The sequence below is a fragment of the Sphingobacterium siyangense genome, assembly GCF_007830445.1.
Classification (GTDB): Bacteria; Bacteroidota; Bacteroidia; order Sphingobacteriales; family Sphingobacteriaceae; genus Sphingobacterium; species Sphingobacterium siyangense.
Genome location: NZ_VLKR01000011.1, coordinates 115,344 through 173,014 on the forward strand (window position 1 = coordinate 115,344; position 57,671 = coordinate 173,014).

Sequence of the window (57,671 nt, forward strand, 5' to 3'; positions counted from 1 at the left end):
TATCGGCAACCGTATCCAAGGCTTTAGAATCCACGATATCAATAAATTGAATAAAGAGTTCGTCAATCGCCATGGTAATGCTGCGGAATTGATTGTTGCTATCGACAATCGGTCGCCCGAACGCTTGAGTAACGTTTTTAGGCTGGCGGAACCGATTCCATTAGTCGTCAAAATTATTCCGGATACGGCACGTCTGTTGGCGGGAGAGGTGGCAACCCGCCAGATCCGAAGCTTGCGCATCGAAGATCTACTGGGACGAAAAGCCATTGATCTGGACAACCCGTCCATTGCGGCAGAGATGAAGGATCAAATTGTATTGGTAACGGGCGGTGCGGGTTCAATTGGTGGTGAACTGGTGCGACAGCTTGCACATACGGATCTCAAACAGCTGATCGTGGTGGACCAGGCAGAATCTGCGCTGTATGATATTCAGCAGGAGCTGAGCGCGTCGGCAAATTTTGATCGGTGCCTGTTTATGGTAGGTAATGTCAGGGATGCGCTATTTATGGAAACTTTGTTCCAGGTTTACGGACCGACTTACGTCTTTCATGCTGCAGCATATAAGCATGTTCCGCTGATGGAGGCCAATCCGTACGAATCAATTTTAACGAATGTATGGGGGTCTTATAATGTGGCGCAATTGGCGGACAAGTATGGGGTATCTAAATTTGTGATGGTGTCTACGGATAAAGCCGTGAATCCGACAAATGTGATGGGAGCAACAAAACGTGTCGCTGAAATTGCGATATCCACCGTCAATAGCAACTCCAAAACGAACTTCATCATCACGCGCTTTGGTAATGTATTGGGATCTAATGGTTCGGTCATCCCGCTATTTGAAAAGCAGATGCTCAAAGGAGGGCCGCTCACCATTACCGATCCAAATATTACCCGTTATTTTATGACCATACCCGAAGCCTGTCAATTGGTGCAGGAAGCCGCAGTAATGGGTAAAGGTGGGGAAATATTTGTCTTTGATATGGGTGAGCCGGTCAAGATCATAGATCTGGCCAAACAGATGATCCGTTTGAAGGGCTACAACTACCCTGAGGATATTGATATTAAGTTTGTCGGTCTGCGCCCGGGTGAGAAAATTTTTGAGGAGCTGCTGGCGAATGGCGAAAACACCGAGAAGACTTATCACGAAAAGATCATGATCGCGAAGGTAAATACTCCCGATCTGGACGTACAAAAAGCGAGAGTAGAGCAATTGTGTGCGCTGGCAAAAACAGCTGATCCGAATACCGATAAGATGAAATTGGTGCAGCTGGTGAAGGATATCGTTCCGGAATACCGCTCTCAGAACTCTGTTTTTGAAACATTGGACAAATAGCCATTTCCGAAAAGGAGTGGCTTTAATGCGACAGATTTCAGCTATAACAGCATGTAGTGCGGCTGGTATTTAAACAATATCTTTTTTGTATAGTTCCTCATAGAGTTGAATAATCTTCATCTGAATTTGCATGATTTCTTCTTCACGTTGTCGTATTTTTTTTTAAAATTTCAGCACACTCATCTTGTTCTTTTACTTTACCTTTGTTCCGTTGAGGCAATACATGTTGAGCTAATAACTGTACAGTTGTCAAATTAAATACGCTTGCGATTTGATTTAAGCGAGAGAGCGTAATCGTGGTAAATCCTGTTTCGATCTTTGAAACAGCGGGAGTAGATAAGTTCAATTTTTTGGCAAATTCTTTTTGTTCCCAGCCTTTTTGTATTCGAAGTAATCTAAACGCCTTCCCTATGTTTTTCATGAAAAAAAATAATTTACCGTTAAGTTCTAAAAAATAGATGTTACATTGTACAGTTGCAAAAGAATCCCTCTGACGCTTTGTCAAAAAAGGAAAACGCTAAAATCCGAGCAGATTTACAGCAATAAATTGATTACCAAGGGTCAGATGAAAGCAGAACTATTCGAATACATAGAAATCTGGTATAATCGAGAACGTCGTCACTCCACATTGGGAAATCTTACAATTGAGCAATTTAATAACAAAGAGCAAAAAATTAAAAAAGCTGCTTAACTAGCACTGCCGATTTTATTTGCAAGTCCACTTTTTCATTTTAATGATAGAGTTGCTCTAACAAAAAAAACTCCCCACACATCAAGTGATGCGAGAGGAGTACCTTCTATAAACTAAATATATTACGAAAAAAATCTATTTTTATGTAGATGGGGTTGACTCTTTTAGTAATAAAGCGCCCTAATAAATTAAGGCGCTTCGCTAGATGTTGGTATATTTCAACCGGCTGATCTAATATAGAAATAATTTTTTGAAATTGAAAAAATTATAAAAGATTTTTGATCTTTATTTTTGCCGTTTTGGATGCTACTTTAGGTTAACCCAATTATTGGTCGCTCGCCATCGCCGTGGAAGTAGTCGAAGAGTTTGCAGTATTAATCATGTCGCTTCTTTCGTTTTTCAGAGATAGTATAGGATTCTTAAATAGTTATTCGTATAGCTGTTCAAATGCATCTATCAGTTTCATATTTTGAGATTTCGCAATCGAAAAAACTTCATGGGCATAAAAATCATCTGCAGTTTGATTTAGTACTTTCGTGAATCTTGTATTTTCAATGCCTGCTTTTTCTGAAACTTCTGCTTGTGACGATACAAATTGAGTAATAAATTTTTGGTAGGTATTCAACTTCTTATTGTTTTTTACTTTGCCTTTTTGTTTTGCAAGATATTTTTTATGGGCTGTGTTGGCGATTTCGGATAATGCATTTTCACAGTCTTTGTCAAAGTCGTTCGATAGTAGTTTTACAGCATTATAAAAGTTTCGGCCTTTTACTACTGATAAATCACTATTTAGTTGGAAAGACTCTAAAGGATTTTTATCCGATAAAATCGCTTCAAACTCTTTGTTTAAAGTTTTCAAAAACTTTTCAAACTTCATTTTATATTTCTGTTAGTTAATGTCTTGAATTTATATCGCAATTTTATTTGCGATTATATTTTGTATTGTTATATTTGTATTATAATCAGTTCGCTGATTTAGTCTCGGGCACGAAACGGCAAATTTCAAAAGACGTGAGACGTAGGGTTTGCGACCCCCAATGCTTTTTGTATCTTTACAACAAGGAGGGGCAAGCTCCCCTATTGGAAACTGCGTCTGGGTTCTTTGCCGTACCTGTGTTCAGTGGAAGATAGTGGGGCTTGCCTCTTTTGTATTTATAAATGCTTGCCCTCTTACTTCCTCCTTGAGACTCTTGTTGATAACCCAACTTGTAAATTATGAAACAAAAAGAGTCATTAACCACAACAGAACGACGGCAGATCAAGGATCAGTTGAGTCAGCTTGCAGTATCACTGCTTATCAAGAACAAATACTGTCCACCTGAATAGCTTCTTAAAAGCTTAAAATCAACAATGGTCGATAGCCCCTGGGTATCGAATGGATATAAAAAGCCTTAATAGCCTATTTATAGCCTACCAATTGTTGATTTTACCGGCCTGTTTTTTTTAGATCCACGCTCTAAAATTGCACAGCCCTCATCTCTTTTATCTTCGCACTTTAAAAGTAAGGGTTTCCGATTTCAAAAGCAAAAATTTGAGAAAAACACTGTTATAGAAATTCTATAAAAAAAGGTCGGTTTTTTATTTTACCAACGGACGCGGTATCGTCTCTATCAAATTACGTGTAACTGTCCTGCACCGCGCCCGATAACCTATTTCTTATTTTTTCACTGCTGTGACCTGAGCCCATTCAGGCTCCCGCAAAATTCTGATTTCGGTCGGACAGGGAGAGCTATGTGCTAAGGTCACAGCCAAAAACTAAACACATGAAAGCCATTTATGAAGATCTCCTGCATCTCGACAGGCCATTCTACGAGATCCATGAAGACAGTTACGATCCATTGAAATGTATTGAACGCTTTTGGGGTAATTACGCGCTCGCCACCATACGCGAAAACCTCTATGCGTTGGACCTCAGATGCAGAACCCTTGGCGAAGCTTCCGAAAGCAAATTAGAAGCTCTACAGCAAACGCTGTTTTTGTCTGATATCCTGCGTGCGCTAATAGCGTATTTCCTGACGCATAGCCCCCATTTAGATACAAGCGCAATAAAACTGTCTACACTGGAAGCGAATAGGAAGGAAATCCAGCTAACTAAAAAAATCAACGATTTTTTTCAATCTATTAACCAGCCAAATCTTTAAGATGATGAAATCAACAATATACAATCTGTACAAAGCCTTTAAGAGCAAACGAGCACGAGTGTTGCTGCTGTGTTTGGTTCATATGTTTAGTTTATCTGCCCAGACGCCCCGCCAGGACAGCGGGGCCAAAGGGCTCAGCACTGCTCAACCTTTGATGATTGGGTTTAGAGTACCTGAAGAATTCTGGTCCCATGAGTTTATGATCTTTGAGAACAATAAATATGTCATGCGTACTTTAGCAGAATATCGTGGTAAACCTTTGATCTTGGATTTTTGGGCCACATGGTGTACCTCTTGCGTAGCGAATTTTCCTAAACTGGATCAATTGAAACGTCTCCATGGTGATAAAATTAATTTTTTACTTGTCAATAGCTTTGATAAAGATACCACAAAGATCGCAACAGTGTTTCGTGGTAAAAAAACTGAGAAATACAGAACGCAAACTCCCTCAGTCGTTTTAGATACTTTCCTTAAGCAGATATTTCCCCATAAAGCAGTGCCAATCTATATTTGGCTCGATCATTTCGGTAAACTGGGCGCGCTATCCACATCTGATTTTCTCAATGATAATCAAGTTAAAGTGCTGCTCGCTAGAATGAAAGGAGCGCAAGAATGAAAATACTGTTATTATTGGTAATAATCTCTTTCACTAGTCATTTGTATGGGCAACAAATGATAAAAGGAAAAGTATATGATGAAACTGGCGATCCTGTGACGAAGGTCACTCTTAGGGACAGTCAGAAGAAAATGTTGGGGGCAAGTGATAGCCAGGGCAATTTTAATATCGTTGTAACTCAATTGCCACTATGGATATATTGCAGCAAAATAGGCTATCTTACAGATTCAATTTACTTAAATAATGCAATAGGGATTGAAATTGTCCTTAAACAAAGCAATACCCAGTTGCAGGAAGCTGTGGTCTATAGTAATGGCTTTCAGAAGCTGCCCAAGGAAAGAGCGACAGGATCTTTTGAAAACTTGGGCAATGATCTGTTAAAAAGAAGGATTTCTTCCACAATCATAGGGCAATTGGATGGTCTGGCAACAGGACTCCAGTTTGATAATAGGACAAAGAGCGCTCAACTGAACATCCGCGGCCTCAATTCTTTTTCGGGAGGAAATGTGAAGCCGCTTATTGTACTGGATAATTTCCCCTTCGAAGGGACATTGGATCAGATCAACCCAAATGATGTCGAAGACGTAACCCTACTAAAGGATGCTGCGGCAACTTCAATATGGGGAGCAAGAGCAGGAAACGGTGTAATCGTGATCACAACGAAAAAAGCCACAAATAAATTTAAGATAGACTTTTCTTCGAATTGGACTTTTCAGCCTCCCGATGATTTATATTATGAACCTATTGTGAATTCAACTGACTTTATAGATCTCGAAATGATGCTTTTTGATAAAGGACATTTTGACAATCAATTCTCCAACCCATTGGCATTACGTAAAATAGTCCTGTCGCCAGTGGTAGATCTGTTACAAAAATTGAGATTGGGGGAGATACAGCAGGATGAGGCTGACCGTAAAATTCGATCCTGGCGATCTTATGACTATAGAAAGGACAAAGAAAAATTTTATAGAGTAGCCGCACTTCAACAAGATTATATAAGAATAAATAGCGGCAACACCCGATCCGATCACAGCGTTTCGATAGGTTGGGACAGAAACTTAAGTCAGCACATAAAAAGTCTATCAGATAGAATATCCATAAGACAGACTAACTTGTTTGATGTTACCGATAATTTACAGCTACAGGCAAATTTCTCCTATACATCAACCATTGATAGAGCACCGGCAGGGACCGATAACTTTTTCTATTATCCCTATACAAGGCTTTTTGATGATGTCGGAAACTCGATAACCGTGCCCTATCTGCTCAACCAAAATTACGTAAGCGAGCTAGGTGCTAAAAATGGGATAGACTGGACTCTCAACCCTATGGAGGATTTAAATAAATCGTTGACAAAAAATAAAATGGACCATTTTGCTGCAAATATGATTGCGAGATATTCAATATTTAAAGGAATTACCGGACAGTTGATCTATGGGGCTGAAACGCAAAAATCAAGAAATACTTCCTTATATGAAGAATCAAGTTTTTTCTCAAGAAATCTCATTAATCAGTTTACGCAGCAAACGAATGATGGAAAATTGAAATACATATTGCCAAAAGGAGCAATACAGGATAGATCGTTCAGTACGCTGATGAGCCATCGTATCCGTGCGCAGTTAGACTTTGCAAAAAATTGGGCAAATAGTCATGAACTTAATATACTCATAGGTACAGAGCTGAGCCACCGCAAGGTCGATGGTAATTCATACCGAAACTATGGTGTTGATGCCGATGTGCTGACGGTACAGAAAGTGGACTATGTCAATCCGTATCCAACTTTCGATAATCTTTACGGAAATAATTATATACCGTTTTATGGAAGTAATTCCCAAAATGTACAACGGTTTTTATCCTTATTCGCAAATGCGGCCTATACCTTTAATGGCAAGTACACTATTAGTGGCTCAATGCGAAAGGATGGAAGCAATGTATTTGGTGCTATAACAAATGAAAAATGGAACCCCCTTTGGTCTACAGGGGTAGCATGGGCATTGGCTGAAGAAAATTTTTTGAAGGATATATCCTGGATAAGCAGCCTCAAAATACGCGCGACATATGGTACAAGCGGAAATATTGGCGGCGGTGCCAATCGTGATCCGATTATGATATACAATGCGGCCACTGCGCAGTACACAAATTATCAATATGGTCTGATCAATACACCGCCCAACCCATACTTAAAATGGGAAGAAGTGCAGACTTTTAACAGTGCTCTAGAATTTTCAATGCTAAAAAATAGAATCTCTGGATCGGTTGAATGGTATAGCAAAAGATCTGTTGATCTGATTGCGCCTGATCAGATTGATCCGACTACAGGTTTTGGAAATGCCTACCGTAATATCGGTGTAATCAATGGCAGAGGATGGGATGCTAAATTAAGTATTGCTTCAAACCCTAATAGTTCGCTGAAATGGAATACGACGTTCGGATTTTCTTACTCAAAAAGTGTCGTGAAAGATTATAATGGTGCTATAAATACGACGATGAATTATGCAGAAAGCGGCCCGCAGATCTTAAATCCAATTCTGGATAAGGAATTGTATCCTGTATTTGCCTATCGTTTTGAGGGTTTAGATCCACAGAATGGAGATCCTCAAGGTAGCTATAAAGGTGAGGTCTCCAAAGATTATCAAAAGTTGCTGAATGATTCTTTGCAAAATCTGCATTATTATGGCTCAGCTTTACCAAGCCATTATGGCTTCTTAAGAGGAATGCTCGGGTGGAAGAAACTGCAGTTCACATTTTCTATAAATTATAAGTTTGGTCATTATTTTAGAAAACGGACTGTGGGATACGCGGGAATGTTCAATGGTACAGCAGGACATGGAGATTTCTATCAAAGGTGGCAAAATCCCGGCGATGAGAAATGGACTAACATCCCTTCAATGATATATCCCGCAAATACCAGCAGAGATAACTTTTATAAATATGCTGAGCCCAATGTCTTAAAAGGTGATGTCATCAGATTACAGGATCTGAGATTAAGTTATTCATTTGCAAAAATTCCCATACAGGTCAATGCTTCAGTAAATAATGTCGGCATTTTATGGAAAGCAAATAAGAAAGGCTTAGATCCCGATTATTTTAGTACCCCCCCAAGCCGAATCTATTCCTTTGGTATAAACGTCAATTTTTAAAACTTCACATTATGAAACTGTTAAGAAATATGATATCAGCTCGTCTATTATATTGCATGTGCCTGTTTACGCTAATGTCTTGCAACAAATTTCTGGACGAAAAGAGTGAAAGCTCTTTCGTAACCCCAAATTCATTGAAAGATCTACAGGCATTGCTCGATAATAATTATACCATAAACACAAATCTTGCACCCGGCTTATTAGAAATGAATACGGATGATTTCTATGTGACGACGGCTGTATTTAATGGACTTACTGAATTTGAAAAGAGCTTATATATTTGGGATGATGAACCGCAATTTCTGCCGGCAAATAACAATGTATACTGGAAAAATCCATTTCTAGCAATTTTTTATGCAAATACCGTGTTGGATAGATTAAGGAAGATGGAAAAAATAGAAGATGCCAATTATAATTATATTAAAGGTTCTGCATTATTCTTTCGGGCATACACTTATTATCAGATGGCCCAGGTATATTGTTCTGACTTCAGAAAAGATAATCCCGAGCATAACAATATTAGCTTGGGTATGCCTTTGAGATTAACGCCCAATTTTGAAGAAAAGTCGATACGGTCAACCTTGGATGAAACTTATCGACAGATATTGAACGATCTTGAAGAAGCGCTGAATCTGCTCCCTGTGCGCGTTGACTTTTCAACTAGGCCGTCACGTACCGCTGCACTCGCGATGTTGGCACGAGTAAATCTCTTGATGCAAAACTACGATAAAGCATTGGAATATGCGGAAAAAACCCTAGCGGTCCATAACGAGCTTATGGATTATAAATCAAGGAATCCAAATAGTACTACACCCTTTGAAATTATGAATCCCGAAACGATCTTTCTGGCCTATAATACAGATCTAACTATTTTAAATGCTAAAAGGGCAAATGTTGATTCAACCCTTTTCGGATTGTATGATGATGGAGATTTAAGAAAGACTATATTCTTTAATAAAAAAACGGATGGTACTATCGGTTTTAAAGGAAATTATGCAGGATTCTATAACTCGAGTTTCTTCTGCGGTCTGGCTGTGGATGAGATTTTTCTGATAAAATCAGAATGTTTGGCACGCAAAGGAGAATTGAATATGGCAAAAGCTACACTGGAGGTATTGCTGAATAAACGTTTTGCAAAGGAATATGTATTTCCTTCTGCACTCAAATCCCAGGATGAGGTATTGACATATATTTTGCAAGAACGCCGTAAGGAGCTGATTTTTAGAGGTATTAGGGTCTCTGACCTTAAAAGGCTTAATAGAGATCAAAAATTTCAGAAGACTTTGGTGCGCAAGATTGTACGGGATGGCGTGGAAAAATCCTATACACTTCCTCCAAATAATCTGCGATATCAAATATTGATTCCTCAAGATGTAGTTCAAATTACAGGCATGTTGCAAAATCCACGCTAAAAAGACTTGTATGATTATAGAAAAGCTCCAAACAAACTGATATTTGGAGCTTTTAAAAAAAACTGTGTTTCCTTCTATTCTGAACGGAAAGACTGTACGGTTTCATTCGGTGTCCCTGAACCGAGCGCATCACTGATACGCTGCGAAACGGACTCGCTAGGCTGCCCCGGTATAGTAACTGTGGCATTGAGATCTGGTTGCCCTGAACTGCCATTTTCAGGAGCATTTAAATTGCAGATAGTTTCTTTCTCTCCATCACAAGTAGTGCTGCTGCCTTTAGAATATTGTGAGGGATCCGTAAGATCATTATTGGAGGGATTAGGTGCGCCATCGAAATGCCACTCAATAAATTCGGGATCAACTTTATTTACTTTCACCTCTTCTTTTTTATCATGTGCATTTGCACCGATGATAAGGCCTGCCATCAAGGCACCTGTACCCAATGTGCCGATGATTCTTTTTACTAATGTTCTCATGTTTTTGTTTTTTATATGGTTATATTTTTGCTTATCCTTATTATCCTCCTGAATCGGCCGTGGAGTTGTTCCTGTTGACCGGCCGGGCATCTCCCTGTCCTCCGATCTGTTATCTTATACCAAAGTTAGCGCAGTAATCTGCCCTGGATGTATGACTTTTAGGTACGTAGTTGTATGATTTTTTGTGCGATGGCGACCGGTCTTCATTTTGGGGACGAGAGGTTTAATTTCAGGGGCGAATGCCAAATATGGGAAGATCTGCCTGCAGCTGTTAAGGACTAGGTTCCCGGAAAAAAAAAGGTTTTCAAACTGTAAAGAATGAAAACCTTTGGAATGGTAAGATCTTAACCTGATAAATTCTTTAGATTAAATCATTGGGATCACCATCTAAATTTCTATCGTATCTCGCACGTATACGTCGGGCACGCTCGCGCTTCGCAGCAAATTCGTCTGCCTTTGATCCCGGGCTATAAAATGTATCTTCATTAAAATGTGGATGTTGATAAAAATCCTGGTCATATACACTAGATCCCACCGTAAATCCGACATCACCTGTTCCCTCATAAATATGGCGAATGGATAATTCAGTATCCGGATCCAGGTAATTTTCACGGTACGCCGGTAGTCTGGTCAGCCGGTCGGCAGTAACCGGTACCACCACGACTTCACCATCATCGGCCGGATTATAGCGATAGTCTGTAGCTGGTTCCACGGGATCGATTTCATCTACCGGTAGTACGCCGCTGCGGTCGATGGGCTCCACGGTACCCGGCTCATCATTACTCGCCTGTATACGCTTCCCGTCATAAAGTGCAGCAACGCCAATGGGCACCAATATCTTTTTGTCGTCTTCAATAGGTAAATCTGCATCTTTCAGGTCAACAATAATATAGCGCACTTGTTGGCTTTGAGGGTCAAAAAGGAGGTCATCTACCTCACCTAGCGATTGTCCGGCTTGATTTTTTACTTTCCAGCCTCTAATATCTGGTTCACCATCAACGATTTCATAATCGCTTCCTCCTAATTCGATCAAATGGTCGTATTTTTTTTCGTCTAATGCCATGTCTTTAAATTTTTGAGTTCAAAACTTTAGGTTTCTATTTATTGCGGAAAACCACGATCTCTACATTTCGGTTTTGATTTTTTCCGCTTGCGCTTGCATTGTCAGCCACAGGAGCATTTTCTCCACGTGAATGTACGCTTACTTTGCTTTGGTCAATTCCACCTTGACTAACCAACCAGTCCTTCACGGCAGTAGCACGTTCCATGCCCAGTTGCTTGTTGTGGGATGCCGTGCCGGTAGAATCCGTATTCCCAAATACGCCTACGTAGGCACCTTGAAAATCTTTATTCAAAGCCGACGAAATTTGTTTAAGTTTCGCTTCGGAATTGCTTTGTATGGCGCTTTGGTCAGTGGCAAATAATATATTTTCGCCAAGCGAGTAAATGGTATAGCCATCACTGGAGCGTACGCGAATATCTTTGTCCGTGATATTCGGGTCCGAAGATTCAGCACTATTGAAATCTACTGAATTCCAGCTTGGTTCCGTTGTTGCAAGGGTATCCCCGCCCATATCGCCCTGATCCGTTACCATGCCGGTGCTGTCCCTGGTATCAGCGACATCGGATGCACTGTTATTACGATTTACAAAAAACAAGATTATTGCCAATGCAATAAGTGCGAGCAGAAGCCAAAGCCACCATGGTGCTCCGCTTTTAGGTTTTACTTCTAAATGTGCCATATAGCTATTATTTTTTCTAGGAGAACACCTAAATTCTATCTTCGGTTTTAAAAGTTTTTTTATGGCACATACAAAATAGGGGGCTACCGCTAAACTTAAGAGAGGATGTAAGACGGATGGAAGATAAAAATTTAGATTAAAAATTTGATTTTCAAATATAAGTGTTATCTTCGCATTATCTAAGCAAAACCGGTTTTGCTTATTATCATTAATAACCAATTTTAAAAACAAAAATGCCTCATACCGAAAATATAATTTTATGTGTCGATTTAGGTGGTACGCATTGCTCATCAGGCCTTGTGCACGGGAGCCCTGCAGTTGTCATGGACGGATCGTACTTTCGCGGGAATGTAAATAGTAACGCAGAAAGAGTACAGATTTTGTCGGCCATAAAACAAACCATCGATAAGACCCTAAGTTCAACTACGCATTTACCATCCGAAATTTTCATATCTTGTCCTGGTCCATTCGATTACGAAAACGGAATATCCTTAATGGACGGAATGAATAAGTATCAGTCGCTACTAGGCTTTAATCTTAAAGAATTTTTTGCGAATATCACAGGAATTGATTTAAGTTCGATCTACTTTTATAACGACGCTGCAGCCTTTTTATTGGGCGAAGTTGTCAATAAAAAAATGGAAAATAGGCGCGTTATAGGCCTGACTTTAGGAACCGGATTGGGTTCTTCGCTTTACGAAAATGGAACAATCGTAGATCTCAATTTAGGATCAGCAGTTTTCAGTAACGGCATTGTAGAAGACTTCATTTCAACCCGAGGGGTCTTAGCTCATTTGACAGAAAAATTTGGGTATATTCCCGTTGATAACATAAAAGACATAGCTGAACGCCCAGATCTGGAAATTTTTAGAAAAGAGGCCTTTGATTTCCTAAGCAACCAACTGATTACTTTCATTAAAGAATATATTTATCCGTTAACGCCAGACACAATTATAATCGGAGGCAGTATTGCCAAGGCCCACAATTATTTTTTTGATAAGCTCCTTTGTACCCTTGATACGGAGCTATCCCTTGCATCATTTGATGAACGCAACTTATTTCTCGGATTAACCCTCAAGACATTTAGTATATGAAACCCATTTGGAAATTTACATTGATCGCATCGTTGGGAGGTTTTTTGTTTGGTTTTGAAACAGCAGTGATATCGGGTGCTGAACAAATCATACAAAAACTCTGGGACTTGGATGCTGTCCGTCATGGACTTACCGTATCGATCTCGCTGATCGGAACCATTATAGGAGCCGTTATCGCCGGACGTATGGCCGATCGTTATGGGCGTAAACCCGTGCTTTATTTCGTTGCAGCTTTATATTTACTCTCAGCATTGGGCTGTGCAGTAGCGTCCATCTGGGAGCTTTTCCTGTTGTTCAGATTATTGGGTGGACTTGCTGTGGGGATCAGCTCTGTTGTTGGACCCGTATATACCTCCGAAATTGCTCCCGCAAAAGATCGCGGTAAACTTACAGGGACTTTTCAGATTATGATCGTGCTGGGAATCTTTACGGCCTATCTGACAAATTTTCTTTTTATGAGCGTAAATTCAGGCGGATGGCGATACATGCTCGGTATCATGGCTGTGCCTGCCCTATTATTTGTACTTCTATTGAATCTTATTCCCGAAAGTCCAAGATGGCTATTGCAGCAGGGACACATTGAAAAAGCGCGTGCAAGTTATCTTCGGCTTGAAACTCCATTTGAAGTGCAGGTCAATCCGTCCCAAACATCTGGTAAGCATGTTAGCCTATTCCAAAAACGGTATGCCAAACCTATACTTTTTGCGGTGTTGTTAGCATTCTTCAATCAAATGACCGGAATTAATGCTATTCTATATTACGCACCACGGATCTTCGAAATGGCGGGCTTTAGTGCAGCATTAGCCTACCTTCAGCCTATTTTTATCGGTGGTACCAACTTGCTCTTTACCCTGGTTGGCATGAGCATCATAGATCGTTTTGGGCGAAAAAAACTGCTTTTGACAGGCGCTATTGGCATGTTCTTATTTCTGTTATTGGCAGCCTTTGGCCTAAAAGGAGTAAACGCACAATTTTTACTTTTCTATATCATGGGATTTATAGCATCTTTTGCCTTATCACAAGGTGCCGTGATTTGGGTGTTTTTGGCGGAAATTTTCCCGAACGAGGTTCGCGCCCAAGGCTCTTCCTTGGGGAGCACGACCCATTGGCTATTTGCTGCAATAATATCCTGGGTATTTCCAATTATTGTAGAAGGTAGCGTACTCGGAGGATATTATGTATTTTTATTCTATGCCCTGATGGTTATCGCGTCCTTCGTGTTTATTCTATGTATGCCCGAAACGAAGGGCAAAGTATTGGAAGAAATAACCTAAAGTTCCTATATTAAATAATTATTAAATCCTCATCATAAAGCGATATTGATCTATAAACTTATTAATTTCGTTTTGCAAAACCGGTTTTCTAAGATAGTTATGCGCTTTTGATACTAAAGAAACATTTTCGTAATACCATATATTAAAATAATTGACATATGAAACAAATGATAACGCTATTTAAGCCTCTTTCCATAATTGCGATTGCGGTGACTTTTTGGGGCTGTAGCGCGCAAAGACAGCCGCGCCATCTCGCCCCAGACTGGGTCATGGGCGGTTTCGTTCGTCCAGCAGGGGTAAACCCTGTAATCGAACCTGATAGTACCACCACATTTTTGAATCCCATGAATGGGCAACTTGTGCATTGGGAGAATAATGACACCTTCAACCCGGCAGCGGTGGTAAAAGGAGATAGTATCTACGTGCTTTATCGTGCCGAAGATAAGACGGGGATAAAAATTGGTCATCGTACTTCACGTCTAGGGCTTGCTGCGAGCGCTGATGGAACACATTTCAACCGACAAAAAACGCCTGTTTTTTATCCCGGGGCTGATAGCCAGCGTGAGTTTGAATGGCCCGGTGGAACGGAGGATCCGCGTATAGCGGAATCCGAAGATGGCACCTATGTGATGTTCTATACGCAATGGAACCGAAAAGTACCTCGCCTAGGGGTAGCTACCTCAAAGGATCTTAAAAATTGGACAAAATATGGGCCTATTTTTAAAAAATCGAACATACTGCCTGAGCTCGTCAATAAATCGCATAAATCAGCATCGATTGTCACTAAACTGGAAAATGGTAAGCAGCTAATTACTAAAGTAAATGGGAAGTATTGGATGTACTGGGGCGAGCATGGTGTATATGGCGCAACGTCGGATAATCTGCTTGACTGGGAACCGGTTGTAGATGAGAAAGGTCAACTCAAAGCGTTCATCTCACCTCGAGAGGGATATTTTGATAGCTCTTTAACAGAATGTGGCCCACCGGCCATCCTGACAGATAAAGGAATTCTACTATTATATAATGGCAAAAACCACCCTGAAAAAGGAGATAAGCGATTTAATAAAGGTACTTATTCAGCAGGGCAAGTTCTTTTCGACAGTAAAGATCCGGGTAAAGTATTAGCAAGGATGGACGTGCCTTTCCTAAGACCAATGGAAGCTTTTGAAAAAAGTGGTCAATATGTTGACGGCACAGTGTTTATAGAAGGCCTGGTTTATTTTAAACAGAAATGGTTTCTATACTATGGCTGTGCTGATTCAAAGGTTGGTGTTGCCATTTTTGATCCGCAACATCCTGCTGCACTGGATCCCATCCCTAATGAAAAATAAGGTATAGATGTATAAAGCCAAAGTGATTCGTGTAAGCGTTTTAATAAAGAATTACTAACCAAAAATAAATTTTATAAAAAATGATACAGCGTGATTTAAATGCAGCCTATAAGAGCGCCTTAAAGGCAAGTTTGATAGGGATCGCACTAATGACATCCGCGGCTTATGGTCATGAGCGTTGGGACAGTGATCTTGTCCTCATGGCTATGGCCAAAGCACCCGTCCGGATAACCGGACAAGTAACGGATGCTGCCAATAATCCGATCGCCGGGGTCACTGTGCAAATAAAGCGCACACCCTCCATCGGAACCAGTACAGACGGAACCGGAAAATTTTCCATTACAACAGATCCTAATGAAACACTGCTGCTATCCGCCGCCGGCTATAAGAGCCAAGAAATCCTGCTAGGGGGACGAACAAACTTATCCATTATTCTGCAAGATAGTGTAGCGATGATGGACGAGGTTGTGGTGGTGGGATATGGCGTGCAGAAACGAGCTTCGGTAACAGGTTCAGTTGCATCCATACAGGCTGAAGAGCTGATTAAGGTAAAGACGCCAAACGTAACAAATATGCTTGCTGGTCGATTGCCGGGGATTCGTGCGGTACAGCGTAGCGGTGCCCCCGGAGATGACGGAGCGTCGGTGGATATCCGCGGGTACGGTAGCATGCTCGTTATCGTGGATGGCGTACAGCGAGATTTTGCACAGGTCGATCCGAATGATATCGAATCTATATCAATATTAAAGGATGCTGCTGCCGCGGTGTACGGATTTAAAGGTTCCAACGGGGTGCTATTGGTGACCACAAAAAAAGGAAGCAATTCAAAAACTAAAGTGGAGTACAATGGATATTATGGGATCCAGCAGGTGACGCGATATCCACGTATGATGAATGCCTATGAATATGCGTCGCTGTATAATGAAGCGATCTATAACTCTAATCCGTACACTGGGGTACCAGCATATAGTCAAGAACAACTCGATAGTTACAAAAATGGAGCGCAGGGTACTGACTGGTGGGATTCCCTCGTGCGTAACAATGCTCCACAGAGCTCACACAATGTGAGCATCTATGGGGGAAATGATAAAGTTAAATATTATAATTCGGTGGGATATGTTGACCAGGGTGGTATTTTGAGGTCAGATGACTGGAACTTCAAAAGGTATAATCTACGCTCCAATATTGATCTGAATGTTACACCAAATTTTACCGTCGGATTTAAATTGACAGGTCGTTTACAAGATCGTGAAAAACCGTATGGAGGTGACGATCTGTTTACACAGGCACAGATGGCCATCCCTATTTATTCCATTTATGCCAACAATAATCCCAGTTATTGGCAGGCCATTGGAAACATGGCCAACCCTATACATAGCTCTTATATCGAGCATAGTGGATACGAATCGCGCCTGAGAAGAGAGTTTAACGGTTCATTGGATCTAAATTGGAAGCTACCGTGGATAGCTGGACTGTCGTTACGTGCTATGGTCGCTTATGACTATAAGAACAGTGAATGGAAAACATGGCAAAAGGCATTGAGCGATTACCAGTACAATCAGACGAATGAACACTATACCGAGGTCGCTCTAAGAAAAAAAGCAAGCCTGGAGTCCAAGATGGAAAATCTGTATATGCCAACGCAGCAGTATTCGATCAATTACAACCGTGTATTTGGACAAAAGCATGATGTCAGTGGCTTATTGTTATGGGAGGCCTATCACGACCGTTTGACCGATATATTGGGTTTTAGGGAATCTTCGATCGGGATCATTGACGACATCAGTAAAGGAGACACCGAAAACCAAAATACGAGTGGCAAAAGTGTGGAAACGGCGCATGCAGGTCTGGTAGGAAGGTTTAATTATGCCTATGACCGAAGATATCTACTTGAATTGAATTTCCGTTATGATGGATCTTATAAATTTCAGCGGGACCGCAGGTGGGGATTCTTCCCGGGAGTTTCAGCCGGTTGGCGGATTTCGGAAGAGAAATTTTTCAAAGAAAATTTTGCTCATTTTGATAACGTAAAAATCCGGGGCTCCTATGCCCAAGTCGGTGATGAGGGTGATTTTTCGGCATTCCAATACCTCGACGGATATGTCTATGGAGGGAGTTATGTGCTGGGAACTGGAGGCTTGTCTTCTGGGCTGAGAAGCAGTGGGATGGCCAATCCTTGGTTGACATGGTACGAGTCTAATATCATGAATCTAGGGTTTGAGGCTTCCTTTAAAAACGGATTGATCAATACGGAATTCGACTGGTTTAGACGCGAACGCTCTGGGCTTCCTGCGACAAGACAAGGCACTTTCCCGACAACATTCGGCGAGTCTATGCCACAGGAAAATTTAAATTCAGATATCAATACCGGTTTTGAATGGACTGTAGGCCATAAAAATAAAATTGGTGATTTTGCCTATAATATATCCGGCAATTTTTCTGTAACACGCATCCGCTATGGCTACGTCGAACGTGCAGCTTCAACCAATATGTATGATAACTGGCGGAACAACAGTAATGATAGAAATAAGGATATCCGGTGGGGGAAGACGGTCTTGGGTCAATTTTCCTCGTATGAAGATATTTTAAATTCACCGGTGCAGGATAATAATGGAAATCGATCCCTGCTTCCCGGAGATTTGAAATTCAAAGATGTGAATGGCGACGGCATTATAGATGGGAACGATGTGGAACCAATCGGTCATGGTGCAACACCAAGAATGTATTATGGATTAAATCTCGGCGCGAATTATAAAGGATTTGATATGACCTTATTTTTTCAGGGAGCTGCAGGCCATGATATTTATATAAGTGGCGATATACTTGATCCGTTTATCCAACAGGGCCTAGGTAACGGATTTGCATTTATGACCGACCGATGGCACCGGGCAGATCCTGCTGATCCCAATAGTGAATGGATTGCCGGCACAATGCCCGCAGCCCGGGTAACAGGTCAGGTGGACAACCGATCTGATAACTCATGGTCCTTACATAAAGCAGATTATCTACGGTTAAAAACATTGGAAGTGGGGTATTCTCTACCAAAAAAATGGGCCGAGTCCCTAAAGATTGAACGGTGTAGAATCTACTTTAATGCCAATAACCTATTGACGTTCACGGGGAGTGATGCGTTATTGAAAAATATAGACCCTGAAAGCAATCAAAGTCGATTGCGCTATTATCCACAATTGAAAACATTCAATTTTGGTGTTAATATAGTTTTATAAAATCCTATACTATGAAAATGAAATATTTCAGTCCTCTTCTTCTGAGTTGTGCATTTACACTGAGTTTATATAGTTGTAACGATTACCTAGACCGGGAGCTTACCAGTGGAATTATCACCTCTGATCTCATCTGGGAAAGTCCGCAAGCGATACAGTCCGTGTTAGTCACGATGTATGATGAGGGATTACGATTAGATGAGTTTGACGATTGGTTTACAGGAAAATCAAATCTGCTCAATTTGACCTCCTTGTCTGATGAAGCGACAGGAGCGTATCAGAAAGACTATGCATTTAGTAATGCAAATTCGGTATATACGTATAGTGATTACGTCTTTGAAGACCCTTTTGCGACGCGATACGTCCAAATAAGACGTACAAACGACTTCTTGAAAAAACTGAGCGAGACTACAGTCTTGAGCGACGAGGAGAAGCGCCTAGTCGATGCTGAGGCGAGGTGGATACGCGCGATGCAATATTTTGGTTTGGTGAAGCGCTATGGTGGTGTCCCCTTGCTAACGACACCACAAGAATACGTTCCTGGCGATTTTTCGGCATTACAGGTTCCAAGAAATAAGGAATCGGAAGTTTACGATTTTATTATCAGTGAATGTAAGGCGATTAGCGACATACTTCCGGTATCGCGATCTGCAGAAAGTAAATATAGAGCCTCCAAAGGTGCTGCGCTTGCCTTATGGTCCCGTGCTTCGCTGTATGCTGGCTCGATCGCTAAATATGGTTCAAATGCAAATTTAAGTGGAGAGGCTGTAACGCGCGGTTATGTTGGTATAGCAGCCAATGAGGCAACGAGGTATTTTACCGAATCGTATAATGCTTCAAAAGCATTGCTGGAGGCAGGCACTTATTCCCTTTATAACAAAAATGCCGACAAAGCAGCGAATTTCTATGAACTGTTTTCAAAAAGTGTAAATGGCGATAATGGGGAATACATCTTTCAGAAAACCTTTAATGTTTCAGCCGGGAAAGGTCACATGTGGGATAAGATGAATGCTCCTTTTTCCTATCGTGGTGATGGCTGGGGCTGCGGAGTGACCCCAACGCTCGAAATGGTCGAAGCATTTGAATACAGCGATGGTAGCCCGGGTAAATTGTCTTTAAAAAATACAGATGGGACCCCGCGTAGTTTTGATAGTCCCTACGATCTTTTCGTTGGGAAAGACCCGCGGTTGTTTGCTTCCATCTATGTTCCCGGCGCTCCATTAAAGGGCAGCAAGGTCGAATGGATACGAGGAGTGATCAATGGGCAGAATGGCTCGGGGCAAAAATACCAGGCACAGAATCAGCCCGACAAGGATAATGTGGCTACGATAGACGGTGTGAGGTACAATACATCGGGTAAAGATGGCGGCGCCGACGTCGGAGATGCTTCAAAAACGGGGTTTTATATGCGTAAGTTTTTTGATGAAACGCTTACAGACATGACAAATATTGACGCCAAGCGTTCGGAGACACCTTGGGTAGTATTTCGCCTTGGTGAAATATACCTTAATTTTGCCGAGGCCTGTGTCGAGCTCGGAGGCAAAGACACCGAAGCTTTGCAGGCGGTAAATGCCATTCGCACACGTGCCGGAATTCAGTCACTTGCAACGATATCCATTGCCAAAGTTCGGCAGGAACGCAAGGTAGAGCTTGCTTTTGAAAAGCTACGCTTTTGGGATCTCAAGCGATGGCGAGTAGCCCACATGGATGAATCGCAGGGCGGACTAACCAACTATAGAGGTACAGCGCTATATCCTTGGTTCAATGTTAAAAGCAATAAGTATACTTTCGAAACCGGAGTACCTCCGAAGCAAAAAAGATTATTTCTGGAAAGAAACTACTATATCCGCATTAGTCCTACGGATTTGAGTACGAATCCGCAGCTGGTTCAAAATCCGGGTTACGGCAACTAATTAAGATGTATTACAATTATGATCAAAATGAAGAATATTTTTTATGTGTTTGGTTTTATTTTAATCGCTGTCATGAACAGTTGCGAAAATGAGATCGACAATCTACAGGCTCCTAATGGGGGGCTTCACGGCACCATATATGACATGGAAACAAACAAGCCTATTCCATTGCCGGTGGAGGGGTCGGGAGGTGTATTGGTTTCTTTATTTGAAATAGGAACCGGGGCGACTGCCTCTGTCGATTTCAGGGCAAATGCAGATGGATCTTATACCAACAATACGGTGTTTAATGGGAAGTATAGAGTGGTTGTCAACGGCCCTTTTATTGGCGTATGCGAAGGGTATACGACCGTCCAAGGTCAAACGGAATTTGATTTGAAAGCAACCCCTTTTTCCCGTATTACGGCATCGGCCACCATTTCCGACAGAAACCAAGTCGAGGTAGCATTTAAGGTTAATAAATCGGACGAATCCTTTACGTTTACCAATGTATCTGTGATGTGGAACTATACGCCCCGAGTAGATGAAAATAATGCGAATTATGTCACAAAGATTGCTAAGGGCAAAATAGATGAAGGTACACATGTCTTTGAACTGGCCAATGATAAACAATTTGTCGAGAACTTTTACAAGATCAAGGCAAACGGCAACAAAATCTATGTCCGGGTAAGTGCGACGGTAAACGGGGTCGTCAATTATAGCGATACCATAGAATTGATAGCAAATGACTGATCAACTAACACGCAAAGCAAAAACTACACAGGAGTCACTCATGAAAAGAATTATAACATTCAGTATAATCGGTTTTTTATTGGTATCATGCAGTAAAAATGAAACCAAGGTGGAAGAGCCATCCGTAACCGGCACATCTGTCAAAACCATGTCGTATAATATCTATTCGGCACAAAAAAAAGGCATAGAGGCGATCGCCGACGTGATTAAGAAAAATGATCCCGACCTTGTGGGGCTGCAGGAAGTGGAGAAGAACTCCATCAATCTGAATTTTGACACCGGAAAACGCCTTTCCGAGCTTACCGGTATGCCCTATTATTATTTTGTCAAAGCCCGCGACCTAGCTCAGGGGGAATATGGTAATCTCATTCTTTCAAAATTACCCCTTAAAGAACAGGCAACTTACCTGTTGGATGTGGTCACTTCAGAATCAAACGCTTATATAAGAGCGCTTGGCACGGTGAGGGTAACCAAGGATAATCAGGATTTTTATTTTGCAGTGACGCATTTAGATCATCTGTCAGATAATGCCAATAGGCTCCATCAAATTGACCTAATCCACCAATATACCAAAGATATTACGCTACCTATCATTCTGTCTGCCGACATCAATGCCAAGCCTACAGAAGAAGGCTATAAAGTGTTGACGAAATGGTTTACATCAGGATGCCTAAATGGCTACTGTGGCTTTACAGCCGGAACACCTAAACCTGATGGAACCATAGATTACCTGATGTATGCACCGGCAGACGGGGTCTTGACGGAGACATATGATGTAGACTATAGTTCCTATTCGCAATCCGATCATTTTCCTGTTGTTGCGAATTTTTTAATCAAAAACTAATACAAATTTTACGTAGCAAAACCATGATAACTATTTGTTTTTCTAAAATATCAGGAATAAGAAATCTTCACATCGGGATATTTTTTTGTTTCGCAATGGGTCTACTCAGTTGCACCAAAGAGATTGGTGGCGACATGACGTATCCCGATAAGGCTAATGAACCTAAAATTACCCAATATACACCCATTTCTGGAGGCTCATCTACCGAAATATCCCTATATGGGAGTAATTTTGGAACGGATCTCGAAAAAATCAAAGTGACAATAAATGAGAAGGAAGCGAGTGTATTAAGTTCCAATGGACGGGTCATTACCGCACGTATTCCACAGAATGCGGGATCCGGTAAAGTCAAACTAGCTATTAACGGCGTAGAATATACCTATAAGCAAAATTTTGAGTACGGATATCAGACCGTCGTGTACACCTATTTAGGATCGACTAAGGATGATGTTGACGGGGATTATGTGCAGGCTAAATTATCCGGGCCACGCTATTTGAAATGGAGTAAGGATAATATGCTCTATTTTGTCGAAGAGGGGGCGAGTAGACGAGATAATTTTGCGGCACTCCGTGTTGCTGCAAATAATCAAGTAAGTACCTTACTTAATGCTTCTGAGAACCCTTTGTTCGAGCGGCTCCGGGCTTTTGACTTTTCAATAGACCAAAATACATTGTACCTTAGCAATGATAACAACGCAAATGGATCCATGGGCTTTGGCAAGATGATAAAATCTTCTGGTAAATATAGCAATTTAACGGCCCTATCTGCAACGGCAGGATTGACGGCTGTAACAACGAACCCCGTGACAGATGAAGTGTTTGTTGGTATATACTCGGGCGGAAAGATCTGTCGTTTAAAATCCGATGGTACGCTGGAGCAGCTATTTGCAGTCAATTCAAAAAATGTCAATATTATGGACATTATTTTCTCTCCAGATGGGCAAACTATGTTTATATCAGGAGCCTACAATGCACACAGTGTTTATCGTGTACCCTATGACCTTGCGGCCAAGAGATTCGGTGCTGTACAAGTACTTGCTGGACCAAATGCCAATACGACGGGGAATGCAATAGGAAATGGAGAGTCTGCGCGATTCAATACACCTGCACAAATGGATCTGGATCAGGATGGAAACTTATATGTTGCCGATCGTAAAAACCATTGTGTTCGTAAAATCACGACCAATGGTACGGTAACTACTTATGCAGGAATTGCCGGCACCAGTGGTCTCCAGAATGGGAATGCCTTAACAGCAAAATTTTACGAACCCGAAGGTCTACAGTTCGGTCCTGACGGAGCATTGTATGTAGCTGATACCTGGAATCACGTTATTCGAAAGATCGTTATAGAGTAACTACCATATAATTTAACTAATTCTTACTTACATTAAAGAATAGGATCATGATGATAACTTTGTCTAAAGCAAGACATTTAAACTTGCGCCCCCTGCTGTTTGTTTTAATAACCGCTCTGCTGTTGTCAGTTAATGCCAATGGAGTTTCCGCCCAAAAATTGAATCGTAAAGTTGAGATCAAAACAATGACCTACAACATCTATAGTGCTCGAAAAATGGGCATTGAAGCGATTGCTTCGGTGATCAAAAAAGTTGATCCCGATGTTGTTTCTTTGCAAGAAGTGGAACGCAATACAGCTATTAATCCAATGGATTTTCCGAAGGAAATCGCTGCATTGACAGGGATGAAATACTATTATTTTGCACATGCATTAACGTTGAAGAAAGGTGATTATGGTAATGTTATCCTTTCCAAATATCCGCTACTGGAGACAAAGTCTATCCATTTGGGGGTTGCTAATGATGGGGATGACATCCGATCCTTTGGCTATGCATTGTTGGAAAAGGAAGGCAAACAATTTTATTTTGCGACGACCCACCTGGGCTACAAAAAGGATGATGCCACCCGTTTAAAACAGATCGATGAGATCTTGGCGGAAATCAAAAATTTAAAGAAGCCGATCATTTTGGGTGCTGATCTGAATTCACGGCCCAACTCACAGACTATGCCGGCTTTGCAAAAATGGTTTTCCCTGCCCTGTCAAACCTCGAATTGTGAATGGACTGTACCTACACCAAAACCGACATATACTTGTGATTGGTTGATATATGCTCCGCAGCAGGCTTTTGAAGTAAAGGACTATGCGGTTCAATTTTGGGCAGACAAAGAATCCGACCATTTTCCAGTTGTAGGAACATTTAATATTAAATAGTCTGAATAATTCAATACTAATTATTGGAACATATAAACCAAAAATATGCGGGAAACCGTGCATCTTCTGCCGATCAGTTGTTGCGACCGATTGGCAGAAGATTATTGCTTTTTCTTTCAGATGACTTTCTTGCTTTTATCACAGAGGGTAATACTACATGACTAGCATTATCTTTTGTTGGTTTTTCTATCTGCTTTAGCAATAATTTTATAATGTTGTTACTTAGTTCCTCCAAGGGCTGACGTATGGCGGTGATCGTTGGGGAGATCAGGTTAAACGCTTCATGATCGTCAAAGGACACGATGCCGAAATCCATTTTCTTTTTAGCCGTTAGCTTATTTATTGCAGCCAACCCTGCAAGACAAAGATAATTGGTTGCAAAGATGATAGCGTCCAATTCCAGATTTTTTTCAAGAAAATCTTTAATAAGCTGCTGTTTGACTGTTTTTTTTGATTCAAAGGGTACAAAGGCTACTTTAGGGTCAACAGCTAATTTTTCCATCGTCTCTTGGTAACCTAATAATCGTTCATGCATTTGGCTTTGTGTAGATTCGAGTGTAACGAATCCAATCTGACGAAACCCCTTATCATATAGATGCATACAAGCTTCAATCATTGCTTCCTTGTTGTTGGTTCCGACAAAATCCACACCTTCGACCGGATCCCGGTCAAATAGAACAATTGGGATATGTTCATCCACCATTTCTTTAACGACATCTTCTATTCCTTTGGTTGGTGCAATAATATAGCCATCCAGTTGGCTCCGTCTGAAAAAATTGATAATCTCAATGGCTGTATTGGTATCACCGAGGGTACTGCTGTACATTATCCTATACCCTTTCGTTTTGGCTAGATTTTCGATCATGAGCGCTATTGGTCCAAAAAATGAGTCAGAAATATCTTCAACAATAAGTCCGATACTGCTACTTCGGCCTGTGGCTAGGCTTTGCGCTAAGTGATGCGGGTAAAAACGAACCTCTCTGACATAATCCAGTACTTTAGCCTGTAATTCTTTGCTAATCCGTCTTTCGTCAGCTTTTCCGTTAATGATCAACGATACGGTTGACTTTGCTATTTTTAAGTGTTTCGCAATGTCATTTATTGAAATCTTTTTATTTTCCATACATTCTAAAACTTAAAAATATAGATTTTTATTCACTTGTATCCATTATCGTTCAAAGCCTTTAGAATTTACCGGCATTGTTGTTGAAAAAGAGGTCGTTTAATGCAGCAAAGAAAAAAAGTGTCCAGAAGAAATCGGCAAGATCGTAAAGAGATTCAATGTACTTCATAATCTTTTCTTGGGCCATCATGGGGTTGAAGCCTTCTCTGTCAAGATGCATCAGGTCAACTTCGTGATTAGCTTTTTGTTTTTCGGATTTTCCCTTATTGATTTATCTGTTGTAAAATATTATGATTAAATTAGCGTAGATGAAAACTACAGCTAATCTTCTGGTGTCTATTTTGGAGCAGTCCCATAGTGCGATCGCAATTTATGATAGCATAGACCTAAATATTGCTTTTGTTAGCCAAGGTATGCTGGATATATTATGTGTGGATCGGTCCATCCTAGGGCGTAGTTTTTGTGCATGCTTTCCTCATTTTAAAGAAGAAGGTTTTTCATCTATTTTGAAAAACGTTTGGAAAACAGGAATTGTCTATCAGGCTGAGCGTACACCCGCAAATATTGTTCATGAAGAGACGAAAACACTGCGGTATTTTAATTTTGAATATAGGCCATTGCTTGACGAGGAGGGGAAAACCTATGCTATTTTGCATACGGCAAGTGATGTGACTGAGCAACATCTTGCTTACAAAAATGTGGAAGAAAAGCAAGAGCAGCTTATGTTTAGCCGCGAATTGGACGTGCTCGCCGGCACTTTGGCACATGATCTAAAAAATCCATTGTCTGTTTTGAAAATTGGGAATAGTTTTCTGAGCAAAAATGTGGGTGTTTCGGTTAAGGTAAGTGAAAGGTGGTTTGAAACCTTTGCGGCATCTATTCAAAATATAGAAAGTATTATAAATCAGACATTGCAGCTTGGCAAGATACGCAGTGCCGAGAAAGAAGTCGCGTGTGTGGCAATGGATAAAAAAATAAGGAATTGTATTGATGAAATTAAACTGGTATATCCCGACAAACAAATGGAAATCAAATTAGGAGATCTATTTCCTTTGTATACGGATGGCGGAATCGTTTATCAGGTTTTTATAAATCTAATTGGTAATGCCGTTAAATATGCAAAAAAATCAGGTGAGGCTTTTTTGCATATTTATAGTGAAAAAGCTGATAAAGGAGTAGTATATTATCTCGAAGATAATGGCATCGGGATTCCGGAAGACGAGTTGCAGAAGGTTTTTCTTACAAATGAACGGGCGAGTAATACTGCCAAGATTGCTGGATCGGGAATCGGGCTGGCATTGGTTAAACATCTCATGGAACGTATCGGTGGGACGATTCATTTATCGAGCGAACTTAACAAAGGGACCGTCGTTCGCTTATTTTTTCCAGTTTCATCGCGAACGTTAGCCTAAACAACTTTTGACCTAATACTAACTTCGGCTGGAAGTTTTATTTCGGGCATGAGGAAAATAAAATTCTTGTGATTGAATTTTCTTGGGCGAAATAATCGTATTTTGCGTAGCTGCAAGCAAGATGAAATAACAGCGTAAACAAATTTAAATTTAAAAAATCAGCTACTCAAAATCCGTTGTTGAGTAGCTGATTTTCTAATTTATCGCTTCACAAATGCGATACCGCTGATGCTTGCAGATCCGCCTGCCGTTAATGGCTTGGATACGGTGTTCCAGACCACGGGATTAAATTGGTTTCCTGTATTGGTCTTTTGGACCATCACGCTGGTGGAACCGCCGTTCAATACAAATGCATCGTAACTACTTAAGGCTCCCATCAAAACGGCAACATCATTTAAACTGATGCCTACTGAAAAATTGGTGTCACCGCCATCAACAACCAAGGCATACATCGTTTTATTATCTGCGGATAGGCCAATGGCTGTTATCGCTTGAACAATTGCTGCTGTAGTCAAAACGTTATAACCTCGGTAACGGACCCAATTGGTCCCGGATACCAGTCCGCTAAATTGATTCAAATCATAAGGCTCAAAAGCAAACTTGGTGGTATCGGCACAATTGCCAATATAAGGCGAGCCATCTTTGCGTATTGCAAAGAAAGGTCTGGTCTTCTCTTTGGTCTTTATATTGCTCGTGGATACATTGATCTGCCGCCCGTTTTTAATGTAGGAATAAGTGGACGATAACGCCGCATTTATTGCTGCGAGGATCTCGCCGCCTGCGCGTGGTTCGCAGTACTTGGCCATATCACCTATCGGCTGGCTCACATATAGGTAATCATCAAATGCACTCATGATTGAAGGAAAAACCGCTTTTGATGAAAGATCTACAGTGAGCAGTTGAAGGCTCACGCGTTGATCGAGCTTGTTCTGGTAGCGAATATGGGTTCGTACAAGTCCTTTGGTTAGGGTAACAGATGAATCGACCAGAAATGTTTTGATGAGGTCGGTCTGCGCCATGAGCTTCTTGGTGACGGGCTCTATTTCCTTGTCTTCTGGAATAATATCGGTGGGCGGAGTTACTATCTCTTTATCGTCAAAGCTGGGATAATCATCCCTTTGCTTGCAGGAATATAGCATGCTGATGCACGTGATGTACAAAAGGACATTTCTTAATATTGTTTTTCTTTTCATATCTATCGAACTAAGAAAAATGAAACATAAGGCTTCATGATGGTGCTGGTAAATCCATCATAGCCCAAAGCATAAATGACATATGACCTGCGGTCCAGGATGGCTCCTGCATTGCTGTAGGACGCGATTACAGTGCCATTTGTTACCGGAGATCCCGCCTTGCGGATCTTCCAGGTACGGGTGGCAATGCGGTTGAGCTGGAAATATGGACTTGTTTCCAGGTATTTAATGTCCTTGGCGACAAGTGAGTCTTGCACGGCGATGGCATCTGCGCTCCCAGTGGCCGCAGCACCATAGTACAGGTCTATTGATGGTACATTGGGCATCAGATTGGTAAAGTGATACCTTGCTTGTGTACTGTCGGGCCGTGTGAGGTCTTCTTCATTGAGGATCATTTTTGTGTTCTGCGCCGTATCGGTAATATGAATGGTATAGCGCTTGCCTGCGCTCAGGTTAACGGATGATTCGGCCAAGATAATGGAGTCGCGTCCATCGTCGGTTTTATGTGGAAGGGCAACTTGTACTTTTACGTTGCCGGCTTTCCATTTTAAAAAATCAGGCCGTGAATCTCCACGGGTATTATACCCGCCGCCGGGAAAGGGCTCACGTCCCCGGATGCGTGAAGTAACGCGCTGATCGTCAAATTTGACATACATATAGCGGTCATCGGGATATATCGATGCCATATTGATTTTCACGATGACGTCATCGGCGCCAAGGAAATCTACTTTTCCAAAGTCCTGAATGGATTTCTCGCATGAATTTAGGCCAAAGACACCTAAAGCTAGAAATGCTAAGTTTTTGAATATCTTCATAATGTTTCCTTTAATACGTTAATAAGTTGTTGTAACAAACCAGGTTGGCTTAATCACGTACTCCGGCTCTAATCCGCCCCATCGCTCTAACTCTGTGGCATTCCATACATACTCCGAATTATAACGAGGCCGGACGCGGTAACAATAATCATTGTAAGTCAGCTGGCTGCCGGCCAATGGAATAAACTGCTTGAATATTTCCGTGTTATAATGATATTTTCTTAAATCACACCATTGTTCAAGACCTCCCCAGCCCCATTGCACAATATACTTTTGTCCCATAATGTCGGCTAGGGTTAGATCAGCAGCAGATAGCGGTATTTCTCCTCCCTTGATGTAATTATCTATTTCAACAGCAGTAATGGATTTTTCATTGGTTGTATTGATGTACTTATTGACGAAGTTCATGTGGGCATAGATGCCTTTGATATAGGCCTCATAGGCCTTTGCTGCGTCGCCTTTGATAAAGAGGGCCTCAGCTTTGACCAGTTGCAGCTGCGCATAGGTCATCAATGGAAAATCTGCGGCGTCTCTAAAGATGAATTTGCCTACACCGCTACTGACGTCGCCTAGGATATTTGGAACGGTGGTATTGGATACATTGGGCTCACCACCGACGAAAATACTGTCAACAGGATTATTGATCATCAACATACGCGATAGGCGAGGGTCTGTCGATATTTTTGGATTTTCAATGGGTTCGCCCCGCAATCCCCCGGTTAGGTAGCGCACAATAGGCTTACCGGCTCTGTTGTAATAGGATGTGGTATAAAGGCCGAATTTTGAGCTCACCACATTGGCTGTTTCGGATTTGTCGCCGTCAAATTTAACGCCTGCATCATCGGATGGTGAATCAAAGGAGCGGTCCACAAAATAGGCAATCGAGTCGGCATACTTTTCCTTAAAATCGGGTTTATTAACCAAGTGAATGTACTGAAGTGCTTTTAGGCCATAGACAAATTTGCGCCAGCGGTCCATATTGCCCCGAAAGAGATTATCGCCCTTTTTTGAATTGAGGTTGGCGCTGTAATCGACGGGGCTTTTTTGATCCAGATAATATAATGCAGAATCACACCATACGCGTACTTTAGCATACACTTCTGGTTGGTCATTGTATCTGAAAGATAACTGTTGCGTACGCAAGGCCTCATCGAGAATAATGGGGCCGTGATAGTCGGTCAGCATCTGATAGCCCCAGGCTTTTACGGCATAGCCGATTGCCGCATATTCATATTTCTGATTGGCTATGGCGTCATTGATCATCAACTGCAGGTTTAGTCCGTGATCAAAATAGACCATACGCCACATTACACCGCCAACATCACTTTGCTGTGGAAATCCATGCCGCTCCCAGATTCGGGAGGACTCATCGGTGCTGGCGCCAAGGATGGTCTGATTGAACTTGTTCATCTGACGTTGGTCATTGGCATAACCATTGGCCATTTGATAGATAATGGGTGCTAAAAGCAATTCGGCTTTTACAAGCTGTGGGTTGGACGGGTTTTCATTGATGTCCAGGTATTTTTTACAACTGCTCAATCCGGTCAGGACTAAGAAAATAAGTATATAAAGCGTTGTTCTCATGGTGTATTCCTCCTAAAATCTCATGTTTAAACCAAAATTGAAACCTCTGGGTTTAGCCATATTCCCGTAATCGATTCCGTATCCGCCGATACCGCCTAGTCCTGCTGTATTGCTATTACTTTCGGGATCCAGCCCTGTGTAATTGGTGAACAGGAAGAGATCGGTGGCTGTAAAAAATACGCTAAGTGCGGCTTGTGACGAGATGCGTTGTGTCAGATGTTTGGGTAGGGCATAGCGAAGAGTTACATCCCGAAGCCTAAATGCATAAATGTTTTTCTCGATAAACATCTGCGGTTCGATATTGGTCATATAGTAGGCGGATGCGGAATATGGTGTTACTGCAATGTGGTTTACTGTTGGATTGGCCGTGTTTTCAAGCCCGTCTTCCAATACGCCCTGAATTACCCGCGGGTCTTCCCGATTTAATGTTTTCACAGACTGCCCATAGGTATAGAGTCTATAATCTAGCCCGTTGAGCACATCACCACCTTTGCGGAGATCCCATAAAAACGTTAGGTAAAAGTTTTTGTAATTGAACTTGTTGACAATTCCAAGTGTATAGTCGGGAATGCGGTCGCCTATCGGATAATACTTATCGGTGCCGGCAATGGGTAAGCCTGTTTGTGGATTGATCAAAATGTCTCCACGCTCGTTTCTTTTAAACTGCGTACCTGTTAGGGTACCGATACTATAGCCGGGCATCACGGAAGAACGTACGCCACTCAGTACCCAGGTGTCTGAATCATAGAGTTCGGGCAATTCTTCAGCAAGCGATAGTACTTTTCCTTTGTATTGGGTAAAATTGAAGGTCATATCCCAGCTGAAATCGTTTTTTTTGATGGGGTTGACGTTGACTTGCAATTCGGTACCATACGTCTTGACTTCACCGCCGTTCATCATCCTTAATACGAAGCCTGAGCCATAACTCAGTCGTGGCAGAATGATCTGCCCGGTGCTTAAACGGTTAAAATAGCTGAAATCAAATGTAAGCCGACGCTTAAAAAAGCCAAATTCGAGTCCTGTTTCAAAATCGCGGGTTTTTTCGGCTTTCAGGTCGGGGTTACCGCCGTTTACGCCGTAAGCAAATCCGCCTCCTGTTGAGAGCTTGGGCTCTAGATTGGATAGGGTATAGTAGCTTTTGAAGGGTGCTTTTCCCGTTGTTCCCACAGAGATGCGGTATTTTCCGTCGCTGAGCCATTGCACTTTATTTTTGAAGAAAGACAAGTCTGAAAAATTGAAGGCCAACGAAGCCGATGGATAGCCAAAATACGGATTATTGGGCATCATGCGGGAGGCTGCATCCAGTCGTCCGGTTAAATTTAGATACAGCAGGTTGTCAAGATATCCAAATCCAGCCTGTGCCAAAAATCCAACTGTCCGAAAGTTATTGGCAACAGATCTTGCCAGGCGCGTACTGGGGAATGTGTTGTTGATGCTGTAAAAGTTGGGATCGTAAAAGTCCTCGCCATATTGGGAGTTAGTAAGGGTATTGTAGTCTTTAAATTCTGTTCCCAAGTTTGCCCTAAAACTAATGTCGCGCCCGATTTTTGTATTGGCCGTCGCCATAAATGATCCCGAGAGCACGCGTGCATTGACTTGATACTCATTCATGGAGCCATTGCGTACATTGGTCGAAGACCCTGATCCGGAGTAGGATTGAGGATGGTAAACGCTTTGCCCCTGTGTGTTGGCAAAGTCGATGCCGATGATCCCGTTGAGGCTTAGCCAGTTCGTAGCACGATAGGTAATGTTGGAAGTCGCAAGGAGGCGGTTTACATCATCATTGGCGGTGTTGCGGTATACATCCCAAAAGGGATTGTCGAGCTCGTTGTAAATATCTGAATTGTGGAGTACACGATTCCCTTTTTCGTCAATCCAGTCGCGAACATCGTACAGCGGGTTGAAGCGCATTAGTGTAATCAAATAACCTGTATTTCCTTTTCGGGCTTTATCGTTCTGTGTATTGATATAATTGAAAGAGGTGTTGAATTCAAGCTTTTCGTTAAACTTAGCTGTTCCGTTGAGACGGGTCGAGAAGCGTTTATAGCTTGTATTTGGTACAATACCGGTATTGTCGCTGTATTCGTTGGACCAGCGGTAGGTCACTTTTTCAGAACCACCTTCAAAGGAGAGGTTATGCTTTTGGTTATACCCGGTGCGGAAAAAATTGTTGACATTGTCTTTGTAGAGGGTAGCTCCTTCAGGATATTTTGGCCCCATAGCGTAGACAGAGGTCCCAGAATACGTACCATTGGTACCCTGTGCATACACATATTGCCGCTCGGGATATTTATTTACCGTTTCAACGCGTCCTGAAAGCGAATAGTTGACGGTAAATTTACCGGCTTTTCCTTTCTTGGTTGTTATGAGAATGGCTCCGCCTGCACCTTGGCTGCCGAATTGGGCTGTCGCCTCGGGGCCTTTCAGGATGGTATAGGTTTCGATATCGTCTGGATTGATATCCATTGCCCGATTGGAGTAATCGAGATCTCGATTTGCTCCATTGCTAGCCAGGTCATTTTCATTCAGTGTGGAGTTGTTGATGGGTACGCCATCGACAACGATAAGGGCATTATTGTCGCCAGAGATAGAGGCAAAGCCACGCAGTACGATCTGTGCAGATGCACCCGGCATACCACTTGTACTATTGATAGAAAGACCCGGTACGCGACCTTGGAGGCCCTGGAAAAACGATTCACGCTGTGTTTCGGATACATCGGACCCTGCGACAATAGGGGTCGAATACCCCAGGGTTTTACGATCACGCTTGATGCCGAAAGCGGTGACAACGACTTCGTCCAAAGAGGAACTGTTTTCGGATAGGCTGACGTTGAGGACCTGCTGGCCGGAAAGAGCTTTTTCGATCTGTTTATAACCGACATGTCTAAAAATTAAGGTGGCGTTTTCTTGTACCGTGATCTTGTAGATGCCACTATTGTTGGTGATGGATTGGGTGTTTTTCCCTTTTTCGAGAACTGTTACACCGCCTAATGCCGACCCATCTGTCGTAGTGACTTTACCGGTAACGATTTTTTGGGCCAGGGCGACACCATACGTACTCAGTAAACTCACTAGTATGAGCATACTTCTTTTCATAATAAAATTGTGTTTGATTAGTTTCGTTTAACTTAGGTTTTGCCGATACACCTGGTGCTTGGGCAACATAAAAATTGTGCTATTTCATAAAAATTTATAGCGGTTAGAAATCGGTTTGTATATGCTTTATATCAAATATAGCATAAAAATGCATTGTTTAAAATATTTTTGGATTTTTTTAGGCTGAAATGTGTAATCTGTTGAATAAAAACGCATAAAGATGCTTTTGTTAATATGATTTTTAGCGCTGTGAAATATGCCAAAGATACCGAGCAGGTTTATCTTGCAATGTAGGGGGAAAAGACAAGCAAAGAAATTGTACACTATTTGGAAGATCGTGGGATCGGCATTCCACATAAAGATCTGGATGTCATATTTAAAGTCCATGAGCGCGCAGGCAAAGCGCTTGAAGCACAGGGGCCGGAAATAGGTTCTCCCTAGTCAAAGAGTTGATGGAACGTTCGGACGGTAATGTTAATCTCTCCAGTAAGCTGGGTAAGGGAACGATCATTAACTTGTTTTTTCGAATAATTAGGAGCTGTTTCGTTATTTTGTGCTTATAGGGAGTTTGCTGATGTAAATGATCGCTGTATCGGTAGAAGTTGGATAAGTACGTTCATTGCCTTTAACAGCCCACTCAAAACGTGTACCTTCAGCACCAATGTAAAGTCGGTTTTTCTTGTCGTGGTAAATATAATTCAGTTGTCGACGGAAAGGAAAATCGAGCTTCTGTTCGCCTTTATCAGTGACTCTTACTAGTTTATCTGGCTGCATTAACGGGCGGCCGTATTCTTTGTCGATGATTTCATTGGGCTGTGGGCTAATTTTGTATGATTCAGTTTCACTGATCTTTGTTTCTTTTCGATTGACCCGTACTTTATCATAGACTTCATAGCCATATTTGTCCTTTGTGCTCCAACTTTTGCCATGGTCCAACGAGAATAAAAATGGACTTGTCGAGTGGTCCTGGAAGTTGCTTAAAGCCATCAATTCTCCCTGATACATACTGAAGCTTGGTATGCCAAGTCCAGCATCGCGGACCATTTGCCACGAAGCTCCTTTATCTGTAGTCATATAAATCTTATACATGGTGGCTACGACCAAAGTATCGTCAATATTACCGTAAATAGCCGATGTACCTCTGAGCTGGCCCGGGATACTCAATTTCGTCCAGGTAGCATCTCTGGTTTCAATATCAATTAGACCCTCCGACTCAGAAGAGGCATCCTTTTGGCAAGAGCTAAAACATAAGCCTAGGGCGCAGAGAAAAAGAAGAGGGCGGAGAGTCGTTTTAAATTGCATGTTTTTTGCGATTTGAGTAAACAAGCTGTGTGATTTTTAAGCTTTGTATAATTTTAAAGATAGTTATAATAACTGAAAGTTATTATATGTGTGGTTATTTATTTTTATTGTCCACTGCTGATACTCAATACAGGTCTCCTTTTTAGAAAAGTGAATACTAAAGATGCGACCATAATGGAGTACTCACCCTATCTTATAAAATACTAATTATATTAGTATTTTATATTGTTATTTCGTATCTTTGTACTGTTAACCAGTTGATAAATAATTATGAGTCCAAAATCAAGGCGTGTAGACGACCCTTTGTGGAAATCTATCTTAGAACAAACGTTCTCGCATTTTTTACGATTTATCTTTCCGGATGCGGATGCCGTTTTTGATCTGAGCAGACCCTTTGATTATCTCGATAAAGAGTTTGAGAGTTTATTTCCTCCGGAAAGCAACGGCAGGGGAGTCCGTTATGTAGACAAGCTTGTGAAGGTATTTTTAAAGGATGGCCGCGAACAGTTCGTACTCTGCCATGTAGAGATTCAGAGCAATAAAGGCAGGGGAGATTTGGCCGAGCGCATGTTTCGCTATTTTTATAGAATATGGGATCGTTACAAAGTTCCAATTACAGCTATTGCAATTTTGGCAGATGAAAACAAAGGCTATCGACCAGTGGTATATAGCCAGGAGTTTATGGGAACTTCATTACGCTACGATTTTAATAGCTATAAGATCCTCGATCAGGAAGAATCGGAATTGCGAGCAAATGAGAATCCATTTTCAGTGATTGTCCTTACTGCACTTTTGGCTGTAGTAAACAAGAAAGTGACCGATGATGGACTGAAAGAAATAAAACATGATCTGTATGATGAGATGATGAAAAGGAAGATGGATAAGGATACCCGACAGGGGCTATATGATTTCCTTACTTACTACGTAAGTTTTGATAATGAGGAAGTTTTAAGTATATTTGAGCAAGAAATTAAAACAAAAATAGGAAGGAGCGATACAATGGGCACTCAAGAATATTTATTAGATAAAGCTGAAAAAAAAGGAATTCAGAAAGGCATTGAAAAAGGTCTTAAGACTGGTATTGAAAAAGGTCTTAAGACTGGTATTGAAAAAGGTAAGCGTGAAGAAGCTATTGCCATTGCACTAGAGTTTAAGAAAATGGGTTTACCTATTGCTGATATTGCTAAAGGAACCGGTCTTTCTATCGAAGAAATCGAAAAGCTGTAATCAAATACTTTTAAAGTTTATAGATATTTATTTTGAGCCATTTCCGGAAGGGAGTGGCTTTTCATTTTAAGGATGCTATATGGTCAAAAAAACTCCCCTTTCATTGCTGATAAAAGAGGAGTGCCTTTTTAAACTAAATATATGAAAAAACCTTATCGTTAATAATAAAGCGTCCTAATAGATTAAGCCGCTTCGCTAGATGTTGATATATTTCAACAGGCTAATCTAATATAGGAATAATTTTTTGGAATTGGAAAAATAAAAATATTTTTTTATGTCTGCTTCTCCATTTTTTTTGGCTGGCTTAGCTTAACCCAATTATTGGTCGCTCGTCATCGCCGTGGAAGTAGTCAAAAAGTTGACTTGGTTTTATTTGTAATATTTTTGCTAAAGCATACACTTGATAGGGGTAAAAACCGGTATCATCATTTTCATGTCGGATTTTTCTTATTGGGTACACTTGAGGTCCGATTTTCGGTGTCATATCTTTATGTTTACGGCTGGCAACGAAAATTACCTTAGCGAATTTACTTAAGCTTTCATTGGTTTGTGAATTTTTCCGTACCCGTCATTGGCTAAGCCTACACGTTCAATACCAAGTGATGTGTTTCTATTTTTTATCAGATAGGGCCTCTATCAATAACTTTTGTGTAGAAATTAAATCCTTTTGAGTCTGTATTGTTTCTTCCTGCCTAGATATCAGTCGATTAGCCTGGTCTAACTGCTCGTTCAGAGAATTGATTTTTTCATTCCATTGTTTATACTCTTCCTCTCGATAAGTTTTAAATGGCTCATCGTTATAGTAATATTGTATGAAATTATGGTCTAATGCCTTTGAATAGGTTAATAGTTTATCAATGGAAAGAGAAGATCTTTTATAATCATTTCCAACATTTTGCTGGTTTTCATTTATCAGATCACCAACCAATTTCTGCGACAAGTTTTTTCTATCCGCGATTTCCTTAATCTTTTCTCCGATATTCATTAATTTTATTTGTTGTTTTTACAAAATATTTTGTTGATAATTTTTATTTAATTATATTTGTATCATAATCAGGTAATCTGATTTAGTCTCGGATATCGAAACGGCAAATTTCAAATGACACGAGATGTAGGGTTTGCGAACCCCCCAGCTTTTTGTATCTTTACAACAAGGAGGGGCGAGCACTCTCTATTGGAAACTGTGTCAAGGCTCTTTGCCGTGCCCGATGTTCGGTGGAAGATAGTGAGGCTCGCCCCTTTTATATTTAGCCATGCCTTTCATATCTTCCCCCCTTGAGACTCTTTTTGTTAACCATATTGTAATATTATGAGATCAAAAGAGCTAAGAACATTTACAGAACGACGGCAGATCAAGGATCAGCTTCGTCGGCTTGCAGTATCACTGCTCATCAAGAACAAATACTGCCCGCCAGAATAGCTTCTCAAAAGCTTAAAATCAGCAATGGCCCTTTACCTCGGATGAGGAATGTGCATACAAAAGCCAACAAAGGCCTGTGGATAGCACCGCCACTGTTGATTTTGCCGACCGGTACTTTTTTAAGATCTATGCCCCAAAAATGCACGGCTCCCTTCTCTTTTATCTTCGCACTTTAAAAGTAAGGGTTTCCGAAATCAAAAGCAAAGATTTGAGACAAATACTATTATAGAAATTCTATAATAAAGGTCCATTTTTAATAAGAAAGCTTGATTTTAAGGATTCTTAAAAGTTTGGTTTTTTATGACCTTATAAATAAGATCGGGGTCTAGATCACATAAATATGCGATCTTAAATATATGGGCAAAAGTGAATTTCTGTGGGTTATTTAATTTATCAAGATAGGAGTTATATTGAAGCCCTAAAGCTTTCGCCATCTTTGTGGGACCTTGCTTTTCCAATAACCTCATCGATTTGATGATCTTGGACTCAAATAATGACTTTACTGCAAGGAAATCAGGATCAGCACTGCTGGATTTAGTCGACGCATTCATTTATTGAAGTTTGATTTACTAAATGTTGCTTTTTGCAGACTAAATGTGTGTTATAATTTATTATTCATAAATAATAATTTTTATTTTATAAATTTTATGACTATATTTGAATCAATATCCAAGATGAATAAGGTATTAAACTAAAGAGTCTCGACAGCAAATTCCGACAATTTGATTTAGAACGAGACGATAGGATAATGCCTATGATTGCTTTATTTGTACATTTGTACAGCTATAGCGTCATGGGCCCTATCGTAGACCGTTTCTAAAAGGCGTCGGAACCTTGCTGTACGGTGATAGGGCCTGCTATAGCCATTTTCCCGAATAAGACTCACAATTATAAACGTGAGCATGAACCACAAAAAACAGACAACAAAAAATCTTATTTCAGCTCCCGAGTAGCTCGGGTAGCTAAGTCAAACATGATTTGACCCTACACTGCTATGGATTGCATCACGCCAATATGATAACCTTTGTGATAACCACTCAAATGCGATCTAGCTTCCCAATTAATTTATTGTTTACCTGACCTAAGCAAGCTCAGGTCCCCCAAAAAAAGCTGATTTCGGTCGGACAGGGAGAGCTATGCGCTAAGGTCACAGCCAAAAACTAAACACATGAAAGCCATTTATGAAGATCTCCTATATCTCGACACGCCATTCTACGAGATTCATGAAGACAATTACGATCCATTGAAATGTATCGAAAGCTTTTGGGATAATTATCCGCTAGTCACGATACGCGAAAACCTCTATGCGTTGGACCTCAGATGCAAAACCCTCGGCGAAGTTACCGAAAGCAAATTAGAAGCTGTACAGCAAACGCTCTTTCTAGCGGATGTCCTGCGCGCGCTAATAGCTTATTTCCTGACGCATAGCCGCCAGATTGATACGAGCCAAATTAGACTGTCAACTATGGAAGCTAATATGAAGGAAATCCAGCTGACCAAACAAATCAACGATTTTTTTCAATCCATTAACCCACCAAAATCTTAAGATGATGAAAACAATACTATATAATTTGTACAAGGCTTTTAAGAGCAAACGAGCACGAGCGATACTGCTGTGTTTGGTTTCTATGTTTAGTTTATCGGCCCAGACCCCCCGCAAGGACAGCGGGGCGGATGGGGCCGATATCGTTGAGCCAGTCCTAGTCGGAAATAAATTACCTCAAGATTTCTGGTCGCATAAAGTAAAGATCTATAATCAGGGGGACACAGCGTTCGTAGAACTATCTAAGTACGAAGGCAAATCTTTTATTCTCGACTTTTGGTCTACTACCTGTGGTACTTGCATCAGTGGTATGTCAGATTTGATTAAAATCCAAAAGAGTTTTGGGAAGGAACTTAATGTCTTGCTCGTAAACTCATATGGTAAATTAGACACCTATCAACGTATTCACAAGATGCCTATCGATGTCCTGCGGACAAACGACCTTAGCACTGTGTATGCTGATGATTATCTGATCAAGCTGTTTCCTCATCGTACGTTCCCATTTTATGTTTGGGTGGATCAAAATGGTACAGTGGTAGCATTGACCTTAAAACGGTTGGTTGAAATGGAAAATGTTGAAACATTTATCAAATATAATCGTCTCTATGAAAAGTCTAATTAGTTTGATCTTAATGATGGTCTGCTGTAAAGCGGTCTTTGCGCAGGGTAAATACCGAGGAAATGTTATTGATCAGGATCATAATCCTATTGCTTTCGCTACGTTTAAACTGGAGGGAACTGCACCTGCTTATCGGACTGATTCCTTGGGTAGATTTGAGTTCTCCTCTTCCAATGCAATAAGGTTTGTTACATTTTCGGCCATGGGATTTGAAACCAAAAGCATAAACTGGGATACCAATGTGACAAATCGAACCATCCTATTGAATAGAAAAGAAAATAGACTCGATGAGGTACAAGTGAATACGGGATATCAGTCCATCCCGAAAGACCGGGCGACGGGTAGCTTCGGGGTGGTATCTAATAAAGACTTCAATACAATTCCGAGCAGAGGGATCTTGGATCGCATTGAAGGTAAAGTATCCGGACTGCAGTTTGATAGAAGGAGCGGAAAATCGGTGCTAAATATACGCGGGATAAATACCTTTTCTGAATTAGCGGCCCAGCCCCTCATCGTTGTTGATAATTTCCCTTACGATGGTACGTTGGATGATCTTAATCCTAATGATGTGGAATCTGTCTCCGTATTGAAGGATGCGGCAGCTTCCAGTATATGGGGATCCCGAGCAGGAAATGGCGTGATTGTCGTGACGACCAAAAAAGGAAAGGCAGGCAATAAGCCTATTATCAATTTTACAACGACAACAATGGTCAGTAGAAAACCTGATCTGTTCTATAACAAGACGATCAATAGTAGGGATTTTATCGAAGTGGAACGTTTTCTATTTGATAACAAGTATTATGATGATGCATACAATAGCGCCTATAACCAGACGACTATATTTTCGCCTGTCGTGGACATGCTGTATGCAAATAAAGCGGGGCGCTTGTCGGATATTGATTTGAATACTAGGTTGAAAGCATTGGAAGGGCATGATTATCGAAATGACCTGATGAAATATGTTTATCAGGCGGCTATCAATCAACAGTACTTTTTGGATATTTCCACAAGTAATGCAACCAATAGAAATCGCTATTCGGTTGGCTATGATCGCGGTACAGGGGATACAAAAGGAGCAAATAATGACCGTTTAACTTTGAGGGCTACAAATAGCTGGAAGCTCGGGCAAAAGTTGTCTATAGAAAATATGATTTCTCTGATCAATGGACGGGATCGGGTTTTCTCTTCGACACCACGCTATCCGATGATTCCCGGGGGTGGAAAAAATAATTTGTATCCTTATGCCTCGCTAGTGGACGACGAAGGAAACTTCCTGTCGATTCCGAGATTTTATAATTCATCTTTTCTCGAAAAGGCAAATGCTGACGGTCTATTGGACTGGACCTACCGACCTTTAGCGGATCGGGATAAGTCGACTTACAAGTCCTGGAATCGGCATCTTTATTTAAATTTTAACTTGCATTATGACATCCTGCCCTTCTTAAAGGCCGATTTGATTTATGGTTATGAGCATAGTAATACCAAATCAGAATCGCTTTCGGGAGAGGATTCTTTTGAGGTGCGGGATTTAATAAATAAGTACACGCGAATTGTCAATGGGGCAAAACTGTATGATTTTCCGTTCGGAGCTATAATGCGCAATGCTGACAATGAGATGCAATCGCATAGGGGTAGGGTGCAGGTGAGCCTCAACAAATCTTTTGGAGATGAGCATGTGCTGAATGCGCTGATCGGTACAGAGCTGTATACCAGAAATGCCGACCAGCGCTCATCGGGATCCTATGGCTACAATGCCGAAGTTCTCAGCCGTAAAAGCATGGATTATAATGCTATCTATCAGCTGTATGGTGGACTCGGGTATGGGTTTATGACACCATTGGATTCCTATGCAGGAACATTGTCGAGAACCGTTTCCATGTATTTTAATGGCCTATACGAATACAAGGGGAAATATGGGCTTTCTTTTTCTGCGCGAAAGGACGCCGCGAATTCCTTTGGAACGAATATCAACAGCCAGTGGAATCCACTATGGTCGGCAGGTCTATCTTGGCAGATAGCAAAGGAAAAATTTATGTGTGGGGCGGATTGGATCGATTATTTCAAACTGCGGACAACCTTTGGTTATGGCGGTGTGCAGCCCTCAGGAGCACTTAATAAAACCGTAATTGGTTACGTAGGAAATGCTAAATATTCGAATTTACCTTATGCGATCATTGGAAGCCCTCCAAACCCTGGGCTCAAATGGGAAACGGTACGTACCTTAAATTTTGGGCTGGATTTCTCAATCTATGGTGGTAAATTAACGGCTAATCTAGACTATTATCGGAAAAAGTCTTTTGACCTGCTTTCTGATGACCCCTTTGATCCGACTTCGGGTTATTCGCTATTGACAAAAAATGTAGGTCAAATAGCAACCCATGGGATCGATTTAACGCTCGCCTCAAATGGTAGGTTCGGAAATGGCTACTGGCAGTCTTCCATCAATTTTTCCTATAGCAAAAATAAAGTGACTGATTATAGAGGGACAATCGGAGCGACAAGCATGTATCTGGATGGGGGACAGACGCTGATGCCGCTATTGGGTAAATCTCTGTACCCTGTTTTCTCTTATAAATCCGCTGGGCTGGATCCGGTCAATGGCGATCCAAGGGGATATAAAAATGGCGACATATCGAAAGATTATCAGGCGCTGACTATGGATTCATTGCAATATCTTAATTATCATGGCACTGCTTTACCCCCAATATACGGAGCATGGAATAATACAATTGGCTATGGCAAGTTTTATCTAGATTTTAGTCTGCTCTTTAAATTTGGACACTATTTTAAGAAGAAATCCATTGTCTATGGTAGTCTATTTGACTCCTGGGATGGGCATGCTGATTTTGCTAAAAGATGGCAGCAGCCGGGAGACGAATTGGTGACAACAGTTCCATCGATGCAATACCCCAACGATAGTTATCGCGATCTGTTTTATCAGCATTCTTCCAATAATATCGTCAAAGGTGATCTCATTAGGCTGCAAAATATTAGACTCGGTTACAACTTTGGCCTAAGCGACAGTAAGATCAAGGGTCAACTTTACATTGGAGCAAATAACGTGGGATTGATCTGGCGAAAAAATAAGGAAAATCTTGATCCTGATTATTTGGATTTACCTGCTCCACGGGTGATTTCAATCGGTGGGAATATTAACTTTTAATACTTGTGTGATGAGACAATATATTTACAAGCTACTTATAGCAAGCCTATTTTTTATGGCTTCCTGTAATAAATTTTTGGAGGATAAAACAAATAAAACCAGCACGGTGCCATCCACATTGGAGGATATGCAGGCACTCCTTGATGCGGGCAATGAACTGAATCTCGGAAGTTATCCTTTTTTCTTGGAAGCTTGCACGGATGATTTTCTACTTACGGATGCTGGTTATAATAATCTTGACGTGTTTGATAAGCAGGTGTATACCTTTCAAAACCCAGATTTATATTCGGCAACAGAGAAATTGATATTATGGCGGGATGCCTATAAGGCTATTGCGATAGCCAATACGGTATTGGATGGATTGTCGGATATTAAAATTTTAAAAGGCCTCGATCCTAATAATATCAAAGGGCAAGCACTATTTCATCGAGCTTTTATGCACTTTATACTCCTGCAGATATATGCTGCGCCCTTTGATGAAAAAGGCAATAATAATGTACCTGGAATACCCCTCAAGTTGAGCTCAGATATCAATGACAAAACCAAGCGGTCAACCGTCGGGGAATGTTATCGCTCGGTTATTCAGGATTTGGAGGAAGCAGCTGGCTTGCTTCCAAATGAATTAGGGATTGTGACACGACCTAATAAGATTTCGGCTCATGCCGCACTCTCAAGAGTCTATATGGCGATGGAAGATTACGGAAATGCAAAGAAATATGCTGAATTGGTCTTGACACGGTACGATAAGTTGATGGATCTCAATGCTATGAGTGTGGATGCGTCCTTTCCTTATCCGGCTATGAATGCAGAAACTTTGTTTTTTGCATACTCAAATGGTACAACTATGTTTGGTGGAAGCAGAGGTTCTTATATGGCTGATGATTTATTGAGTATGTATGATACTCATGACCTAAGATTTCGGGCGAACTATAAAAAAGGGACCGATGGGCGCTACACGTTTAAAGGTCATTACGTAGGTTCGGGAACCTACCTTTTCTTTGTTGGACTTACAACTTCTGAAGTCTTATTAAATGCTGCTGAAAGTAATACGCGACTAGGCAATACGACGCTAGCTAAGCAACAACTTAATGAGCTCTTACAAAATCGGATTGAGAAGCAATTCTTTGTGCCTGTAACGGAATCTAACTCAGAAGCTTTGTTGAAAACAATAATTGGGGAGCGGCGTAAGGAATTGGTCCGTAGAGGGCTAAGATGGTCGGATTTGAGACGGCTGAATAAAGACGAACGTTTTAAAAAGCAAATTGTCCGTGCGGTAACCATTGACGGTAAAACTGAACAATTTAAACTTTTGCCGAATAGTAGCGGTTATATTTTTAATATTCCAGCCGAGGTTAAAAATATGACCGGTATGGAATAATCATAAGAAAGTAGCGAAGGATAGTTCCCTCGCTACTTTCTTTGAGCTATAGCTTGAATTAAAACGGCCTGAAATCAGTAACAGTTTCATTCGGTGTTTTACTACTGTTGGCAGTGCTGATGCGAAGCGCGATAGTTGTTGGTGTAGATGACCCCGAAGGGGTAACAAGTGCCGTCATATCGGGTTGTGAGGGGTTTGATGGATTGGCAGGGGCATTGATCTGGCAAACAGTTTGTTTAGCACCTTCACATTCTTCACTTGGCCCCAAGCTGTATTTGCTGGGATCGGTAGGAGAGTCTGAGGATGTGCCATGGTATGACCATACCTGATTCGCCGCTATTATCTTTACTTCTTTCTCTCCTTTAACTTCTTTTTCACTTTGAATACTTTGCGCATTTGCACTCAACGAAATTCCTAATGCCATCACACCAATGCTCATGGTGCCGATGATTCTTTTTGCTAATGTTTTCATTTCTAATGTTTTTAAGTTTATTATTGTTGCTTATCCTTATTATCCTCCTGGATCGGCCGTGGAGGTGTTTCCTAATGACCGGACGGGCATCTCCCTGTCCTCTGATCTGTTATCTTATACCAAAGTTAGCGCAGTAATTTTCGAAAGATGTTTGAATTTTAGGTAGGCCGTTGTATGATTTTTTGTGCGGTGGTGCCCCGTCTTTTCTTCGAGTTTGTATTTTTATTCTTTAGTGGAAGAGCGCATTTTTGGGACGAAATGTCTGATACAAGGGACGAATGCCGAATATTGGGGATAAATAGGCGGTTTTATTATTTATATGCGCTCGGACAGACGCCCGTATGTTTCCGAAAAAAAGCTGAAAAATTCTGCTGGGATCCGTACCCGCAATAATTGCTGACTTCTTTAACCGAATGTCCTGCCAGCAATAACTCTTGTGCTTTAAGGATAAGATGCCTAGTCCAGGTCTGTTTCGGACTTTCACTATAGATGGCTTTATAGATTTTGTTCAATCTGCTCATGTCTACCTGCAGCTGTTCTGCAATCGCATGAATGGAGCAGCTGCTAAAAGTCTGCATCACCTGATCCCGGATCATTTGTTCGGCCCTTTCGGCTAGGAATTGATCGGGATCTATCTTTTCATAGTGTTCAAAATTTTTATAAATGGCGATATCAAATAGGTCATAGACAAGTTTTACAGCCATAGCTTCATTGTCTTTATGATAATTGAAAAAATGCTCTTCAATTCTAGAAAGCTGATAGCTTGTCTTTTCTTTGATTGGCCATAGTGCACTTTGGTAGAGCCGCTTTTTGTCGCGTAAATGTGCTGTACTGAATTTAAATAGAAAATGGTCTTCTTTAAATATTGCTGATCGAATATACCCTATATCGACCAGAACTCCATAGATCAAATATTCTCCCTGCACCAGAAGCGTTTGCATCTTGCCTTTGGGAATATAGGCATAAGTATCATATCCAGAAGGGAGATGCACGTGACTATTATTTGCTGTATGTTCTATGTTAATGGTCGAAACGGAATGCCTATTATACAGCAGATGATAATCGGATTTATCGGTTTGCACGGACAATTGAAACGTTCTTTGCACCTGAACCTGCACGCGATAAAATATAACGCTATGGTAATCAATATATTCTTCTAGCAATTGGATGCTCGCATCCTCATAGCGCTGTAACTGTGAATCGGGAAGCTTGGGCAAAAATGCTCTTACTTGCTTGGTAAATTGGGGCACCTGGGGCAATATAAAATGAAAAGTTTTGATCATTGGATATGCAGTTAATCAGGTTTTATAAAAGGCTCAATCCATGTTTTAAAAGTAAAATCGAGGTTTGAGAAATACTTAAAAAAATGATAGATGACCGATTTCTATCGAAATTATGCAAAAAAACAAGGATATCTGACCTCTTTTCTTATCCCTTACCTCGGCGAAGGCAATTAGCTTTCTTTTTGGGTAACATATCATTCTTTTCCTCTTTTTTAAGGATTTCAGCCATATTTGATCGTTAGCTAATACAATTTTAGTGCATGTACAGCCAGCGGGAGTGGCCTGACCCGTATCGTTGCAGGCCGATGTTTAATTCAATTCAAACATGAACGACAACATACAGACAAGTGATCTTATCGTCGAACTGGGGTTAACTTTGCCTCAGATGATGCAACTATTTCCGGAAATGGGGGATGTCGTTGACGATGAAAAATGTTGGGTAGAAATACCTTAACGCTAATTCAGCATCGCTTTCTGTCGGAAGGCGATGCTGTTCACTGATTGAATAATAACCTAATTTTTCTAGACCACAATTTAAATGAACAATAATCAATTGACCAAACCGTTTTGGTTTGCCAACGTATGGAATTTTTTTCCGGAATTTACGGTAGAAGATCTTGAAATAAATTACCTGAGATGGAGCGCTTACCGAAAGTCTTTTGCCAAGATGCTGCAACCCGTCCAACTGGACCGAATGCTGGACGCCTCTTGTCTTGAAATGCTCCCAACTGATCTTAGCGGGATTGTCATCTCTTTCCATTATGGCCCATACCGTCTGATACCGCGCTATCTGCTTGCAGCAGGCTATAAAATCTCTGTGCTAGCTTCGCCCGGTATCATTAAAAAGGAACAAAAAGAGACTGAACTCCTGATGCAGCTAAACAATCTCGAAGCAGATAGCCTGCGCTATATCGACGCCTCAAGAAGTACAGTGCTCAAAAATGTCGTATCCGATTTGAATGAGAAGCGTTTGGTGCTGGTATACCTTGATGCGGACGAAGGGGTGAATCGCCTAGCTGCTAAAGGGACCCGATCTTTGCTTAAGGTCCCCGTCGCAGCTAGTGGACTGTATTTCCACGCGAGTATCGCCGAGCTTGCCTTCCGGTTTCATATTCCCCTCTCTTTTCTGCTGATGGAAAAAAATGAGAACAATGGACTGTGGAATCTGGCTTTATCAAAAGGGCTGCGCTGTAAAAGAGCGGAGCAACCTGATGGGTTTATGAAGAGGTTTAAGAGAAAACTAAACACGACGATAAACCGCATTGTCATGAAGGAATGGACAGCATGGGAAAACTGGCCCTTGATTCATTTTTATCGTCCGGATCTTAAAGAGAGAAAGGTCGTTTCACAAGATGCACTCACGTGGGTAATGCCTATATATTTACAAGAACGTGCCTTTTTTTTCGACGTGAAAAATCGTCAATTTTTCGAACTAAAAACGGATAATTTGCTAAAAGGGTAAAAATTATGAAATGAAGTAAGTGAGTTGATGTGTAATTTCTTGATAGGGATGGTGTTTCCTTTTGACGAAATATTATTTTTAATTAATTTATTCTTTACGCTTTGTTTTTTGTAATTTAAGTGTTCAAAGTACACCAATTATAGAAAAAACAATTTAGCCATCGTTTAAAATAGGATATAATGGAAGATAGACGGACCAAAATAACCCAGTTTTTCACGCGGAGATACATCTTATTTTTTATCGGAACAGGATTCTTGCTGCTGCTGCTGCTCAAAATGAATATTCAGGTTTGGCATCGATTGACCATGCGACATCTGTTGGCCTTAACCGGACCATACTTGTTTTCATTCGCGATGTATTGGCTGGCGATAAATTTATTGCAGTTAAGTTCTATTTATCTTAAACTGGTCATACTGCTTGTGCTGGGCTGCTGGCAATACCTGAGTATAGATTTCTGGGTGTATTATACCTACTCGTGGCTTCCTGCTCACGGCATTTCATTTGCCGGAAAACTGACGGATTATCATTTGATGCAATTCCACAATCGGATCATGGTAGGCAATTTATTGGTACTGGGGACAGCCTTAATTGTACACAGCGTTTTTAGAAATTGTTCCTATTGGCTAAGGTTTCAATTGCTCACAATGGAATTGAATGCCGGCAGGCTGGCGGGACGTCTCTCTAAGCATTTCGTGAAAGAATGGATCAAGATCGTGCAGCATAACAAATTGCTGCACCGAAACGATACACTGGAACTATTTCGATACATCATTGCAGTGACGGCAAACCGGAAAGTAAAAGTAGCTATTGCCGAAGAATGGAAGCAGCTCAAGGTGATGGCTTCCTGTTTTACAGACCGCTTGATGCTATTTAAGGGGGAAGAAGTCCTCTTTGCGACCGATTGGAGCCGCTCTATCATTGCGGCATCCATGCTCTCGTGGTTTGAAAATGCCCTGAACTATAGTCCTCGGGGAGCACAGGGTCAAATTATCATGGAATGGACGCGGGTAGATGGTCAGTTGCATTTCCAGATGATTAATTATGTTAGCGGAAAGCGCTCAGCGGGGCATACAGGGGTGGGCAATAAGTTGCTGCAGGAACTATTCGATGCGGTATTGCCCGGAACATATCGGATTGAATATCGCGAACAAAATCCCATTTTCAGCGTCCAGCTTACGCTGCTCCAAAACTACCGAAAAGTGATTTAACTGAGTATTTTATAAAATAATGCCATATGCCAATAATCCCTATTCTTATCGTTGAAGATTTTCGACCTGATGCTGAAAAATTAAAAACTCTTTTAGAAGAAACAGATTTGGATCTCCTTATCGATGTGGCGGATAATAAAAAAGATGCCTTACAGAAAATCAACTCCGGCAAGTATGATGTGCTTTTTATGGATGTTGTGCTGGACCAAAGGGCCGACGATACCTTGCTCAATGGAATGGATCTTTACCAGTCTATCGATGCCAAGAAAAGGCCTGAGGTCGTATTTGTGACGGAGCATGAAGCGTTTTCGCTGCGCTCTTATGATTTGGATGCGGCCGACTTTATGCCTAAACCGGCTACGTTTCCGATGGTCTGCAGAGCGCTAGAAAATGCTTTTCGCCGTTTGGCTGTTCCGATCAATCTCAAATTTGTGCCACAGCCTGAATTTGCCTTTATCGAAATGACCGATAAAATGTGTCAAAGAGTACAGTTTAGTGATATTTACTTCGTGCAGAAAGTGAAAGGGGACAATGAACTGGCTTTTTTTGAAAGAAATATGAAATTGGATGTGTTTGGCAAACCAGTTCCGCGAAAGGCAAAAAAGACCATAAAAGAAATTGTCGATTTTTTACCAGCAACCGAATTTGTTCAGGTGGATCAATCGACCCTAGTCAATATGAACTTTATTGTTTCCTTTTTGAAGAGTAAAATTGTGGTGAGCGAGGGCCCTCAGCGCTCGTTCGCTGTGACCCGCAGCTATATCAAGGAACTCCGGCAGAAGCTGCACGTGTTTGAATGAGCAGACGGATAGTGGGGATGAATTAAACTGAATTAATAAACCGAATGATAGTCAAAATAAACTAAGATTATGGAAAAATTTTTTGAAGAAGTAAGATCCGAACTACGCGCGCTCGTACAGGCGGTGCAGGTGATCGCCAAGGAAGCGCGCCAGGTAAGCCAAAACCTGATCAATACAACGTCCGAACTATTGGATAATACCGATATAAAAGAATTACTGCATATCAGGGATACCAAATTGGGGCAGATCAAACCCCAGCTCCCGGGCTACAATCTGGACGGTAAGGATTATTACTTTAAAAATGAAATCATTGCCTATATTAAGGCAAATCCCAAAAAGTACAAGTAGCGTGGAAGAGACAATTGCCCGGATTTTATAAGTACCGGATCTGGGCAATTTTACGCTCCACTCTAGCTTGGCACAAGAAACACACTACCTCGACTAAACGATCACCCTACCTTATCCCTTGTTAAGCTCAAGGATAACCCATGTGCAGGTGTCGTATTTAAGCGTTTTCCATCGTATTCTACCGTATTTCACCGCAGTTACCTGTAGCTATTGACATCGCTTGCTTTCGAGTGCATATTTGTATCGTCAACGCAATGATGGGCGCCCTTTGTTGTGACAGTCAACAGATTATTTAACATTTAAAAACACAAGTAATGGCAAAATCAAAGGGTAATGTCGTCATGGAGGGAGCATCAGGGACAGTAGGCAAGATGCTCGTATTTCGGCAACGTGGCGATCAGACAATCATCGCCCGTAGACCGACTTTTCAAAATAAAAAAGCACCCACAGTTAAACAGCTTGATGTACAAAATCGCTTTATGGATGCTTCGTTATACGCTCGTACGGCGATACAGGATCCTGACCTAAAGGCGGCCTATCAGGCCAAGGCTAATATCAACCAGACGGCCTTCAATGTTGCCTTTAAAGATTACTTTTCGGCACCCGTCATTCGTCGTTGGGACGATAGTGGTTACCAAGGCAATGCCATGGATCAGATCTTATTTATGGTAAAGGATGTGATGAAGGTGGTGAAAGTACAGGTCGGAATTTTCGATGCAAATGACTTGGAGCTGGAAGTAGGGATGGCGCAGGACATGGACGGACAAGGGATATCTTGGATGTACCAGGTACAGGCCGATAATTCGAATTTCGAAAACGCGAAGTACCGGGTAACCCTAACGGATACGCCCGGGCATGAATATACCTATGAGTTAGTTTATGGCAATTCGTAACGTATGGAACTGACACTCAGACGTGTTCGGCAGGGGAATAAGAGTACCCTGTCCGAACTCTACATCAACGGAACTTTCCAGTGTTATGGTCTCGAAGACACCGTGCGCGATGTAAAGATAAAAGGCCGGACAGCTATTCCTGCGGGAACCTACAAACTCGGGATCAACAGGAAGGGCGGGATGAATACCGCATACATAAAGCGATTTCCGGATATGCACGAGGGGATGATCGAAATTAGTGCTATCCCCAATTTCAGTCTCGTCTACATCCATATCGGCAATACGCATGAAGATACGGAAGGCTGCCTGCTGGTTGGAACCTATTTTCATAAAAGTAATGACGACTGGGGTGTCTATCAATCGGCCGAAGCCTATAAGCAGTTGTATCAGACTATAATTGAAATGGTACAAGATGGGCAGGCCACCTTAACGATAGAGAACAAATTTACAGCCTAACGCTAGTTAAATACAAACGAGATATGAAAAAAATTATAGATAAAATTGCTGCGGTCCTGCAGGTGATCCTGCTAGCGCCTGTTAAATTGCCAAATAAAGCTTTGAATATCGCCAAATATATTGCGCTCGGGCTTGGTATTGTGGAATCCGTCTTAGAAAAAGATAAGGACGAAGCAGCAACTTGGGACAAGAATGCTTCTGCAAGTGTTCTGGACGAAAGCCGACAAGGTGATGATCCGGATAAGGATAAAAAAGCGGTCAAACAGATCCCCAAGAAAGGAGGGACAGATGCGCTGGAGTGATGTTAAACTTTCTACCATTGGCGGCACTATTTGTGGCGTCTGGGCATCATTTTCAGTGGGTGGACTACTGCACAGTGCATTGACAGCGCTCATTGGTACACTGGCCAGCTTTCTATTGAGCCGATGGTTAAATCGTATATTCAGGAAGAAATAGAGGTTAGGCATCTGCAGGTGCCTATCGTATGGCCAAAGTTCACCTTAAAAATGCGCATTTTTAAGGTGAACCGGCCTCAGAGAATTATATTTGAGGCTCGAATTGGTGTTCACCTCAAAATGTACTTGTTTTTAAGGTTAATTGTCTTTGAGAAATCATATTTGAGGTTTAAAGTAATGTTCACCTTAAAATATGTAAGTTTTTAATGCTCATTTTTGTATATTCGTATATGACATATAGGATTAACCCCGATAGAACAGCACCATGGAATGGACTTCCTGAATTGCCGATAGCTCCCGAATACTATAAGACTGTCGAAATATATGAGCAACTGGGAAATGCCAAAGCGGCAATAGGTCGTCTACAGGGACGAAGCATTGTGATACCTAACCAGGGTATATTAATCAATTCCATCAGTTTGCAAGAGGCTAAGGCATCGAGTGCGATAGAAAATATCTTTACGACAGACGACGAATTATATCAAGCATTCAGTGAGTCTCAGCAACCACAGGTACAGGGAGCTGCCAAAGAAATTCTAAATTATCGGGAAGCATTATGGGACGGTTATCACTATCTGTCCAATGGGGGAATCATTGATCGCGATTATTTTATCCGAATGTATCGAATTGTAAGTCAGTTCTCTGACGGTATCAGAACGCCCATTGCGCAGATCTATATAAAGCAAGGGGGGTCGGGACCAAACGCAGGGAAAGCACATTATACGCCACCAAGGGGGATAGGTGTGGTGGAACAGAAACTGGACAATTTAATTGACTTTCTCAATAATGATACACAATATCCCTTGGATCCACTTTTAAAAATGGTCATCGGACATTTTCAGTTTGAAGCAATTCATCCCTTTAGGGATGGTAATGGCCGTACGGGACGTATATTTAATATTCATTATCTGACACAGAAGGGCTTGCTCGATTACCCCATCTTATTTATGAGCCGATATATCATGGAGCATAAAGAGGCATACTACGATGGTCTTGCTGGTGTTTCTCAGCGGGGTAGCTGGAAAAATTGGATTTTGTATATGCTGAAAGCCGTAGAGGAAACCGCGACATTGACCTATCACAAGATCAACGATATTATTGCGGCTAAAGATGCGATATTGGATGCTATTGTCCAAAAGGGAGATATAATCAGGCCCGAACTCTTGGTAGAAGCTATATTCACGCAACCTTTTACACGCGTTAAACATCTAACGGATCAAGGGGCCTATGCCGAAAATACGGCGCGTAAATATCTTGATCAGCTCTCCGAGATGGGGATACTCGAAAAACGTGCGGTGAGCCGTAACGTGTATTACCTAAACCTTGAATTATATCGCATTTTATCTGAATAAAAAGCCCTGCTCTTTCTGGAGCAGGGCTAATGTTTCTTAACAACTGCCAGTTTCTATGGAGGAGCAGTTGCTTATTATGTAGTAGATGTAGGTCGGTTATATTAATTGGCCGTCAACGCAACTGCATTAAGCTGTCTTGAGGTTCCATCAGGACCTACAGCAACGATATTGTCGAATATCACGCGTGTGCCTGGTACAATGCCATTAAGGGCTGAAGACATGCTTGAGCTTAGCTGGCCACCAGAAGTGGACAATACGATTGCATCCGCACGCGGCTTAGCAATAATCATCGTAAATTTGGTGACCCTAAAAGTTGCATCAAAGTCAAAGTTATCCAGTTTGGCAAACAATGCATTTTGTGCTTTAAGTGCAACGGTAGCCATTGATCCACCGGTTTTGCCAGCAAACTTGGCAATCGGATCCGGAATGCGTTTCACACGGAATTCTGTCGAACTCAAGGTTTGTGTTTTTCCCGGTGCCACCTCAGCCGAAACCGAAATATGTGCAGTACCCGGTGAACTTACTTTCACATTATACTTACCACCACCGGCACTGGAAATACTACCGCCACTCATGCTGACACGGATTTTATCGGTAGATGTACCCGGAGCTGATACCGATATCGGGTTGTTTACACCAATATACAGTACATTCATTTTGTCTGGTGATACCACGGCCGAAGGACGCGCGACTTGATAAGTCTGTACAGGGGTGCGATATTCTTTATAAGATCCGTCGGTTTGTTTTACTTTGATCACACCGGTCCAGGTATAGATACCTTCCCGACTGGTGTTGACCGAATAAACACCTTTTCCATCCACCACCTGAAGTGATGATCCATTAACAGAAATGGCCGGTTCAGATTTGGAATCAGATGCCGTCAGAAATACTTCGGCTTTATAGGGCTGTCCTTGCACCAAATAAGATGTAGGAGCTACAGCAACCGCTGCAAATTTATCCAGGTTCACGACTGCTTGGTCCATTTTTCCTAAGATTAGCTTAACCACATCAGACTCTGCATTTTGTGCGTCGGTCTGTATTTTGGTCAAGATGGTCATTGCTGCGGTCAAAGGGGTACCACTGCCGAAATTAATTTCTTCCCAGGATTTTTTACCGTTTACAGATTTTTCGGGATCTTTCGCCTCCAGCGAGAACGAAACCATTTTTTGTTCTTCAGGTGTCAGTAGGGCCAACAGTTTAGTACGTGTTGTATTGATTTTATCTTTTAAAACAGTTCCTTTTTTCTCATTGATCATCAGATTCGGCGAAATATCTTCGTTTTCACGTTGGGCCAGATCGCCTTTTTCTTCATCGTATCCACCACCTTGTTTAACGAACTCTTCTTTTAAGGAACTTATATATTGATTGAGTTCTCCAATAATAGCCTGCGCTTTTTTTGCCTTGTCATAAATGGGCTTGGCACGTGCGGGTTCTTCTTTTAATTTGGTGTTTTCGAACGCGGTGAACAGTTGTTGAACGGCTGTGCTGACATTCGATTTGGATGTTTCGAGACTGTTGTTGATATTTTTGAATGCATCCAAGATGGAATCCGGTACATTGAGCGCCAATAAGGCGAGCAGGACCAGATAGAGGATGCCAATCATCCTTTGTCTTGGAGTTTCTCTTCCTAATGCCATTGTTTTTGATTTAAGTAATACAAGAATTAATTACACACGCGGCTGATTCATCGCGCTCAACATGTTGCCATAAATGGCATTCAAGGCATTGAGGTTTTTTGCTAGCTTGCCCACTTCATCTTTAAATGCTTTGGAATCATCCAGCGATTCGTTGAAGTTCTGCATAGTAAAGCTTAGGTTCTCATAAAACTTGTTCATCGATTGTAAATGTGAGGCCGAATCGCGTAACTCACGTTCATACATCGCATTTAATTGGCTTAGGTTGGTTGTCAAACTTTTTACCTGTTCGTGGTAGTTGGACGTATCGCCAGAGGTATTCGACATGGCGACTAGGTTTTGCGAAGCTTTTTCAAACGCTAGGCTCAGGTTATCAAACTTAGAAGTTGCTGTTCGGAGCTTATGGGTGAATTCTTCTGTCGCAAGTGAAACATCTGAAAGCTTATTGATAGCGGATACTTTTTCGCTGAAATCACGTAGGCCACGACCGAGATTTTCAATGCTTGCGGGTTCAATATTTGCATCGGCGAACATTTTGTCCAAAGCAGCTGTGGCCGATGGGCCTGCAGGTTGGGCAACCACAGTTTTTCCTCTTTGAGGTAGCTCCCCAGTAAAATTATCGTCCAATTCAGGATAGACACGTGTCCAGTCTGGTTCTGCAGGAGGGGGATTAAAGCCCATTAAAAAGAATAGGAAGGCTTCTACAGCCAAACCGATTCCGATCATATAATTGGCTGTGGTGCCACCGATATGTAGAATCTTAAATAGTACCCCAATGATGACGATACTCGCTCCCCAGGATATGGCCACATTCAGCCATCTAGAATTGTCTTTTTTCTTGCTCATTGTTTATCTATATTGTTGGTTTAATTTTTTTTGGAAAGTTTGATGTTCCGCATCTTTTAAATTTCTTAATAAACGGAGATTACCTCTTACATAGTATATTTAAGTAATGCACTACATAAAGTTAGTCACCTGTCTGTCATTGGCTCTTTGGGCTCAAAAAACATACCAAAAGGCTGTTCGAGGATAGTCTTATCTGTTAATGCTGATAATTTAAGTTAAGGGGATCAAATTCTTGGACATATTTGTGGTGATTTGCTAGAGATTGATTGGATTTTGCTGTAAAGAATGTTCAAAGAACATATTTTTTGATGGTTAAATATAAAATAAAAAAAAAGGTTTTCAATCGGGGAGATGAAAACCTTTAAATAACCAATTATAAACCTATTAAGGTGTTGTAAATATAGGGAATATTATTGTTTTTGCAAAATTTAATCTGTTTTTTATTTGTTTTTTTTGATAAAAATTTATTTTTATTTGATTTTTTACTTCTTTTTGCCTCTATTTCTTTTGTTTTAGCATATAATTGCTCTTTTTTTCATTTTATTTTTCCGTTTATGCTTATTAATATTGTTTTTTTTGGTTTTATCACTTAATATTATTGTGTGATAATGTTTTTTTTAATTTTTATTTTGAAGAATTCTTGATTTTTGGTATTGTGCATGTCTTTTTATTATGGCGTATCAGCATTCATGTGCTTAGCAAAGTGCATGGCCGTATTCTTTGCTGTTTATTTAACCAATCTTTCTCAAAATAAAACAAACGTTAACCCTGCTGAGCAGTTATACTTTAATAAAGACAAGTGTTAACACAAAGAAAGAACAGTATGATGAACGAAACATTAATTCAACTTTCACAGAAATGGCCCGCATGGCTCTGGAATATTGCATTAATTCTATTTTCATTTTTGATTGGTATTTTGATTAAGCTGATATTTATTCCTTTATTGCGCAGGCAGGCCATTGAACAGGAATCGTATTCCCTTTTCCGTTCCTTTATCCGTCGCTTTAACCGTGTGCTGAGTGTATTTATCCCATTAATTGTCTTTAACAGTTTGTTGCCTTTCGCACAATTTAACGAAAGGACCCTCCGCGTCGTGACCAAAACCAATGAACTTTTATTGGTCGGTTTCTTTGCTGTTGTGCTGATACAGGGGATTAAGGTTTTTGAAGATTATCTCTATCATCGTTTTGATATCAATAAGGAGAATAACCTGCGCGAACGAAAGATTAGAACGCAAATCGTCTTTATCCGGAAAGTGGTCGTCACCCTCATCATCGTAATTTCTTTGGCGATTATCCTATTAAGCTTTGATAGCATGCAAAAGATCGGCGCCGGTTTGCTCACGGGAGTGGGGGTTGGCGGTATTATCATCGGTTTTGCTGCACAGAAGTCCTTGGGGAATTTACTTGCTGGCTTTCAGATTGCTTTTACACAGCCTATCCGAATGGATGACGTCTTGGTTGTTGAAGGGGAATGGGGGCGTGTGGAGGAAATCAATCTCACTTACGTAGTAGTCAATATCTGGGACAAACGCCGTTTGGTATTGCCCATCACCTATTTTATCGAAAAACCATTCCAAAATTGGACACGTACGACTTCTGAAATATTGGGTACTGTATTTATCTATACAGATTTTACCGTACCTGTGCAGCTATTGCGTGAGAAATTGACAGCCTTACTTACCGGACACCCCCTTTGGGACGGTAAAGTCAATGTGCTTCAGGTAACTGACTTTAAAGAGCGTACCATGGAGATCCGCTGCCTGATGAGCTGCCGCAATTCGGGGCAAGCTTTTGACCTGCGTTGTTTTATCCGCGAGGAGATGATAGCGTATATCCACACGAACTTCCCGAATGCGCTAGCCAGGACAAGGGTGGATTATCAGGAGAGCGAGCAATTGGGTATTTAATAGCTGAGGAGCGCTTGATAAATGATGGTCTCTTGAAAATAGTAGGGGTAGGTGATGGATGATCTAGAAATGTGTTTTAAATGCTCTACTCATTAATTCTTTTTCTGCTCTTGATATGCCAATCTTATCTGCAAATCAATATCATACAAGAAGGGGGCTTTTCGCCACGCCCCTTTGCCAACTGAGCATCGCGTCTTTTCATGAGTGTTCGCCCCCAAGTGTCGGGCATACTGTCTAGAAATATACCGAAGTTTCCTTTTTCGCTAGCATATTGTGTTCCTGAAAAAAACTGTATTTCAGGGTCTAAGATTTGAAGTTGCTCCGATTTCAACCATATTTTATCGTATTCAAAACTGAATGCCTTTTTACCTTTAGCAAAATGTGCTGAGAGGGTCCCTATAAGTTTAGGCTCCGCCATCCCTTTCCAGTGCGCATATACGTATATATCAAACTTGTTGTGTGCCATTGATTGCTACTTTAATAATTCG

The 57,671-nt window shown here is 41.3% G+C and carries 51 protein-coding genes (2 of these 51 cut by a window edge); 32 read left to right on the forward strand and 19 right to left on the reverse strand.

Going from position 1 to position 57,671, the window contains the following annotated elements:
* On the forward strand, positions 1–1,333 hold the 3' portion of the coding sequence (locus tag IQ31_RS11750) for a polysaccharide biosynthesis protein (protein ID WP_145328109.1). It extends 581 nt beyond the left edge of the window; only the last 1,333 of its 1,914 coding nucleotides appear in the window; its start codon lies beyond the left edge, outside the window; the stop codon is at positions 1,331–1,333.
* Between the two features lie 142 nt (positions 1,334–1,475).
* Here the strand turns inward: IQ31_RS11750 and IQ31_RS11755 are convergent, their stop codons facing one another.
* A complete protein-coding gene (locus tag IQ31_RS11755) occupies positions 1,476–1,754 on the reverse strand; it encodes a helix-turn-helix domain-containing protein (protein ID WP_145328110.1) in 279 nt (92 codons plus the stop codon).
* 45 nt (positions 1,755–1,799) lie between these two features.
* Here IQ31_RS11755 and IQ31_RS28065 point away from each other — a divergent pair, with 45 nt between their 5' ends.
* The gene (locus IQ31_RS28065) at positions 1,800–2,024 is read left to right on the forward strand and encodes an IS3 family transposase (protein ID WP_280176854.1); all 225 of its coding nucleotides are present in this window, start codon (positions 1,800–1,802) and stop codon (positions 2,022–2,024) included.
* A 427-nt stretch (positions 2,025–2,451) separates the two neighbouring features.
* Here the strand turns inward: IQ31_RS28065 and IQ31_RS11765 are convergent, their stop codons facing one another.
* Positions 2,452–2,901, reverse strand: coding sequence for a hypothetical protein (locus IQ31_RS11765; RefSeq protein ID WP_145328111.1), 450 nt, complete (start codon positions 2,899–2,901; stop codon positions 2,452–2,454).
* An 886-nt stretch (positions 2,902–3,787) separates the two neighbouring features.
* Between IQ31_RS11765 and IQ31_RS11770 the strand changes: the two genes are divergently transcribed.
* Genes IQ31_RS11770 through IQ31_RS11785 form a run of 4 tightly spaced genes read left to right on the forward strand, consistent with a single transcriptional unit; the run spans position 3,788 to position 9,333 of the window.
* Positions 3,788–4,165, forward strand: a complete 378-nt coding sequence (locus IQ31_RS11770) for a hypothetical protein (RefSeq protein ID WP_145328112.1) — start codon at positions 3,788–3,790, stop codon at positions 4,163–4,165.
* 1 nt (position 4,166) lies between these two features.
* The gene (locus IQ31_RS11775; protein ID WP_145328113.1) at positions 4,167–4,781 is read left to right on the forward strand and encodes a TlpA family protein disulfide reductase; all 615 of its coding nucleotides are present in this window, start codon (positions 4,167–4,169) and stop codon (positions 4,779–4,781) included.
* 56 nt (positions 4,782–4,837) lie between these two features.
* Complete coding sequence (locus IQ31_RS11780) at positions 4,838–7,921, forward strand: SusC/RagA family TonB-linked outer membrane protein (protein ID WP_158638862.1); 3,084 nt, start codon at positions 4,838–4,840, stop codon at positions 7,919–7,921.
* An 11-nt stretch (positions 7,922–7,932) separates the two neighbouring features.
* Positions 7,933–9,333 (forward strand): RagB/SusD family nutrient uptake outer membrane protein, encoded by a 1,401-nt coding sequence (locus tag IQ31_RS11785; protein ID WP_145328115.1) that lies wholly within the window; start codon positions 7,933–7,935, stop codon positions 9,331–9,333.
* 74 nt (positions 9,334–9,407) lie between these two features.
* Here the strand turns inward: IQ31_RS11785 and IQ31_RS11790 are convergent, their stop codons facing one another.
* From IQ31_RS11790 to IQ31_RS11800, 3 genes are all read right to left on the reverse strand, one after another.
* Positions 9,408–9,809 (reverse strand): hypothetical protein, encoded by a 402-nt coding sequence (locus IQ31_RS11790; RefSeq protein WP_145328116.1) that lies wholly within the window; start codon positions 9,807–9,809, stop codon positions 9,408–9,410.
* A gap of 361 nt (positions 9,810–10,170) precedes the next feature.
* Entirely contained in the window at positions 10,171–10,872 is a 702-nt protein-coding gene (locus IQ31_RS11795) for a PRC-barrel domain-containing protein (protein ID WP_145328117.1), read from the reverse strand.
* Positions 10,873–10,906: 34 nt separating this feature from the next.
* On the reverse strand, positions 10,907–11,551 hold the full coding sequence (locus IQ31_RS11800) for an OmpA family protein (RefSeq protein WP_070565928.1): 645 nt from the start codon (positions 11,549–11,551) through the stop codon (positions 10,907–10,909).
* Between the two features lie 233 nt (positions 11,552–11,784).
* Here IQ31_RS11800 and IQ31_RS27505 point away from each other — a divergent pair, with 233 nt between their 5' ends.
* The 9 genes from IQ31_RS27505 (at position 11,785) to IQ31_RS11845 (ending at position 24,190) form a co-directional block, all read left to right on the forward strand.
* Positions 11,785–12,645: an ROK family protein gene (locus tag IQ31_RS27505; protein WP_167512261.1), complete on the forward strand. Its 861-nt coding sequence runs from the start codon at positions 11,785–11,787 to the stop codon at positions 12,643–12,645.
* On the forward strand, positions 12,642–13,919 hold the full coding sequence (locus tag IQ31_RS11810; RefSeq protein ID WP_167512262.1) for a sugar porter family MFS transporter: 1,278 nt from the start codon (positions 12,642–12,644) through the stop codon (positions 13,917–13,919). The genes IQ31_RS27505 and IQ31_RS11810 overlap by 4 nt, the downstream gene beginning before the upstream one ends.
* Before the next feature lie 158 nt (positions 13,920–14,077).
* On the forward strand, positions 14,078–15,250 hold the full coding sequence (locus IQ31_RS11815; RefSeq protein ID WP_244294460.1) for a glycoside hydrolase family 130 protein: 1,173 nt from the start codon (positions 14,078–14,080) through the stop codon (positions 15,248–15,250).
* Positions 15,251–15,330: 80 nt separating this feature from the next.
* Positions 15,331–18,477 carry a SusC/RagA family TonB-linked outer membrane protein gene (locus IQ31_RS11820; RefSeq protein WP_145328118.1) on the forward strand — a complete coding sequence of 1,049 codons (3,147 nt, stop codon included), beginning with the start codon at positions 15,331–15,333 and terminating at the stop codon, positions 18,475–18,477.
* A gap of 11 nt (positions 18,478–18,488) precedes the next feature.
* A complete protein-coding gene (locus IQ31_RS11825; RefSeq protein WP_208734237.1) occupies positions 18,489–20,387 on the forward strand; it encodes a RagB/SusD family nutrient uptake outer membrane protein in 1,899 nt (632 codons plus the stop codon).
* Positions 20,388–20,414: 27 nt separating this feature from the next.
* The gene (locus IQ31_RS11830; protein WP_198386016.1) at positions 20,415–21,119 is read left to right on the forward strand and encodes a DUF3823 domain-containing protein; all 705 of its coding nucleotides are present in this window, start codon (positions 20,415–20,417) and stop codon (positions 21,117–21,119) included.
* Between the two features lie 40 nt (positions 21,120–21,159).
* Positions 21,160–21,963, forward strand: coding sequence for an endonuclease/exonuclease/phosphatase family protein (locus IQ31_RS11835; RefSeq protein WP_070565931.1), 804 nt, complete (start codon positions 21,160–21,162; stop codon positions 21,961–21,963).
* Positions 21,964–22,058: 95 nt separating this feature from the next.
* A complete protein-coding gene (locus IQ31_RS11840) occupies positions 22,059–23,318 on the forward strand; it encodes an IPT/TIG domain-containing protein (RefSeq protein WP_158638864.1) in 1,260 nt (419 codons plus the stop codon).
* Between the two features lie 47 nt (positions 23,319–23,365).
* A complete protein-coding gene (locus IQ31_RS11845) occupies positions 23,366–24,190 on the forward strand; it encodes an endonuclease/exonuclease/phosphatase family protein (protein WP_208734239.1) in 825 nt (274 codons plus the stop codon).
* 73 nt (positions 24,191–24,263) lie between these two features.
* On the opposite strand, the gene IQ31_RS11850 is transcribed toward IQ31_RS11845, so the two are convergent.
* Both IQ31_RS11850 and IQ31_RS27335 read right to left on the reverse strand, forming a co-directional pair.
* Complete coding sequence (locus tag IQ31_RS11850; protein WP_145328120.1) at positions 24,264–25,313, reverse strand: LacI family DNA-binding transcriptional regulator; 1,050 nt, start codon at positions 25,311–25,313, stop codon at positions 24,264–24,266.
* Between the two features lie 61 nt (positions 25,314–25,374).
* Positions 25,375–25,533, reverse strand: coding sequence for a hypothetical protein (locus IQ31_RS27335; protein WP_158638866.1), 159 nt, complete (start codon positions 25,531–25,533; stop codon positions 25,375–25,377).
* Positions 25,534–25,621: 88 nt separating this feature from the next.
* Here IQ31_RS27335 and IQ31_RS11855 point away from each other — a divergent pair, with 88 nt between their 5' ends.
* Complete coding sequence (locus IQ31_RS11855) at positions 25,622–26,725, forward strand: sensor histidine kinase (RefSeq protein ID WP_145328121.1); 1,104 nt, start codon at positions 25,622–25,624, stop codon at positions 26,723–26,725.
* A 200-nt stretch (positions 26,726–26,925) separates the two neighbouring features.
* Here IQ31_RS11855 and IQ31_RS11860 read toward each other — a convergent pair whose 3' ends face one another.
* From IQ31_RS11860 to IQ31_RS11880, 5 genes are all read right to left on the reverse strand, one after another.
* Positions 26,926–27,918 (reverse strand): phosphodiester glycosidase family protein, encoded by a 993-nt coding sequence (locus tag IQ31_RS11860; RefSeq protein ID WP_145328122.1) that lies wholly within the window; start codon positions 27,916–27,918, stop codon positions 26,926–26,928.
* 2 nt (positions 27,919–27,920) lie between these two features.
* On the reverse strand, positions 27,921–28,733 hold the full coding sequence (locus IQ31_RS11865; protein ID WP_145328123.1) for a DUF4397 domain-containing protein: 813 nt from the start codon (positions 28,731–28,733) through the stop codon (positions 27,921–27,923).
* Positions 28,734–28,751: 18 nt separating this feature from the next.
* Entirely contained in the window at positions 28,752–30,317 is a 1,566-nt protein-coding gene (locus IQ31_RS11870) for a SusD/RagB family nutrient-binding outer membrane lipoprotein (RefSeq protein WP_145328124.1), read from the reverse strand.
* Between the two features lie 12 nt (positions 30,318–30,329).
* Positions 30,330–33,413, reverse strand: coding sequence for a SusC/RagA family TonB-linked outer membrane protein (locus tag IQ31_RS11875; protein WP_145328125.1), 3,084 nt, complete (start codon positions 33,411–33,413; stop codon positions 30,330–30,332).
* Positions 33,414–33,959: 546 nt separating this feature from the next.
* Positions 33,960–34,715, reverse strand: a complete 756-nt coding sequence (locus tag IQ31_RS11880; protein WP_145328126.1) for a hypothetical protein — start codon at positions 34,713–34,715, stop codon at positions 33,960–33,962.
* Between the two features lie 270 nt (positions 34,716–34,985).
* Between IQ31_RS11880 and IQ31_RS11885 the strand changes: the two genes are divergently transcribed.
* Complete coding sequence (locus tag IQ31_RS11885) at positions 34,986–35,942, forward strand: RpnC/YadD family protein (protein ID WP_088159890.1); 957 nt, start codon at positions 34,986–34,988, stop codon at positions 35,940–35,942.
* A 610-nt stretch (positions 35,943–36,552) separates the two neighbouring features.
* Here the strand turns inward: IQ31_RS11885 and IQ31_RS11890 are convergent.
* The gene (locus IQ31_RS11890; RefSeq protein WP_088159892.1) at positions 36,553–36,927 is read right to left on the reverse strand and encodes a hypothetical protein; all 375 of its coding nucleotides are present in this window, start codon (positions 36,925–36,927) and stop codon (positions 36,553–36,555) included.
* 1,603 nt (positions 36,928–38,530) lie between these two features.
* Here IQ31_RS11890 and IQ31_RS11900 point away from each other — a divergent pair.
* From IQ31_RS11900 to IQ31_RS11915, 4 genes are read left to right on the forward strand one after another with little or no spacing between them, the layout of a single operon-like run.
* A complete protein-coding gene (locus IQ31_RS11900; RefSeq protein ID WP_145328128.1) occupies positions 38,531–38,908 on the forward strand; it encodes a hypothetical protein in 378 nt (125 codons plus the stop codon).
* Between the two features lies 1 nt (position 38,909).
* Positions 38,910–39,527, forward strand: coding sequence for a TlpA family protein disulfide reductase (locus tag IQ31_RS11905; RefSeq protein ID WP_145328129.1), 618 nt, complete (start codon positions 38,910–38,912; stop codon positions 39,525–39,527).
* Positions 39,511–42,687: a SusC/RagA family TonB-linked outer membrane protein gene (locus tag IQ31_RS11910; RefSeq protein ID WP_158638867.1), complete on the forward strand. Its 3,177-nt coding sequence runs from the start codon at positions 39,511–39,513 to the stop codon at positions 42,685–42,687. The genes IQ31_RS11905 and IQ31_RS11910 overlap by 17 nt, the downstream gene beginning before the upstream one ends.
* Before the next feature lie 10 nt (positions 42,688–42,697).
* Positions 42,698–44,065 (forward strand): RagB/SusD family nutrient uptake outer membrane protein, encoded by a 1,368-nt coding sequence (locus tag IQ31_RS11915; RefSeq protein ID WP_145328131.1) that lies wholly within the window; start codon positions 42,698–42,700, stop codon positions 44,063–44,065.
* Between the two features lie 58 nt (positions 44,066–44,123).
* Here IQ31_RS11915 and IQ31_RS11920 read toward each other — a convergent pair whose 3' ends face one another.
* Both IQ31_RS11920 and IQ31_RS11925 read right to left on the reverse strand, forming a co-directional pair.
* A complete protein-coding gene (locus tag IQ31_RS11920; protein ID WP_158638869.1) occupies positions 44,124–44,489 on the reverse strand; it encodes a hypothetical protein in 366 nt (121 codons plus the stop codon).
* A 359-nt stretch (positions 44,490–44,848) separates the two neighbouring features.
* Entirely contained in the window at positions 44,849–45,820 is a 972-nt protein-coding gene (locus tag IQ31_RS11925; RefSeq protein WP_145328132.1) for a helix-turn-helix domain-containing protein, read from the reverse strand.
* 325 nt (positions 45,821–46,145) lie between these two features.
* Here IQ31_RS11925 and IQ31_RS28070 point away from each other — a divergent pair, with 325 nt between their 5' ends.
* From IQ31_RS28070 to IQ31_RS11965, 10 genes are all read left to right on the forward strand, one after another.
* On the forward strand, positions 46,146–46,274 hold the full coding sequence (locus IQ31_RS28070; protein WP_262511799.1) for a hypothetical protein: 129 nt from the start codon (positions 46,146–46,148) through the stop codon (positions 46,272–46,274).
* 84 nt (positions 46,275–46,358) lie between these two features.
* Positions 46,359–47,282 carry a hypothetical protein gene (locus tag IQ31_RS11930; protein ID WP_145328133.1) on the forward strand — a complete coding sequence of 308 codons (924 nt, stop codon included), beginning with the start codon at positions 46,359–46,361 and terminating at the stop codon, positions 47,280–47,282.
* Positions 47,283–47,461: 179 nt separating this feature from the next.
* Positions 47,462–48,490: a hypothetical protein gene (locus IQ31_RS11935; protein ID WP_145328134.1), complete on the forward strand. Its 1,029-nt coding sequence runs from the start codon at positions 47,462–47,464 to the stop codon at positions 48,488–48,490.
* Positions 48,491–48,516: 26 nt separating this feature from the next.
* Positions 48,517–49,290: a LytR/AlgR family response regulator transcription factor gene (locus IQ31_RS11940; RefSeq protein ID WP_145328135.1), complete on the forward strand. Its 774-nt coding sequence runs from the start codon at positions 48,517–48,519 to the stop codon at positions 49,288–49,290.
* 69 nt (positions 49,291–49,359) lie between these two features.
* On the forward strand, positions 49,360–49,638 hold the full coding sequence (locus tag IQ31_RS11945; protein ID WP_145328136.1) for a hypothetical protein: 279 nt from the start codon (positions 49,360–49,362) through the stop codon (positions 49,636–49,638).
* Between the two features lie 314 nt (positions 49,639–49,952).
* Entirely contained in the window at positions 49,953–50,531 is a 579-nt protein-coding gene (locus IQ31_RS11950) for a hypothetical protein (protein WP_145328137.1), read from the forward strand.
* 3 nt (positions 50,532–50,534) lie between these two features.
* On the forward strand, positions 50,535–50,987 hold the full coding sequence (locus tag IQ31_RS11955; RefSeq protein WP_145328138.1) for a DUF5675 family protein: 453 nt from the start codon (positions 50,535–50,537) through the stop codon (positions 50,985–50,987).
* A gap of 23 nt (positions 50,988–51,010) precedes the next feature.
* A complete protein-coding gene (locus IQ31_RS11960) occupies positions 51,011–51,289 on the forward strand; it encodes a hypothetical protein (protein ID WP_145328139.1) in 279 nt (92 codons plus the stop codon).
* Positions 51,276–51,443, forward strand: coding sequence for a hypothetical protein (locus tag IQ31_RS27340; protein ID WP_158638870.1), 168 nt, complete (start codon positions 51,276–51,278; stop codon positions 51,441–51,443). The genes IQ31_RS11960 and IQ31_RS27340 overlap by 14 nt, the downstream gene beginning before the upstream one ends.
* A gap of 229 nt (positions 51,444–51,672) precedes the next feature.
* Complete coding sequence (locus IQ31_RS11965) at positions 51,673–52,794, forward strand: Fic family protein (RefSeq protein ID WP_145328140.1); 1,122 nt, start codon at positions 51,673–51,675, stop codon at positions 52,792–52,794.
* A gap of 101 nt (positions 52,795–52,895) precedes the next feature.
* Here the strand turns inward: IQ31_RS11965 and porM are convergent, their stop codons facing one another.
* Both porM and porL read right to left on the reverse strand, forming a co-directional pair.
* Positions 52,896–54,431, reverse strand: coding sequence for a type IX secretion system motor protein PorM/GldM (gene porM, locus IQ31_RS11970; protein ID WP_145328141.1), 1,536 nt, complete (start codon positions 54,429–54,431; stop codon positions 52,896–52,898).
* A gap of 30 nt (positions 54,432–54,461) precedes the next feature.
* Complete coding sequence (gene porL / locus IQ31_RS11975) at positions 54,462–55,274, reverse strand: type IX secretion system motor protein PorL/GldL (RefSeq protein ID WP_088159910.1); 813 nt, start codon at positions 55,272–55,274, stop codon at positions 54,462–54,464.
* 823 nt (positions 55,275–56,097) lie between these two features.
* Between porL and IQ31_RS11980 the strand changes: the two genes are divergently transcribed.
* Positions 56,098–57,183, forward strand: coding sequence for a mechanosensitive ion channel family protein (locus IQ31_RS11980; protein WP_244294461.1), 1,086 nt, complete (start codon positions 56,098–56,100; stop codon positions 57,181–57,183).
* A gap of 124 nt (positions 57,184–57,307) precedes the next feature.
* On the opposite strand, the gene IQ31_RS11985 is transcribed toward IQ31_RS11980, so the two are convergent.
* Positions 57,308–57,649 (reverse strand): HipA N-terminal domain-containing protein, encoded by a 342-nt coding sequence (locus tag IQ31_RS11985; protein ID WP_208734241.1) that lies wholly within the window; start codon positions 57,647–57,649, stop codon positions 57,308–57,310.
* A gap of 6 nt (positions 57,650–57,655) precedes the next feature.
* Positions 57,656–57,671 carry the 3' end of a helix-turn-helix domain-containing protein gene (locus IQ31_RS11990; RefSeq protein WP_070570037.1) on the reverse strand. The gene runs 275 nt beyond the window's last position, so 16 of the gene's 291 nt are visible here — the last part of the coding sequence; the start codon falls outside the window, past its right edge; it ends in the stop codon at positions 57,656–57,658.

Coding starts and splice junctions, on each gene's coding strand:
- IQ31_RS11755 (WP_145328110.1), bottom strand. CDS start 1,754: ATGAAAAACATAGGGAAGGCGTTTAGATTACTTCGAATACAAAAAGGC.
- IQ31_RS11765 (WP_145328111.1), bottom strand. CDS start 2,901: ATGAAGTTTGAAAAGTTTTTGAAAACTTTAAACAAAGAGTTTGAAGCG.
- IQ31_RS11770 (WP_145328112.1), top strand. CDS start 3,788: ATGAAAGCCATTTATGAAGATCTCCTGCATCTCGACAGGCCATTCTAC.
- IQ31_RS11775 (WP_145328113.1), top strand. CDS start 4,167: ATGATGAAATCAACAATATACAATCTGTACAAAGCCTTTAAGAGCAAA.
- IQ31_RS11780 (WP_158638862.1), top strand. CDS start 4,838: ATGATAAAAGGAAAAGTATATGATGAAACTGGCGATCCTGTGACGAAG.
- IQ31_RS11785 (WP_145328115.1), top strand. CDS start 7,933: ATGAAACTGTTAAGAAATATGATATCAGCTCGTCTATTATATTGCATG.
- IQ31_RS11790 (WP_145328116.1), bottom strand. CDS start 9,809: ATGAGAACATTAGTAAAAAGAATCATCGGCACATTGGGTACAGGTGCC.
- IQ31_RS11795 (WP_145328117.1), bottom strand. CDS start 10,872: ATGGCATTAGACGAAAAAAAATACGACCATTTGATCGAATTAGGAGGA.
- IQ31_RS11800 (WP_070565928.1), bottom strand. CDS start 11,551: ATGGCACATTTAGAAGTAAAACCTAAAAGCGGAGCACCATGGTGGCTT.
- IQ31_RS27505 (WP_167512261.1), top strand. CDS start 11,785: ATGCCTCATACCGAAAATATAATTTTATGTGTCGATTTAGGTGGTACG.
- IQ31_RS11810 (WP_167512262.1), top strand. CDS start 12,642: ATGAAACCCATTTGGAAATTTACATTGATCGCATCGTTGGGAGGTTTT.
- IQ31_RS11815 (WP_244294460.1), top strand. CDS start 14,078: ATGAAACAAATGATAACGCTATTTAAGCCTCTTTCCATAATTGCGATT.
- IQ31_RS11820 (WP_145328118.1), top strand. CDS start 15,331: ATGATACAGCGTGATTTAAATGCAGCCTATAAGAGCGCCTTAAAGGCA.
- IQ31_RS11825 (WP_208734237.1), top strand. CDS start 18,489: ATGAAAATGAAATATTTCAGTCCTCTTCTTCTGAGTTGTGCATTTACA.
- IQ31_RS11830 (WP_198386016.1), top strand. CDS start 20,415: ATGAAGAATATTTTTTATGTGTTTGGTTTTATTTTAATCGCTGTCATG.
- IQ31_RS11835 (WP_070565931.1), top strand. CDS start 21,160: ATGAAAAGAATTATAACATTCAGTATAATCGGTTTTTTATTGGTATCA.
- IQ31_RS11840 (WP_158638864.1), top strand. CDS start 22,059: ATGGGTCTACTCAGTTGCACCAAAGAGATTGGTGGCGACATGACGTAT.
- IQ31_RS11845 (WP_208734239.1), top strand. CDS start 23,366: ATGATGATAACTTTGTCTAAAGCAAGACATTTAAACTTGCGCCCCCTG.
- IQ31_RS11850 (WP_145328120.1), bottom strand. CDS start 25,313: ATGGAAAATAAAAAGATTTCAATAAATGACATTGCGAAACACTTAAAA.
- IQ31_RS27335 (WP_158638866.1), bottom strand. CDS start 25,533: ATGCATCTTGACAGAGAAGGCTTCAACCCCATGATGGCCCAAGAAAAG.
- IQ31_RS11855 (WP_145328121.1), top strand. CDS start 25,622: ATGAAAACTACAGCTAATCTTCTGGTGTCTATTTTGGAGCAGTCCCAT.
- IQ31_RS11860 (WP_145328122.1), bottom strand. CDS start 27,918: ATGAAAAGAAAAACAATATTAAGAAATGTCCTTTTGTACATCACGTGC.
- IQ31_RS11865 (WP_145328123.1), bottom strand. CDS start 28,733: ATGAAGATATTCAAAAACTTAGCATTTCTAGCTTTAGGTGTCTTTGGC.
- IQ31_RS11870 (WP_145328124.1), bottom strand. CDS start 30,317: ATGAGAACAACGCTTTATATACTTATTTTCTTAGTCCTGACCGGATTG.
- IQ31_RS11875 (WP_145328125.1), bottom strand. CDS start 33,413: ATGAAAAGAAGTATGCTCATACTAGTGAGTTTACTGAGTACGTATGGT.
- IQ31_RS11880 (WP_145328126.1), bottom strand. CDS start 34,715: ATGCAATTTAAAACGACTCTCCGCCCTCTTCTTTTTCTCTGCGCCCTA.
- IQ31_RS11885 (WP_088159890.1), top strand. CDS start 34,986: ATGAGTCCAAAATCAAGGCGTGTAGACGACCCTTTGTGGAAATCTATC.
- IQ31_RS11890 (WP_088159892.1), bottom strand. CDS start 36,927: ATGAATATCGGAGAAAAGATTAAGGAAATCGCGGATAGAAAAAACTTG.
- IQ31_RS11900 (WP_145328128.1), top strand. CDS start 38,531: ATGAAAGCCATTTATGAAGATCTCCTATATCTCGACACGCCATTCTAC.
- IQ31_RS11905 (WP_145328129.1), top strand. CDS start 38,910: ATGATGAAAACAATACTATATAATTTGTACAAGGCTTTTAAGAGCAAA.
- IQ31_RS11910 (WP_158638867.1), top strand. CDS start 39,511: ATGAAAAGTCTAATTAGTTTGATCTTAATGATGGTCTGCTGTAAAGCG.
- IQ31_RS11915 (WP_145328131.1), top strand. CDS start 42,698: ATGAGACAATATATTTACAAGCTACTTATAGCAAGCCTATTTTTTATG.
- IQ31_RS11920 (WP_158638869.1), bottom strand. CDS start 44,489: ATGGCATTAGGAATTTCGTTGAGTGCAAATGCGCAAAGTATTCAAAGT.
- IQ31_RS11925 (WP_145328132.1), bottom strand. CDS start 45,820: ATGATCAAAACTTTTCATTTTATATTGCCCCAGGTGCCCCAATTTACC.
- IQ31_RS28070 (WP_262511799.1), top strand. CDS start 46,146: ATGAACGACAACATACAGACAAGTGATCTTATCGTCGAACTGGGGTTA.
- IQ31_RS11930 (WP_145328133.1), top strand. CDS start 46,359: ATGAACAATAATCAATTGACCAAACCGTTTTGGTTTGCCAACGTATGG.
- IQ31_RS11935 (WP_145328134.1), top strand. CDS start 47,462: ATGGAAGATAGACGGACCAAAATAACCCAGTTTTTCACGCGGAGATAC.
- IQ31_RS11940 (WP_145328135.1), top strand. CDS start 48,517: ATGCCAATAATCCCTATTCTTATCGTTGAAGATTTTCGACCTGATGCT.
- IQ31_RS11945 (WP_145328136.1), top strand. CDS start 49,360: ATGGAAAAATTTTTTGAAGAAGTAAGATCCGAACTACGCGCGCTCGTA.
- IQ31_RS11950 (WP_145328137.1), top strand. CDS start 49,953: ATGGCAAAATCAAAGGGTAATGTCGTCATGGAGGGAGCATCAGGGACA.
- IQ31_RS11955 (WP_145328138.1), top strand. CDS start 50,535: ATGGAACTGACACTCAGACGTGTTCGGCAGGGGAATAAGAGTACCCTG.
- IQ31_RS11960 (WP_145328139.1), top strand. CDS start 51,011: ATGAAAAAAATTATAGATAAAATTGCTGCGGTCCTGCAGGTGATCCTG.
- IQ31_RS27340 (WP_158638870.1), top strand. CDS start 51,276: ATGCGCTGGAGTGATGTTAAACTTTCTACCATTGGCGGCACTATTTGT.
- IQ31_RS11965 (WP_145328140.1), top strand. CDS start 51,673: ATGACATATAGGATTAACCCCGATAGAACAGCACCATGGAATGGACTT.
- porM (WP_145328141.1), bottom strand. CDS start 54,431: ATGGCATTAGGAAGAGAAACTCCAAGACAAAGGATGATTGGCATCCTC.
- porL (WP_088159910.1), bottom strand. CDS start 55,274: ATGAGCAAGAAAAAAGACAATTCTAGATGGCTGAATGTGGCCATATCC.
- IQ31_RS11980 (WP_244294461.1), top strand. CDS start 56,098: ATGATGAACGAAACATTAATTCAACTTTCACAGAAATGGCCCGCATGG.
- IQ31_RS11985 (WP_208734241.1), bottom strand. CDS start 57,649: ATGGCACACAACAAGTTTGATATATACGTATATGCGCACTGGAAAGGG.